Source organism: Pseudomonas sp. NPDC079367 (assembly GCF_044542195.1).
Classification (GTDB): domain Bacteria; phylum Pseudomonadota; class Gammaproteobacteria; order Pseudomonadales; family Pseudomonadaceae; genus Aquipseudomonas.
Map to the genome: position 1 here is coordinate 1 of NZ_JBITTW010000034.1, position 57004 is coordinate 57004.

The 57004-nt window shown below is 61.1% G+C and carries 52 protein-coding genes (1 of these 52 cut by a window edge); 22 read left to right on the top strand and 30 right to left on the bottom strand.

What is annotated here, in order from left to right:
- The 11 genes from lipB to ACIGDJ_RS21540 all read right to left on the bottom strand — a co-directional run.
- On the bottom strand, positions 1-551 hold a 551-nt coding region (lipB, locus tag ACIGDJ_RS21490), incomplete at its 3' end, for a lipoyl(octanoyl) transferase LipB (protein WP_397504615.1).
- Positions 551-826 carry a DUF493 domain-containing protein gene (locus ACIGDJ_RS21495; RefSeq protein ID WP_093098020.1) on the bottom strand — a complete coding sequence of 92 codons (276 nt, stop codon included), beginning with the start codon at positions 824-826 and terminating at the stop codon, positions 551-553. The genes lipB and ACIGDJ_RS21495, both read right to left, overlap by 1 nt.
- Positions 827-913: 87 nt before the next feature.
- Positions 914-2071 (bottom strand): D-alanyl-D-alanine carboxypeptidase family protein, encoded by a 1158-nt coding sequence (locus tag ACIGDJ_RS21500; protein WP_016773028.1) that lies wholly within the window; start codon positions 2069-2071, stop codon positions 914-916.
- Between the two features lie 187 nt (positions 2072-2258).
- Positions 2259-3269, bottom strand: coding sequence for a septal ring lytic transglycosylase RlpA family protein (locus tag ACIGDJ_RS21505; protein WP_397479093.1), 1011 nt, complete (start codon positions 3267-3269; stop codon positions 2259-2261).
- Entirely contained in the window at positions 3269-4279 is a 1011-nt protein-coding gene (gene mltB, locus ACIGDJ_RS21510) for a lytic murein transglycosylase B (RefSeq protein ID WP_101160611.1), read from the bottom strand. The genes ACIGDJ_RS21505 and mltB overlap by 1 nt, the downstream gene beginning before the upstream one ends.
- Before the next feature lie 17 nt (positions 4280-4296).
- Positions 4297-5400, bottom strand: coding sequence for a rod shape-determining protein RodA (rodA, locus tag ACIGDJ_RS21515; protein WP_042610663.1), 1104 nt, complete (start codon positions 5398-5400; stop codon positions 4297-4299).
- Positions 5401-5431: 31 nt separating this feature from the next.
- On the bottom strand, positions 5432-7327 hold the full coding sequence (mrdA, locus tag ACIGDJ_RS21520) for a penicillin-binding protein 2 (protein ID WP_397479094.1): 1896 nt from the start codon (positions 7325-7327) through the stop codon (positions 5432-5434).
- Positions 7328-7337: 10 nt separating this feature from the next.
- Positions 7338-7805 carry a 23S rRNA (pseudouridine(1915)-N(3))-methyltransferase RlmH gene (gene rlmH, locus ACIGDJ_RS21525; protein ID WP_011063671.1) on the bottom strand — a complete coding sequence of 156 codons (468 nt, stop codon included), beginning with the start codon at positions 7803-7805 and terminating at the stop codon, positions 7338-7340.
- 9 nt (positions 7806-7814) lie between these two features.
- Positions 7815-8309 carry a ribosome silencing factor gene (gene rsfS / locus ACIGDJ_RS21530; protein ID WP_016773024.1) on the bottom strand — a complete coding sequence of 165 codons (495 nt, stop codon included), beginning with the start codon at positions 8307-8309 and terminating at the stop codon, positions 7815-7817.
- Between the two features lie 72 nt (positions 8310-8381).
- Positions 8382-9104, bottom strand: a complete 723-nt coding sequence (gene nadD / locus ACIGDJ_RS21535) for a nicotinate-nucleotide adenylyltransferase (RefSeq protein ID WP_397504616.1) — start codon at positions 9102-9104, stop codon at positions 8382-8384.
- The gene (locus ACIGDJ_RS21540; RefSeq protein ID WP_397479097.1) at positions 9073-10344 is read right to left on the bottom strand and encodes a glutamate-5-semialdehyde dehydrogenase; all 1272 of its coding nucleotides are present in this window, start codon (positions 10342-10344) and stop codon (positions 9073-9075) included. Before ACIGDJ_RS21540 ends, nadD begins: the two co-directional genes overlap by 32 nt.
- 177 nt (positions 10345-10521) lie before the next feature.
- Here ACIGDJ_RS21540 and ACIGDJ_RS21545 point away from each other — a divergent pair, with 177 nt between their 5' ends.
- The 4 genes from ACIGDJ_RS21545 to ACIGDJ_RS21560 all read left to right on the top strand — a co-directional run bounded on the left by ACIGDJ_RS21545 (position 10522) and on the right by ACIGDJ_RS21560 (position 16934).
- A complete protein-coding gene (locus tag ACIGDJ_RS21545; protein ID WP_101160620.1) occupies positions 10522-11217 on the top strand; it encodes a DNA-3-methyladenine glycosylase in 696 nt (231 codons plus the stop codon).
- Positions 11218-11341: 124 nt separating this feature from the next.
- Positions 11342-12658 (top strand): bifunctional DedA family/phosphatase PAP2 family protein, encoded by a 1317-nt coding sequence (locus ACIGDJ_RS21550; protein ID WP_397479098.1) that lies wholly within the window; start codon positions 11342-11344, stop codon positions 12656-12658.
- A gap of 396 nt (positions 12659-13054) precedes the next feature.
- Positions 13055-13381 carry a hypothetical protein gene (locus tag ACIGDJ_RS21555; RefSeq protein WP_397479099.1) on the top strand — a complete coding sequence of 109 codons (327 nt, stop codon included), beginning with the start codon at positions 13055-13057 and terminating at the stop codon, positions 13379-13381.
- 70 nt (positions 13382-13451) lie between these two features.
- The gene (locus tag ACIGDJ_RS21560) at positions 13452-16934 is read left to right on the top strand and encodes a calcium-binding protein (RefSeq protein WP_397479100.1); all 3483 of its coding nucleotides are present in this window, start codon (positions 13452-13454) and stop codon (positions 16932-16934) included.
- Positions 16935-17106: 172 nt separating this feature from the next.
- Here the strand turns inward: ACIGDJ_RS21560 and ACIGDJ_RS21565 are convergent, their stop codons facing one another.
- The 5 genes from ACIGDJ_RS21565 to ACIGDJ_RS21585 form a co-directional block, all read right to left on the bottom strand.
- Entirely contained in the window at positions 17107-17682 is a 576-nt protein-coding gene (locus ACIGDJ_RS21565; protein ID WP_101160630.1) for a hypothetical protein, read from the bottom strand.
- A gap of 69 nt (positions 17683-17751) precedes the next feature.
- On the bottom strand, positions 17752-18006 hold the full coding sequence (locus tag ACIGDJ_RS21570) for a hypothetical protein (RefSeq protein WP_313003939.1): 255 nt from the start codon (positions 18004-18006) through the stop codon (positions 17752-17754).
- Between the two features lie 90 nt (positions 18007-18096).
- Positions 18097-18687: an LON peptidase substrate-binding domain-containing protein gene (locus tag ACIGDJ_RS21575; protein WP_101160635.1), complete on the bottom strand. Its 591-nt coding sequence runs from the start codon at positions 18685-18687 to the stop codon at positions 18097-18099.
- Positions 18688-18698: 11 nt separating this feature from the next.
- Positions 18699-19415: an LrgB family protein gene (locus ACIGDJ_RS21580; protein WP_016773013.1), complete on the bottom strand. Its 717-nt coding sequence runs from the start codon at positions 19413-19415 to the stop codon at positions 18699-18701.
- Positions 19415-19777, bottom strand: a complete 363-nt coding sequence (locus ACIGDJ_RS21585) for a CidA/LrgA family protein (RefSeq protein ID WP_101160638.1) — start codon at positions 19775-19777, stop codon at positions 19415-19417. Before ACIGDJ_RS21585 ends, ACIGDJ_RS21580 begins: the two co-directional genes overlap by 1 nt.
- A 193-nt stretch (positions 19778-19970) precedes the next feature.
- Between ACIGDJ_RS21585 and ACIGDJ_RS21590 the strand changes: the two genes are divergently transcribed.
- From ACIGDJ_RS21590 to ACIGDJ_RS21600, 3 genes are all read left to right on the top strand, one after another.
- Positions 19971-20426 carry a MaoC family dehydratase gene (locus tag ACIGDJ_RS21590; protein ID WP_101160641.1) on the top strand — a complete coding sequence of 152 codons (456 nt, stop codon included), beginning with the start codon at positions 19971-19973 and terminating at the stop codon, positions 20424-20426.
- 102 nt (positions 20427-20528) lie between these two features.
- Positions 20529-22256: a C13 family peptidase gene (locus tag ACIGDJ_RS21595; protein WP_101160644.1), complete on the top strand. Its 1728-nt coding sequence runs from the start codon at positions 20529-20531 to the stop codon at positions 22254-22256.
- Positions 22257-22283: 27 nt separating this feature from the next.
- The gene (locus tag ACIGDJ_RS21600; RefSeq protein WP_016773010.1) at positions 22284-22925 is read left to right on the top strand and encodes an oxidoreductase; all 642 of its coding nucleotides are present in this window, start codon (positions 22284-22286) and stop codon (positions 22923-22925) included.
- A 109-nt stretch (positions 22926-23034) separates the two neighbouring features.
- Here the strand turns inward: ACIGDJ_RS21600 and ACIGDJ_RS21605 are convergent, their stop codons facing one another.
- The 4 genes from ACIGDJ_RS21605 to ACIGDJ_RS21620 form a co-directional block, all read right to left on the bottom strand.
- Entirely contained in the window at positions 23035-23319 is a 285-nt protein-coding gene (locus ACIGDJ_RS21605; protein ID WP_101160647.1) for a YceK/YidQ family lipoprotein, read from the bottom strand.
- On the bottom strand, positions 23312-23959 hold the full coding sequence (gene ubiX / locus ACIGDJ_RS21610) for a flavin prenyltransferase UbiX (protein ID WP_101160650.1): 648 nt from the start codon (positions 23957-23959) through the stop codon (positions 23312-23314). Before ubiX ends, ACIGDJ_RS21605 begins: the two co-directional genes overlap by 8 nt.
- Complete coding sequence (mpl, locus tag ACIGDJ_RS21615) at positions 23956-25305, bottom strand: UDP-N-acetylmuramate:L-alanyl-gamma-D-glutamyl-meso-diaminopimelate ligase (protein WP_397479101.1); 1350 nt, start codon at positions 25303-25305, stop codon at positions 23956-23958. The genes ubiX and mpl overlap by 4 nt, the downstream gene beginning before the upstream one ends.
- 118 nt (positions 25306-25423) lie before the next feature.
- Positions 25424-27334 carry a sigma-54-dependent Fis family transcriptional regulator gene (locus tag ACIGDJ_RS21620; RefSeq protein ID WP_397479102.1) on the bottom strand — a complete coding sequence of 637 codons (1911 nt, stop codon included), beginning with the start codon at positions 27332-27334 and terminating at the stop codon, positions 25424-25426.
- 383 nt (positions 27335-27717) lie between these two features.
- On the opposite strand from ACIGDJ_RS21620, the gene ACIGDJ_RS21625 reads away from it, so the two are divergent.
- The 10 genes from ACIGDJ_RS21625 to ACIGDJ_RS21670 all read left to right on the top strand — a co-directional run bounded on the left by ACIGDJ_RS21625 (position 27718) and on the right by ACIGDJ_RS21670 (position 37924).
- Positions 27718-29238, top strand: a complete 1521-nt coding sequence (locus tag ACIGDJ_RS21625) for an aldehyde dehydrogenase family protein (protein ID WP_024014465.1) — start codon at positions 27718-27720, stop codon at positions 29236-29238.
- 246 nt (positions 29239-29484) lie between these two features.
- Positions 29485-30933, top strand: a complete 1449-nt coding sequence (gene eat / locus ACIGDJ_RS21630) for an ethanolamine permease (protein WP_101160659.1) — start codon at positions 29485-29487, stop codon at positions 30931-30933.
- A gap of 52 nt (positions 30934-30985) precedes the next feature.
- Positions 30986-32380 carry an ethanolamine ammonia-lyase subunit EutB gene (locus ACIGDJ_RS21635; protein ID WP_101160662.1) on the top strand — a complete coding sequence of 465 codons (1395 nt, stop codon included), beginning with the start codon at positions 30986-30988 and terminating at the stop codon, positions 32378-32380.
- A gap of 5 nt (positions 32381-32385) precedes the next feature.
- Positions 32386-33210, top strand: coding sequence for an ethanolamine ammonia-lyase subunit EutC (gene eutC / locus ACIGDJ_RS21640; protein WP_397479103.1), 825 nt, complete (start codon positions 32386-32388; stop codon positions 33208-33210).
- 115 nt (positions 33211-33325) lie between these two features.
- Positions 33326-33787, top strand: a complete 462-nt coding sequence (locus ACIGDJ_RS21645; protein WP_016773002.1) for an N-acetyltransferase — start codon at positions 33326-33328, stop codon at positions 33785-33787.
- A gap of 228 nt (positions 33788-34015) precedes the next feature.
- Positions 34016-34666 carry a DedA family protein gene (locus tag ACIGDJ_RS21650; protein ID WP_016773001.1) on the top strand — a complete coding sequence of 217 codons (651 nt, stop codon included), beginning with the start codon at positions 34016-34018 and terminating at the stop codon, positions 34664-34666.
- Between the two features lie 4 nt (positions 34667-34670).
- Positions 34671-35483, top strand: a complete 813-nt coding sequence (locus ACIGDJ_RS21655; RefSeq protein WP_397479104.1) for a zinc-dependent peptidase — start codon at positions 34671-34673, stop codon at positions 35481-35483.
- 112 nt (positions 35484-35595) lie between these two features.
- Positions 35596-36123: an inorganic diphosphatase gene (gene ppa, locus ACIGDJ_RS21660; RefSeq protein ID WP_003205933.1), complete on the top strand. Its 528-nt coding sequence runs from the start codon at positions 35596-35598 to the stop codon at positions 36121-36123.
- A 218-nt stretch (positions 36124-36341) separates the two neighbouring features.
- Complete coding sequence (locus ACIGDJ_RS21665) at positions 36342-37088, top strand: S24 family peptidase (RefSeq protein WP_101160671.1); 747 nt, start codon at positions 36342-36344, stop codon at positions 37086-37088.
- Between the two features lie 401 nt (positions 37089-37489).
- Positions 37490-37924, top strand: coding sequence for a hypothetical protein (locus tag ACIGDJ_RS21670; protein ID WP_313004013.1), 435 nt, complete (start codon positions 37490-37492; stop codon positions 37922-37924).
- Positions 37925-37931: 7 nt separating this feature from the next.
- Here the strand turns inward: ACIGDJ_RS21670 and ACIGDJ_RS21675 are convergent, their stop codons facing one another.
- Genes ACIGDJ_RS21675 through ACIGDJ_RS21700 form a run of 6 tightly spaced genes read right to left on the bottom strand, consistent with a single transcriptional unit; the run spans position 37932 to position 48114 of the window.
- Complete coding sequence (locus tag ACIGDJ_RS21675) at positions 37932-38744, bottom strand: YfaP family protein (protein WP_397479105.1); 813 nt, start codon at positions 38742-38744, stop codon at positions 37932-37934.
- A 3-nt stretch (positions 38745-38747) separates the two neighbouring features.
- Positions 38748-40367 carry a DUF2300 domain-containing protein gene (locus ACIGDJ_RS21680; RefSeq protein WP_397479106.1) on the bottom strand — a complete coding sequence of 540 codons (1620 nt, stop codon included), beginning with the start codon at positions 40365-40367 and terminating at the stop codon, positions 38748-38750.
- 1 nt (position 40368) lies between these two features.
- Complete coding sequence (locus tag ACIGDJ_RS21685; RefSeq protein WP_397479107.1) at positions 40369-44943, bottom strand: alpha-2-macroglobulin family protein; 4575 nt, start codon at positions 44941-44943, stop codon at positions 40369-40371.
- The gene (locus ACIGDJ_RS21690; protein ID WP_397479128.1) at positions 44940-45590 is read right to left on the bottom strand and encodes a DUF1175 domain-containing protein; all 651 of its coding nucleotides are present in this window, start codon (positions 45588-45590) and stop codon (positions 44940-44942) included. Before ACIGDJ_RS21690 ends, ACIGDJ_RS21685 begins: the two co-directional genes overlap by 4 nt.
- Positions 45575-47287: a DUF2138 domain-containing protein gene (locus ACIGDJ_RS21695; RefSeq protein WP_313004028.1), complete on the bottom strand. Its 1713-nt coding sequence runs from the start codon at positions 47285-47287 to the stop codon at positions 45575-45577. Before ACIGDJ_RS21695 ends, ACIGDJ_RS21690 begins: the two co-directional genes overlap by 16 nt.
- Positions 47288-47322: 35 nt before the next feature.
- Positions 47323-48114 carry a DUF2135 domain-containing protein gene (locus tag ACIGDJ_RS21700; RefSeq protein WP_313004032.1) on the bottom strand — a complete coding sequence of 264 codons (792 nt, stop codon included), beginning with the start codon at positions 48112-48114 and terminating at the stop codon, positions 47323-47325.
- Between the two features lie 278 nt (positions 48115-48392).
- Here ACIGDJ_RS21700 and ACIGDJ_RS21705 point away from each other — a divergent pair, with 278 nt between their 5' ends.
- The 5 genes from ACIGDJ_RS21705 (at position 48393) to ACIGDJ_RS21725 (ending at position 54785) form a co-directional block, all read left to right on the top strand.
- Positions 48393-49526, top strand: coding sequence for a Fic family protein (locus ACIGDJ_RS21705; RefSeq protein ID WP_397479108.1), 1134 nt, complete (start codon positions 48393-48395; stop codon positions 49524-49526).
- Positions 49527-49631: 105 nt separating this feature from the next.
- On the top strand, positions 49632-49874 hold the full coding sequence (locus ACIGDJ_RS21710) for an exodeoxyribonuclease VII small subunit (protein WP_016772991.1): 243 nt from the start codon (positions 49632-49634) through the stop codon (positions 49872-49874).
- Positions 49871-50758: a (2E,6E)-farnesyl diphosphate synthase gene (gene ispA / locus ACIGDJ_RS21715; protein WP_313004042.1), complete on the top strand. Its 888-nt coding sequence runs from the start codon at positions 49871-49873 to the stop codon at positions 50756-50758. The genes ACIGDJ_RS21710 and ispA overlap by 4 nt, the downstream gene beginning before the upstream one ends.
- Before the next feature lie 91 nt (positions 50759-50849).
- Complete coding sequence (dxs, locus tag ACIGDJ_RS21720) at positions 50850-52748, top strand: 1-deoxy-D-xylulose-5-phosphate synthase (RefSeq protein WP_313004046.1); 1899 nt, start codon at positions 50850-50852, stop codon at positions 52746-52748.
- Positions 52749-52901: 153 nt separating this feature from the next.
- Complete coding sequence (locus ACIGDJ_RS21725) at positions 52902-54785, top strand: TonB-dependent receptor domain-containing protein (RefSeq protein ID WP_313004051.1); 1884 nt, start codon at positions 52902-52904, stop codon at positions 54783-54785.
- Between the two features lie 137 nt (positions 54786-54922).
- Here ACIGDJ_RS21725 and ACIGDJ_RS21730 read toward each other — a convergent pair whose 3' ends face one another.
- The 4 genes from ACIGDJ_RS21730 to ACIGDJ_RS21745 all read right to left on the bottom strand — a co-directional run.
- A complete protein-coding gene (locus ACIGDJ_RS21730) occupies positions 54923-55723 on the bottom strand; it encodes a cobalamin-binding protein (RefSeq protein WP_101160699.1) in 801 nt (266 codons plus the stop codon).
- A complete protein-coding gene (locus tag ACIGDJ_RS21735; RefSeq protein WP_101160701.1) occupies positions 55723-56142 on the bottom strand; it encodes an MFS transporter in 420 nt (139 codons plus the stop codon). The genes ACIGDJ_RS21730 and ACIGDJ_RS21735 overlap by 1 nt, the downstream gene beginning before the upstream one ends.
- A complete protein-coding gene (ribA, locus tag ACIGDJ_RS21740) occupies positions 56139-56756 on the bottom strand; it encodes a GTP cyclohydrolase II (protein ID WP_101160704.1) in 618 nt (205 codons plus the stop codon). The genes ACIGDJ_RS21735 and ribA overlap by 4 nt, the downstream gene beginning before the upstream one ends.
- Positions 56757-57000: 244 nt before the next feature.
- Positions 57001-57004, bottom strand: the end of a protein-coding gene (locus tag ACIGDJ_RS21745; RefSeq protein ID WP_101160707.1) for an ABC transporter substrate-binding protein. Its footprint extends 734 nt past the window's final position; 4 of the gene's 738 nt are visible here — the last part of the coding sequence; its start codon lies beyond the right edge, outside the window — the gene reads right to left on this strand; its stop codon occupies positions 57001-57003.

The following is a 57004-nucleotide window of genomic DNA, read 5'->3' on the forward strand; positions in this document are numbered from 1 at the left end:
GATCCTGCGTGATCGCTCAGCTGGGTCATGGCCAGCCCGGCGTAGCCGCAGGGATTAATCCGTCGAAACGGTTCCAGGTTCATATCCACGTTCAGGGCCAGGCCATGAAAGGAACAACCGTGGCGAATGCGCAAACCCAGAGAAGCGATTTTCGCTCCGTCGACATAGACGCCGGGAGCATCCGGCTTGGCCGCGGCGGTGACGCCGTAGCTGGCCAGCAGTTCGATCAGGCAGGCTTCCATGCGGCTGACCAGGTCGCGCACGCCGAAACCCAGCTTGCGCACATCCAGCAACAGATAGGCCACCAGTTGCCCGGGGCCATGATAAGTCACTTGGCCGCCGCGATCGACCTGCACGACTGGAATATCTCCCGGCAGCAACAAGTGTTCGGCCTTGCCGGCCTGGCCCTGCGTGAACACCGGCGGGTGTTCGACGAGCCAGATTTCGTCGGCGGCAGCGTTGCCGCGTTCGTTGGTAAAGCGCTGCATGGCATGCCAGACCGGCTCGTAAGCCATCTGGCCCAGCTCGCGAAAGCCCAGCGTGCCGTGCATCACAGCACCATGTGCACGAAGCCGGTCGCCCGCAGTTCGCTGTTGATGTTGTACAGCTGATCCTGATCGGTGGCGACAATGTGCAGCTGGATGGTGGTGTACTTGCCGGTGCTGCTTTGACGTTCGTCGATGCGCTCATCATTGATGGTCGCGTGTTTCTTGACGATCTCGATGATCTGGTCTTTGCGGCCGACGCCCGTATCGCTGATCACCTTGACGGGATAATCCGTAACAGGGAATTCGATCTTTGGCGCCTTTACTTCGGTATCGGTCATGGCGTAACGGCCTCTAATAGCACAAGCCGTGGTAACGCACATGGCCCCGCTCCGGATCGGGGCGGGGCCATGCAGGTCAACACTGAATCAGTTGAACAAGCCGTAGAAGAATAGTCGGATGCTATCCCACATGCGGCGGAAGATACCACCCTCCTCGACGCCATCCAGAGCGATCAGGTCGGCGCTGTGCACCACCTTGTCTTCCAGTTTGACTTCGACTTTACCGATCACGTCGCCCTTGGCGATGGGTGCGACCAGTTGCGGGTTCATGGTCATGCTGGCAGCGAGCTTCTTCAGCTGGCCTTTTGGCAGAGTCATGGTCAGGTCTTGCGCCAGACCGGCCTTGACCTGGCTGGTGGTGCCTTTCCATACCGGCGCCTGCGCCAGTTCAGTGCCCTTCTGATAGAAGGTCTGGGTTTCGAAGAAGCGGAAACCGTAAGTCAGCAGCTTCTGGGTTTCAGCGGCACGGGCCACTTCGCTGTTCGTGCCGAACACTACAGCGATCAGGCGCTGGCCGTCACGTACCGCCGAGGACACCATGCAGTAGCCGGCTTCGTCGGTGTGGCCGGTTTTCAGACCGTCGACGGTCTTGTCGCGCCACAGCAGCAGGTTGCGGTTAGGCTGCTTGATGCCGTTCCAGAAGAACTCTTTCTGCGAGTAGATCGCGTAGTGAGCCGGGTCTTCGTGGATGATTGCGCGAGCAAGGATCGCCATGTCGTGAGCGGACGAATAGTGCTCAGGGTTCGGCAGACCGGTCGGGTTCATGAAATGGGTATTGGTCATGCCCAGTTCGGTGACGGTCTTGTTCATCAGGTCGGCGAAGGCGTCTTCGCTGCCGGCGATGTGCTCGGCCAGGGCGACGCTGGCGTCGTTACCGGACTGGATGATGATGCCGTGCAGCAGGTCGCTGACAGTCACCTGCGAGCCAACCTTGATGAACATCCGCGACCCGCCGGTGCGCCAGGCGTTTTCGCTGACGGTCACCGGGTCGTTTTCACCGATCTGGCCGCGACGGATTTCCAGGGTCGCGATGTACGCGGTCATCAGCTTGGTCAGGCTGGCCGGTGGCAGACGCTGGTCGCCGTTGTTTTCGACCAGCACGTTGCCGCTGCTCGCGTCCATCAGAACGTAGGCCTTGGCGGCCAGTTGTGGTGGCGACGGCATCATCTCGGCCGCGAAGGCGGCTGGCGAGAGGAGCAGCGGGACTAGCAGACACAGGCGTTTGGCAAAGGTGGTGATGTTCATCCGTCTCTCGAAATCGCTAATGGAAACTTGCCCGAAGGCAAAACTTATTCAGACAGCCTTCTAACGGGCCATCGCGTGTTCAGTTGCTCACTCCAGTCACCCTTGCCGGGCTTTTGTTCTTCGACGAGCCAACAACCTGGTTCACCCCCCGAATACCGCAAGTGAACCGTCAATCAAGGTCTACGTATTACTCGGTGACCACGCTGGGCGAACCCAGGTTGGCCAGACGCACACTGTTCTGCACCTGGGCGATCTCACCCGGCGAGCCGATCGGCCCCAGGCGTACCCGGTGCAGGGTCTGCTGATTGCGCACGATCGAGCTGATGAACACCGGCGCGCTCACCATCCCGCTGAGCTTCGACCTCAGCAACTCGGCAGCGTCCGGGTTGGCGAACGCGCCCACCTGCAGATACTGGCCAGACGCTGGTGCAGAAGCGTTTTTTTTTGCATCGATCTGCACGGGCACCACGGCCGCGGCATGTTGCTGCGGCGGCGGCGTCCATTGCTCGACGGTGCCGGCCGAAGCCGTAATCACTGGCGCGCTATTCTGCGCCACTTGCGGCTCGTTGAGCATCAGCGGCGCCGGACGCCCCTTGGCCGCCCACCACTGCTGCGGATCAATGCCTTCGACCTTGACCCGCGCGGTGCCGGTCTCGGCATAGCCGAGCTTCTTCGCCGCCGCGTAGGACAAGTCGATGATGCGATCGGAGTAGAACGGGCCACGGTCGTTGACGCGCAGGATCACCGTCTTGTTGTTGTCCAGGTTCGTCACCCGAACGTAACTTGGCAGTGGCAAAGTCTTGTGCGCGGCGCTCATGCCGTACAGGTCATACACTTCGCCGTTGGCGGTGTTCTGACCATGGAACTTGGTGCCATACCAGGACGCCGTACCTGAGGCCACGTAGGTCTTGGATTCCTGCAGCGGGAAATAAGTCTTGCCCAGCACGGTATACGGGTTGGCCTTGTACGGGCCGGTGTGCAGGGTCGGCGTCGCATCGGGGATGCGCGAGACATCGACATCCCACCATGGCGCGCCGTCTTTGTGCGCACGGTTGATGTCCAGGCCCGGTTTGGCGCGGACAGCGGTGGACGGGGTTTTCTGCGTCGGCGTGCGGCTGGTCGTGCAACTGGCGACCAGGACTGCCAACGCAGCGAAAGCCACCAGCTTCAGGGGTTTATTGTTAGGCAATGCCTGCATTACTTGACGCCCCGTGCTTGTACCAGCTGTTCAGACAGTTGATGTACGGCCATGGCGTACATCACGCTGCGGTTATAACGCGTGATCGCGTAGAAATTCTGCAGGCCCATCCAGTATTCAGGGCCGTTGTCGCCTTCGAGGCGAAATGCGGTAACCGGCATATCATCGCGCAGCGCATCATGACTTGACCAGCCCAGCGCCCGCAACTCTGCGACCGTCTTCACTGGTTCAATGCCGGTGGTCAGGCCTTCATCGACCTGCTCGCCGCGCACGTCGGCGCGGCTGACCACCGGTTCACCGGCGACCCAGCCATGACGCTTGAAATAGCTGGCGACACTGCCGATCGCATCGTCCGGGTTGTTCCAGATATTGATGTGGCCGTCACCGTCGAAGTCCACCGCGTAGGCGCGAAAGCTGCTCGGCATGAACTGCGGCAGGCCCATGGCCCCAGCGTATGAGCCTTTGAGGGTCAATGGGTCGACTTGCTCTTCACGCGCCAGCAGAAGGAACTCACGCAGTTCCTTGCGGAAAAAGTCGGCACGCGGAGGATAGTCGAAGCCGAGGGTCGATAGAGCATCGATCACCCGGAAATTTCCGGTATTACGTCCGAAAAAGGTCTCGACGCCGATGATCGACACGATGACTTGAGCCGGCACGCCATATTCCTGCTCGGCACGCGCCAGCGTCGCCTCGTGCTGGCGCCAGAAATCCACACCGCGAGCGATGCGCGCGTCGGTAATGAACATCGGACGATATTCGTTCCACTGTTTGACCCGTTCGGCGGGCTTGGAGATGGCGTCGAGGATCGACTGCTTGCGTTGCGCCTCGCGGAACACACCCATCAGTTGTTCACCGGCGAAACCATAGTCGCGGGTCATTTCACCGACGAATTCGGCCACCTGCGGCGAGCCTTCATAGTCGCCGGCCAGCGCTTCCTGCACGCCCCCCAGCAGGCCCATCAGGCCAACCAGCGGCGCGCATCGAGTCGCCCAGCCACGCATTACTTGCATTGCACTCTTCACCTTATTCAAACCTGTGCGATCCACTTGCGATGGGTATGGATCGACATCAAAACCCCAAACGCTGACAGCAGCGTCACCAGCGAAGTTCCTCCGTAGCTAATGAACGGCAACGGCACCCCTACGACCGGCAACAGGCCACTGACCATACCGATGTTGACGAAAACGTAAACAAAAAAAGTCATGGTCAACGCGCCAGCGAGCAATTTGCCAAACAGCGTTTGCGCCTGGGCGGTGATTACCAGCCCGCGACCGATCAACAACAAGTAGATCAGCAGCAGCGCGCAGATACCCACCAGACCGAACTCTTCGCCAAGCACGGCAATGATGAAATCGGTATGGCTTTCCGGGAGGAAGTCCAGGTGCGACTGGGTGCCAAGCAGCCAGCCTTTGCCGAATACGCCACCTGAACCGATGGCGGCTTTCGACTGGATGATGTTCCAGCCGGTACCCAGCGGATCGCTTTCCGGATCGAGGAAGGTCAGCACGCGCTGCTTCTGGTAGTCGTGCATGACGAAAAACCACATCGCTACCGACACCGGCACCGCCGCCGCCAGTACGCTGAGAATCCAGCGCCAGCGCAGGCCACCCATGAACAGGACGAAGGCGCCACCGGCGAGAATCAGCAGCGAGGTACCGAGGTCCGGCTGGCGCACGATCAGAATGAACGGCACGCCAATCAGCATCAGGCTGATGCCGACATGTTTGAGTTGCGGTGGCAAGGTGCGTTTGGACAGATACCAGGCGATGGTCGCCGGCATCAGGATCTTCATGAACTCCGAGGGCTGGAAGCGGATTACCCCGGGAATGTTGATCCAGCGCGTGGCGCCCATGGCGTTGTGGCCCATGATGTCGACGACGATCAGCAAGACCACGCCGATGACGTAACCGAGCGGTACCCAACGGGCCATGAACCGCGGCTCGAGCTGGGCGATGACAATCATCGCCACCAGGCCGATGCCGAACGACGTGGCCTGCTTGCCGAGCAGATCCCAGCTTTTGCCGCTGGCCGAATACAGCACGAACAGGCTGCCGGCGGCGAGGATCAGCAACAGGATCAACAGCGGGCCATCGATATGCAGCCTTTGCAGCAACGTCGCGCGGCGACGCATCACATCCTCGCTGGAGAGCATGCGATCGAAATTATTCATCACGGGCCGTGGCCTCCGCAGTGATAGGGCTGGCGTACTCGGTTTTCAGGTGGCCGTTCTGGTCGAGCAACCAGGCGTCCATGACCTGGCGCACCACGGGCGCGGCAACGCCGGAACCGGACTCACCGTTCTCGACCATCACCGAAACCACGATTTTCGGATCATCAGCCGGGGCGAAGCCGACGAACAGGGCGTGGTCGCGATGGCGCTCCTGGACCTTGGAACGGTCGTATTTTTCGCCCTGCTTGATCGCCACCACCTGCGCGGTACCGGATTTGCCGGCGATGCGGTATTGCGCGCCGATCGCCGCTTTGCGCGCGGTACCACGAGCACCGTGCATCACCTGCTGCATGCCGTGGTTGACCTTGTTCCAGTCGGACGGGTCACGCAGGACGATGTTCGGCATCGGGTTGTCATCCACCGGTTTCACCCCGTCGAGGGACTTGGCCAGATGCGGCCGGTTCCAGATGCCTTTGTTGGCCACCAGCGCAGTGGCCTGGGCCAGCTGCAGCGGCGTCGACTGCATGTAGCCCTGGCCGATCCCGAGAATCAGGGTCTCGCCGGGGAACCACGCCTGTTTGCGCGTTGCGCGTTTCCATTCGCGGGACGGCATCAGGCCCGGGGACTCTTCGAACATGTCCAGCGAAACCTTCTGGCCGATGCCGAACTTGTTCATGTAGGTCGACAGCCGATCAATGCCGAGCTTGTGCGCCAGGTCATAGAAGTAGGTGTCATTGGATCGCATGATCGCTGTGTCGAGGTCGACGAAGCCGTCACCGGTGCGGTTCCAGTTGCGGTACTTGTGATCGTAGTTGGGCAGCATGTAATAGCCCGGGTCGAATACCCGGCTGGATGCCGTGACCACGCCGGCGTCGAGACCGGCAATCGCCACCGCCGGCTTGATCGTCGAGCCCGGCGGGTACAGACCGCGCAACACGCGGTTGAACAGCGGCCGGTCAATGGAATCACGCAACTCGGCGTAAGCCTTGAAGCTGATCCCGGTGACGAACAGGTTGGGATCAAAACTCGGCTGACTGACCATCGCCAACACTTCGCCGGTTTTTGGATCGAGCGCCACCACCGCGCCACGCCGCCCGCCCAGCGCGGCCTCGGCGGCTTCCTGCAACTTGATGTCGAGGCTCAGGACGATGTCCTTGCCGGGAATCGGATCAGTGCGCTTGAGCACGCGCAATACGCGGCCCCGGGCGTTGGTCTCGACTTCTTCGTAACCGACCTGACCGTGCAATTCCGGCTCGTAGAAACGCTCGATACCGGTCTTGCCGATGTGATGGGTGCCGCTGTAATTGACCGGATCCAGCGACTTCAGCTCTTTCTCGTTGATCCGCCCCATATAGCCCACCGAGTGCGCAAAATGCGCGCCCTGCGGGTAATGCCGGACCAGTTGCGCAACCACTTCCACCCCGGGCAGGCGGAACTGGTTCACCGCAATCCGGGCGATCTGCTCTTCGGTCAGCTCGAACAGGATCGGCACCGGCTCGAACGGCCGGCGCCCCTGACGCATGCGCTTCTCGAAGATCACACGGTCCTCGGGCGTCATCTCCAGCACCTCGACGATGACGTCGAGCACCTGTTGCCAGTCGCCGGAGCGCTCGCGGGTCATGCTCAGGCTGAAGCTCGGCCGGTTGTCGGCCACGACCACGCCGTTGCGGTCGAAAATCAGCCCGCGCGTCGGCGGAATCGGCTGCACGTGGACGCGGTTGTTTTCCGACAGGGTCGAGTGGTACTCGTACTGGATAACCTGCAGGTAATACAGGCGCGCGATCAGCACACAGATCAGCGTCACGATCACGATCGCACCGAACACGACACGGCTGCGCACCAGACGGGCGTCCTTTTCGTGGTCCTTGATGCGGATCGGCTGAGACATGAGGGCAGGCTTACTTGTGGTAAGGGTGGCCGGACAACACGGTCCAGGCACGGTACAACTGTTCGCCGATCAGGATCCGCACCAGGGGGTGCGGCAAGGTCAGCGGCGACAACGACCAGCGCTGGTCAGCGCGGGCACAGACTTCCGGTGCCAGCCCTTCCGGGCCGCCCACCATGAAGTTGACCGTGCGCGAATCCAGGCGCCAGCGATCGAGTTCGACCGCCAGTTGCTCGGTGCTCCACGGCTTGCCGTGAACCTCCAGCGTGACGATCCGCTCGTTGTGCCCGACCTTGGCCAGCATGGCTTCGCCTTCCTGGCGGATGAAACGGGCCACGTCGGCATTCTTGCCACGGGTGTTGAGCGGAATTTCCACCAGTTCCAGCGCCAGTTCGGACGGAAGACGCTTGGCATATTCATGCCAGCCTTCTTCCACCCACTTGGGCATGCGTGAACCGACGGCGATCAGGCGCAGTCGCACAGCAATCCCTTAGAACTGGTCTTTGTTGAGCTTGGTGAAATGCTCGTGGGTGTTTTCCGGGCTGTGATGCTTGGCGTCGGCCGCACGGCTTTGCTCGGCACCGGCCCACAGACGCTCCAGGTCGTAGAACTGACGCGCCGAGGCGGTCATCATGTGCACGATTACCAGATCGAGGTCGAGCAGCACCCAGTCGCTGTCGCCCTTGCCTTCTTCGCCCAGCGGCTTGGCGCCCTGCTTTTTCACTTCCTCGCGGACCTTGTCCAGCATCGCGTTGATCTGGCGATTGGAGGTACCGGTGGCGATGATCATGTAGTCAGTGATGCTTTGCTTGTCGCGCACATCAATGATCTGGATGTCCTGGGCCTTGACGTCTTCCAGCGCAGCGACGGCAATCTTGACCAGTTCGTCGCCCTTGAGCGGCTCGTTGGTGTTGACGGCTTCCGGCAGTGGTGCGCTCTTGAACGTGCCTTTGCGCTTTACTTTCGGTAGATCTTTATCAGTCATATGAAACTCGTTTTGCTCATGTATTCGGCGGCTTGGGGATACGGTGATTCGTATCTGTGAAGCACGCCTTGTTCAGTTCGACGCACGGTACAGACCGTGCGCATCGATGTAGGCCAGGACCGCGTCGGGCACCAGGAAACGTACCGACTTACCGCTGGCCAGCCGTTGACGGATCGGGGTGGCGGAAACCGCGAGAGGTGTCTGCCAGACGAATGCAATCGGTCCGCTCGGCCCTTGCAGGGCCAGCGGGTCGCACACCGAACGCGCTGCCAGCAGGTTGCGCAAGGCCTCCGGCGGTGCGCTGTCGGCGTCCGGGCGCTGTAGCACCAGGATGTGGCAATGCTGGAGCAACTCTTCCCAGCGGTGCCAAGTGGGCAGGCCGCAAAATGCGTCCCAGCCCAAAAGCAGAAAAACCTGGGTCTCGGCGGGCATTTCTGCACGCAGCGACTCCAGGGTATCGATGGTCCAGGACGGTTTGTCCCGCTGCAACTCGCGGGCGTCCACTACCAGCGGCGGCAATCCGGCCACCGCGCACTCGACCATCGCCAGCCGATCCTGCGCTGCTACCTGCGGCGTACCACGATGCGGCGGCCGCGCGTTCGGCATCAGACGCAACTCGTCCAGCGCCAGCGCTTCGACAACTTCCAGCGCGCCACGCAAATGACCGATGTGCACCGGATCGAACGTACCTCCCAGCACGCCAATGCGTTGCGGGCGTGACTCGCTGCCGGTGTGCGGCGCTGTCAGGTCGAGGTCGGTCAAGTCAGACCGTCGCCTGGCCGCGCAACTGGCCATCGCCGACCACGATGTACTTCTCGCAGGTCAACCCTTCAAGCCCGACCGGGCCGCGGGCGTGCAGCTTATCAGTAGAAATGCCGATCTCGGCACCCAATCCGTATTCAAATCCATCGGCAAAGCAGGTCGGCGTGTTGATCATCACCGAGGCCGAGTCGACTTCCGCCACGAACCGCCGGGTGTCAGCGAGGTTTTCGCTGACGATCGAGTCGGTGTGATGCGAGCCGTAATGGTTGATGTGTTCGATCGCCTGTTCCAGACCGTCGACCACGCGGATCGAGAGGATCGCCGCCAGGTATTCGGTGTGCCAGTCGTCTTCGCTGGCCGCTACAGCCTCGATGATCGCCTGGGTACGCTCGCAACCGCGCAGTTCGACGCCTTTCTCGCGGAACTGCGCAGTCATCGAAGGCAGGAAATCCCTGGCAACAGCCTGATCGACCAGCAGGGTCTCCATCGCGCCGCAGATGCCATAACGGTAAGTCTTGGCGTTGAAGGCGATGCGCTGGGCTTTTGCCAGATCGGCGTGTGCGCTGACGTAAACGTGGCAGATGCCGTCCAGGTGCTTGATCACCGGCACGCGGGCATCGCGGCTGATGCGTTCGATCAGGCCACGGCCACCACGGGGGACGATGACGTCGACGTATTCCGGCATGCTGATCATCGCGCCGACAGCGGCACGATCAGTGGTTTCCACCACTTGCACCACCGCGGCGGGCAGGTCGGCCTCGGCCAGACCACGCTGAATGCACGCGGCAATCGCGCGATTGGAGTTAATCGCCTCGGAGCCACCGCGCAGGATGGTCGCGTTACCGGATTTCAGGCACAGGCTGGCGGCATCGATGGTCACGTTCGGCCGGGATTCGTAGATGATCCCGATGACGCCCAGCGGTACACGCATTTTGCCGACTTGAATCCCCGACGGACGGAAGCTCATGTCGCGGATCGCGCCGACCGGATCCGGCAACGCAGCGACCTGGCGCAGACCGACGATCATGCCGTCGATGCGTGCCGGTGTCAGTTCCAGACGTTCCAGCAGCGCCGGTTCCAGACCGCTGGCGCGCCCGGCAGCCAGATCCAGCTCGTTGGCTGCGGCCAGCTCGGCGCGAGCGGCGTCCAAGGCATTGGCGGCAGCCTGCAAGGCGCGGTTTTTCTGCGCGGTGCTGGCGCGACCGATGACCCGGGAGGCAGCGCGGGCGGCGCGACCCAATCGGGTCATGTAGTCAAGAACGGACTCAGTCATGGTCTGCTGGGGTCTTGGCAAAGAGGAAAGCGGCAGATTATAGCTGTCGCGTCCCGGGACTAACAGCGGTGACGGGCGGATGGTCGAAATGAGCTGCGTTTGGCCGTTGTTCAGACGTAATTAAGCTCAGCGTTGTTATCATCACGACCTCTTGAGCCTGGATAAACCTTGCCCATCATGACCAATGTGCCCCTTTGCCCCGAGTCCGCCCGCCTGCCCGTGGGCCTGCCGGACAGTTTTTTCGACCGCGACGCGCAGGTGCTGGCACAGGCTCTGCTCGGCAAAGTCATCCGGCACCGCGTCGGCGATCTGTGGCTGAGTGCGCGGATCATCGAGACCGAAGCGTATTACTTTGCGGAAAAAGGCAGCCATTCCTCACTGGGCTATACAGAAAAACGTAAGGCTTTGTTTCTGGATGGTGGGCACATCTATATGTACTACGCCCGTGGCGGCGATTCGCTGAATTTCAGCGCGCAGGGTCCGGGCAATGCGGTGCTGATCAAATCGGCCTATCCGTGGGTTGATGAAGTCAGCGGTCCGGCGAGTCTGGCGCAGATGCTGCTGAATAATCCCGATGCCCAGGGCCGGCCGCGTCCGACGCAAAAGTTGTGCGCCGGACAGACCTTGCTGTGCAAGGCGCTGGGTTTGAAAGTGCCGATGTGGGATGCCAAGCGTTTCGATCATGAATTGCTGCTGGTCGAAGATACGGGGCCGGCGCCCTCGCAGATCATTCAAACCACCCGGCTGGGCATTCCGCTGGGGCGCGATGAACACTTGATGTACCGCTTCGTTGACGCTGCGTATGCGCAATGGTGCACGCGGAACCCGCTGCGACGGGGCCAGGTCGAAGGCCGGGATTTTATTCTTCTGTAAACGCTTACCCCTGTAGGAGCTGCCGCAGGCTGCGATCTTTTGATTCTGCTTTAAAGAAACAAGATCAAAAGATCGTAGCCTGCGGCAGCTCCTACCGGAATCATCAATAGTCTGGAGTTTTTGTATGGGCCCATGGCTCGATAGCATCACCGGATGGCTCGGTGCCAATCCACAGTGGCTGGCCGCAGCGGTGTTCATCGTTGCGTGCGTGGAATGCCTGGCGATTGCCGGGCTGATCGTGCCGGGCACGGTGTTGCTGTTTGCCGTGGCGGTACTGGCCGGCAGCGGCGCCTTATCGTTAAGCGAGACGCTCCTGCTGGGCTTTCTCGGTGGCATCCTCGGCGACCTGATTTCATATTTCCTGGGCCGCCATTTTCACCAGAACATCCGACGCCTGCCCGGCCTGCGCCATCACCCGGAATGGATGGCAGGCGCCGAGTCGTATTTCCAGCGTTATGGCATCGCAAGTCTGCTGGTCGGGCGTTTCATCGGCCCGCTGCGACCCATGCTGCCGATGGTCGCCGGGATGTGCGACATGCCCTTTCCGCGTTTCTTCGCCGTCAGCGTGCTCGCTGCGGCCGGCTGGAGCCTGGCCTATCTGCTGCCGGGTTGGGCCACTGGCGCCGCGTTCCGCCTGCCATTGCCTGAAGGTTTCTGGCTGGAGGCCGGGATCGTCGCCGCCAGCCTCGCGGTGATGGTCGGCCTGAGCGTCAACAGCAGCGTGCGTCGCCATCGTCGCGCGACGATCTGGATCGGCGGCATGAGCCTGTTGATCCTGATCGGTCTGTTCATCGGTTACCCGTATCTTACGGCGCTCGACAACGGCGTGATGACCCTGGTACAGGAACATCGCCAGCCAGCGCTGGACGAAATCGCCGTGACGCTGACCCTGATCGGCGAATTTCGCAACATGTTGCTGTTCAGCGCCCTGCTCGTCGTACTGCTGCTGTTGTGCAAGCAGTGGCGCCAGGCGATGTTCGCCGGTGCCACCATGCTGATCACAGCCATGGCCAATACCGGGACCAAATACTTCTTCGCCCGAGTGCGCCCCGAAGTACTCAGTGATCCACTGACCACTTACAGCATGCCCAGCGGCCACGCTTCTGGCGCGTTTGCCTTGTTCCTGACGCTGGGCGTGCTCGCCGGTCGCGGCCAGCCGCCACGCATGCGCCTGACCTGGCTGCTGATCGCTTGCATCCCGGCGCTCTCTATCGCCTTGTCGCGGGTCTATCTGGGGGCGCACTGGCCAACCGATATCCTTGCCGGCGCCATGCTTGCCAGTTGCGTTTGCGCCGCGATGCTATGGCTGAGCCAGCGCCAGACGTCCCTCAACCCAATGCCGTTCAAGATCTGGTGGCTGATCCTGCCATCGATGATTGCCTTGTTCGGCTTCTTCGTACTGCGCCATCTTCCGCATACGCTGCTGCGTTACGCTTATTGATTGAAACGGCACAAGCGTTATTTTCTCGCACTGCTCTTTTCGGAAACTTCCGACAAGGGCAGCGCGATTAACTTATTCGAGTTTTCCAATTGCTCGTAAGTTTTCGCGCGTCAGCTCAGTAACTTTCCCACCTGTAAGCATCCGAAAAAACCGGGTTACACAATTCAATCCTTCGCACTGCCATAAACAACTCCCAACTAAAGAAAAAGCATTAGATTGACCCACCTAACTCAATAACTTCGATCATCAAAACACTTCAATTAACCATGCTTTGGAGTTTGTGGCTGTGTTGCTGATCCATCACCCGAGTCATTCATGAGCCCAAAGCTGCCACGCAAACCAGCCGCCACCCTACGACCACCCGCACCCCTCAAAGTGGTCCCCCATGAAGAAAACATGCTGTTCAACTGGGCAGCCCGCGAAACGCCCCCGACCCAGTTCCCCTCCGACGACTTCAAAGGGCTGATTTCGGTCACCCGCAGTGGATTGCCGGCCGAGCGCATCTGGCTGTTCAATTCAGTACCGACCAAAGCCGCCCGCATCGATGACATCGCCGGGCAGGCCGGCGACCGCGCCGAACGGATCGAAGCCGCCACTCGCGCCGGCCATGCCAATGTCTGGGAATACGACAGCTTGATCGACAGTGCCGAAGCGGCAGCCAATTCGATCGTCAGCCTTTCCGGCAACCGCAACGAATTCGTCTACGACGTTACCTGGCCGTGAGTACGCAACGGCCTGCACTGAAGCCCCCGGCATGGAAGCCGGGCAAACACATCATTAAAGGACTGATACCGTGTCAACACTCATCACACCCAGCCTCGCCGCCCTCCAAGCTCGCGCTCTTGCAATGGAGCAAATCAGCGCATCAGCCAACCCGTACGGGCGCCAGCCTGCTCGGTTGATACCGCCGCCTTCCGCCACCGTGGCGGACCCGGACGCGCCCTATCGACGCACGCTGGCGACTCTCGACAAACATTTCGGCCCGTTACGCATTGGCGAAGTCATGAGCAGTCGGGTCGAATTGCAGGCCCTCGGCGCGACCGTCCACGGCCACCCCATTAGTCCGGCGAACGCCGGCATGCAGAGCGCCGACCAAGCCTTCTTCGACGGTTTGAATTTCGATGCGGACAAGGTCCATGCACGCTTGCGCTCAGCGGACATCGCCGACAGCGGCGCCCCTGCCATGCTGTTTTTCGAACTCTGCTGCAAGCGTTCGCCTGATGCCGGGGACCTGTTCGTTCGCGCTACCAGTATCGATCCAGGCAGTTCCTTCGAGCGCCTCAATCGCTTGGGTCAGTCCGCGCAAAAACTCGATATTCAGCGCGTCGACGCGTTTGAAAACTCACCTGGCTGGGTCAATCGAGGCAAAAGCTATTTGATGAGCGGCGCCGGCGTCGGCATGCAGGCGTTCGGCATCTATAGCGGTTACATGGCCATGGTGGATGCAATCAAGCACGGTGAAACCGGGGAAGCCTGGATTCAGGGCGGCTCGATAGCTGCCGAGCTGGGTTCGCTGATTCTCGAACAGGGCTTCAGCAAAGGTGGTCAGGCAATGATCAGAAACGGCGGAATGATCTTCCGTTATTTCCCGCGGACTTCTGTCGGCAAATTCCTGAGCCGCAGCGCCGGCATGTTCGCCAGCATCCTCACGCTGCCCTTCGACATCAATGATGCGGTGAAGTCGTTCAATGCCGCAGCGGTAACCTCCGGCAAGGTGGCGCAAGACCACTACGTCAGCGCCGGCCTCAGTGTCGCCGGCGCGGGTATCAGCCTCGCACTGGGCGTGGCGGCCCTGGCCGGTTTCGGCAGCGTCGCCGGCCCTCTCGGCCTGGCTGCCGCCGCACTGTTGATCGCCGGCTCGATGATTTATCAAGCCGCGCGCGTGGTCGATGACATCGACGATTACATCGAACTGACGGCCCACGAACGCTTGCGCTCGGGCTGGTTCGCCTTCACCGGCAAGGAACTGGACAAGGAGGTCATGGACCGCTTCAAGGTCTCCAAGGGTTACCGCGACCATCAGGACCTACTGCAATTGTCCGCCAGACAAATGCTCGAAGGTGCGTATAAACACTCTCTGGAACATGTGATAAACGGTGCATTTCGGGTTGAGCTCAAATCGGTCCAACTCTGGCGCTACCAGTGGAACGAGCAGGCCGGCGAACAGCCGTTCAAGCTTGATAGCCAGGCGGCGGTCGTTGACGGTGATGACGAGATCGACGCTGGCAAAGGCTTGCCAGCGGAGCTTGAAGGCAAGGTTTCCGGCACGGCGGGCGATGACAAAGGGGTGTTCTGGCGCCTCGGCGATGGCAATGATCGGGTGGTCGGGGTGAACGATCAACCGAACATGTTTTCTTTCCGCTCCGGTCACAAGGCCCTCACGGGCGGCGCCAAGAGCGACGCGTTTTACCACGAAGTGACCCATGACGAACTCAACCGGGCGAACAAACCGCCTCATCTGAGCGTGTTCGATGGCGGCACCGGCTCTGACACGCTGGCGTTCGAAGGCAGCCGCCCACTCGATGACACCACCCACATCGGCCACGACATCAACCTGCAGACCGGCAAGGTCAGCCTGCGCGGGCTGGATGCCGATGTCGCCGCCGTACACGTCGCCCAGCTGACATCGATCGAAAACGTCTCGACACTGCGCAAAGGCACCAGCCGCGTGACCGGCAGCGGCGAAGCCAACCGGATCGCCGCCAATGGTTACGACCGGGTCAATGCCGGCGCTGGCGACGACACCATCGCCATCGGCGGCGTCGATTGCCGGGTCGATGGCGGCAGCGGCAGGGACCGCTACTACATCGCCGACACCTGCGTGCGCACCACAATCATCGAAGACGGCGAGCACGCCAGCCTGATCGAGTTCGGCTGGCCGCGGGACGTCATTCAGCACTGGGAAATCAACGACACCGCCCTGGTGGTCCGCTCTCTGCGCGGCATCGACGGCAACGATCCCGAGCATGTCCTCACCATCGAAAATGTCTACCAACGGATCGACGGCGAGCGCCAGTTGAAAAATAACCAACTGGTGTTCAAGACTCAGGACGAATACGAGCTGCTCGCGCTGCTGCCGAGCAAACCGGGGGCGGCATCGGTCGAGCAGGTCGACATTGCGGTAACGCTCATCGGCAAACCGAGCCCTGTGGCAGAGATCATCAGTAGCGGTACGGTGGACATCAATGATCAGGGGCGCAAACGGCATTATGTGTCGCACCTGCCTGGCGATATCGAATTCGTCGCCAAACGTCATGCGACGCGCACTTCACGTACGGTTCACCTCGACTTCAAGAGCACTGAAATAAAAGATGTCGTGGTTAGTTATGAAGTCGAAATCCGCAAGGGTGTCTCCGGCAATACCCACCTGACTTACAAAGACATCGGCCTGGCGCTGCACCTGCCGCAGAAAGTCGTGACCTTCAAAGGGGTGATTCAGCCTATCGCCGCAGCCACCGGCTACAGCGGCAGAAACAGCCTGAAAGTCACTACGCCGTTGCTTGCCCACGACATCGTCCTGATTCTGCAGGATGAGGTTTCATATCGCCTGCAAGTGCCGGAGCTGAACTACCAGGACGATGCGCTTAACCCAGGCTCCCGCAGCCAGAGTACCCGCAGTTGCCTGAAGCGGCGTACCGGCAATTACCTGTTCACCCGGCCGGTGGCCGGAGAAAAACTGGCCTTGCCCGCGCAACCGAGCAAAGTAGTGATTCCCGCCGGGCCGCACACCGGCATCCATGTGCTCCACGGGCAAAGTTCGACGTACGACGTGTACCTGACCAGCAACTCCATCGTGCGCTTGTCAACACCGGGCGCGGCAGCGAAAACCGCCAACGCATCGGTCTGGAACATCTTCACCAGCACCATGACGGAGACGATCAAGCGTGATGACATTCAACTCGAGGCCAACCGCCTGCGCATCGGTAGCGCCGTGATCGAACTGCCGACTGTCGACGACGACGCACCGGTCGAGTCGGTCAGCGTGGTGACGTCCGCGGGGCATATTTACGAAGTGTCGCTGCTGTTCGAAGTGCTTCAGTTGTATGTCATCGATGCCAGCGCTTACACCAGCGTCGAAGCGCTCGTGACCGAGATCGACGCGCACCGCCAGCGCAACGAACTGGCCGCCATCGTGCACCTGCCGCACCTCAGCGCGAAGGGAAAAACCGGCACGCTGGTTTACCACGCGACGAAGCAGTACTGGAGCTTGAAGGGGGACCCGAAGGTACGTATCGAGCCTGAAGATCTATTGATCACTCCAATGCCAACTGTCTGATCGGTAGCAGTCGACGATGACGGCGCACCGCTGCAGCACAGAGGGCTGCAGCGGTGCCATTTTTGACGACGCCTCGGGCTAGGCCATAAGACGCCGAGCAGACCAAGACCGTGGTGTACGCCATCGATCATTCAGAAATGCATGGCGCGTTTTATTGGCTTTAAGTCTGTAACTATCGAACCACTTTGATCACGAACGTCGCCGGTTTGTTGTTGAACGCGTTATGCCCGGTGAGGTTGGGATCTTCATCCACAAAGGTATCCATACCGCCGCTGACGTGGCGGTACAACGGCTTGCTCCTGGATTTACCGTTCACCGCTTCGCTGCTCAACTCAAGATGGGCCGGCCCCGCCTCGAAGTCGCCCAGCGAAGCTTTGGGTACGCCGTACGTACTGATGGAAAAGTGCTGCGCGGGGGCACTGGTACTGGCTAAAAGGTTGTGCGTCAGGGCCTCTATGTAAAGGCGCGCATCGGCGAACGCCCCCGTATGCACCAGTGAGATTTCATAGTTGTCACCCTGCGGGACGAACTTCAGTAATAACGGCTCGTCGTCTTCATGATCGGCCAGCGTAATGAAACTGGCGACACGCGTATCCGCCAGCCCCACTTCGGCTTCCAGTTGCTCGCCTTTGGTCATGCGCAGTTGGCCAAGGGCCTTTTGCAGACGCTGTTGATTAAGCACCACCGGCCGACCGCTGAGATAAAGATGCGCGTTGAATGTTTTGCTGTTTACTCTGGTTATGGACATGGTTTGCACCTGTAAGCATCCCGCCGTCGGCTATACCCACGGCAGGCAATATCGTAAGGGGAAAAGTCTTCAAACAGCGACGGCTGCAACTATGGTCGAGGCGGACGCAGACATCCGTGGCATATCCCCTGCCGGTATTTTTTCGGACTTTCGTTTACGTCGGGCAATTATCATGCGATCGGCATACGTCGATGCAGCTTCAATCACATTGTTGACGTTATGGTCGGTCTCGGCATGTTTCAAAATATACTTGCCGGCAATATCGTCCCAGAACGCCCATTCATCTTCATATACAGTCATGACTTCTTCCTTGTTCTTATTCAAGTTACCCGCGTCCTGCGGGCCACTTGAAAGTAAGACAAAGTCATCGTAGCGACAATAATGGCAAATGCGATCAGTTGATTCAAAGTACAACTAGGCGAACAACTCGCCTTGTAGCTCATCAAGCAAGGCCTGGATCGCGTCCAACCGCTGTTGAGGATCATCGAGTTGCAGCAGGTCGATTTTGTCTTCTTCCGCGAACGGCAACAGATAGGCCAGCTGATTGGCCAGTGACTGCTGGCCGGCGGCTTCAGTCCCCATGGCCAAGGCTTCGACCATCGGGTGTTCGGCCAGTGCCTTGAGCAGTGCAACCAGATCGGCGTCCTCGTCCTGTAGCGGTTGCTCGGGCTCGTCGTCGAGCCACTCGACATCGGCCAGAATCAATTGATCGCGCTGCACTTCGGTGCGCAGCACATTGAAGCGTCGCCCGCCCTGCACACGAATACCGAGCAGACCGTTGTCCTGTTGCTGGAAATCGGTAATCCGCGCTTCACAGCCAACCAGGGCGAACCCCTGGGGCGCTACGCCGACTTCGCTGCCCTCGAGAATGCACACCACACCAAAGCCGACGCCCTGTTTCATGCAGCGGCCGATCATGTCGAGGTAGCGTGCCTCGAAGATCTGCAGATCAAGGTTGCAGCCGGGGAACAGCACCGTGTTCAGCGGGAAAAGCGGCAGACTCATAGACATTTTCCTTACACCACCATTGACACCGCCAACGGCAGGAACACCGCCGTGGCCACGCCCATCAGACTCATCGCCAGCGCGGCGAACGCGCCGCACTCATCGTTTTCCTGCATCGCCACCGCCGTGCCGACCGCATGCGCGGTCATGCCCAGCGCCATGCCGCGCGCTTCGGGGCTGTGCACGCCGAGGCGGGTCAGCAGCGCCGGGCCGAAGATCGCGCCAATCACCCCGGTGATCAGCACGAACACCGCGGCCAGCGCCGCCACGCCACCGATCTGCTCGGCGACCAGCATGGCGATCGGCGAAGTCACCGATTTCGGCGCCATGGTCATCAGGATCATGTGATCGGCACCGAACCACCAGCCCAGCGCCACACCCATGCCTGTTGCCACCACCCCGCCTATCACCAGCGTAGTAAAAATCGGCCAGAACAATTGGCGGATGCGACGCAGGTTGAGATACAGCGGCACCGCCAGCGCGACGGTTGCCGGGCCGAGCAGAATGCTGAGGATTTCGGTGCTCTTGCGGTACTCCGCGTAAGTCAGGCCGCAGCCGACCAGCACACCAATCACCAACAACATGGAGACCAGTACCGGTTGCAGAAAGATCCAGCGGGTTTTCTCGAATGCCGCCAGCACCAGTTGATAGGCGCCGAGGGTGATACCGATGCCGAACAGCGGATGGTGAATCACCGAGGCCCACGCGCCTTGCCAGTCGAACAGCATCAGGACTCCTCCGCCGGCGGCGCGTGACGTTTGACCAACCGTTGCATCAGCACACCGGCAAAGGCCATCGACAGGATCAGCGAGACCACCAGCGCGCCGACGATCGCCCAGAAATCGGCGGCAATCGCCGTGGCATACACCATCACCCCCACCGCCGGCGGCACCAGCAGCAACGGCAGATAACGCAGCAGACTGCCCGCCGCCTGATTCAGCGGCTCGCCGACCTCACCGCGAATGATCAGGTACACCAGCAACAGCAGCAGCCCGATGATCGGCCCCGGCAATATCGGTAACAGCAAGTGATTGAGCGCTGTGCCGAGCAATTGGAACAGCACCAGCAGGGTCAGGCCACGTAACAACATCCGACATCTCCGTCTTACATTTTCAGCCAGCAGGGCTCGGCATTATAAGCATGCCGGCGCTATGGACCGGCATTCGCCAAAAGCATGGTCGGTTGACCTGAGCAAATCGCCATGATGATCTACAGTGGTTCGCAGGCCGGTCAAATCCGCCCCCTGAAAAACTATAAAACCGATGAACCCAAGGAGAGTCTCAATGCCCTATGTTCCCGTTGCAGAGCTCAAAGATTATGTCGGCAAGGAACTTGGACGTTCCCAATGGCTCACCATCGATCAGGAGCGCATCAACCTGTTCGCCGAAGCCACCGGTGATTTTCAGTTCATTCATGTCGACCCGGTCAAAGCCGCGCAAACGCCTTTTGGCAGCACGATTGCTCATGGTTTCCTGTCGCTGTCGCTGATGCCAAAATTGATGGAAGACATCATCGTGCTGCCCGAAGGCGTAAAGATGGTCGTCAACTATGGCCTGGACAGCGTGCGTTTCATCCAACCGGTCAAGGTCAATTCTAAAGTCCGATTGAAGGTCGATATGGTCGAAGTGACCGAGAAAAAACCCGGCCAGTGGCTGCTCAAGGCGACCGCAACACTTGAAATAGAGGGCTCGGACAAACCGGCCTACATCGCCGAGCCACTGTCGCTCTGCTTCGTCTGATCATCCCGGATGCGAAGCAGCGCACGCTGTTTCGCGTCACGTCTGTATATATGCGACGCATAGCTGCGGCATACTCGGTCGCCTAATTGCCCGGATCCCGCTATGCGCTCAATCGCTCGACTTGCACCCCTTGCCCTGACCCTGATGCTCACCGCTTGCGGCGACGGCGAATCGCTGTTGCCGCCAGATGCGCGCCTGCCCGATGGTGGTCGCTATCGCGGTGAACTGGTCGACGGCTTGCTGCAAGGTCAGGGCCGCGTCGACTACCCCAATGGCAGTTGGTACGCCGGAGAGTTCGACAAGGGGCAATGGCACGGGCAAGGCGAATGGCATGGCAGTAACGGCGAGGTCTATCGCGGCCGGTTTCAGCAAGGTCTGTTTGAGGGTCAGGGCAGCCTGACCACCAATGCCAGCAGTTATACCGGCGGCTTCAAACAGGGCCGGCGCGATGGCGAAGGTACGCTGAAAGAAAACGGCATGACCTATCGCGGCGAATTCAAGGCTGACCAGTATTCCGGCCTTGGCCGTCTGGAAATGGACGACGGCAGCTCCTATCAAGGCCAGTTCGCCCATGGCAAACCCAACGGGGAAGGCCAGCGCGGCGACGCCAGCGGCAATTCGTTCACGGGCCACTTCGTCAACGGCCAACTGGAAGGCAACGGCACTTACAACAGCGCCGACGGCGATATCTACGTCGGCGGCTTCAAGAACAATCAACTGCACGGCAAGGGCCGCTACGAGAACGCCGACGGTGACGTCTGGCTCGGCCAGTTCAAGGAAGGCGCGCTGACCGGCAAGGGTGAATTGATCGGCGCCGATGGCAGCCATTACATCGGTGTGTTCAATGACTGGCGCTTCACCGGTCAGGGCCGCCTGAACCTGGCCGACGGCAGCTTTTATATCGGCGGCTTCGACAACGACAGTTACTCCGGCCGCGGCACTTTGGTGCTGACCGATGGCAGCGTGCTCACTGGCACCTGGATCAACGGCCAGCGCGTGCGCGACGCCGACGGCAAATTGCTGCCCGACACCCTCGAACTCGGTTTGCTCGCCCAGGGGCGCTTGCTCGACGAAGCGCTGACGGCGATTCCCGCTTCGACGCCAGCAGTCGAGCTGTACACGCTCACCCTCGGTGGCGACGGCAAGCAAAGTGTGTTTCTGCGCGAATCCGACTACGTTGCCAACATGCTCAATACGCGCTTCGGCGCCTTCGGCCAGATTCGTCTGGTCAATCACCGTGATCATCTCGGCGACCGGCCGATGGCCACCCGCGAAAACCTGCGCCGCGCCGCGCAAGCCCTCGCCGAACGCAGCGGGCCGGAAGATCTGCTGTTCATTTATCTGACCAGCCACGGCACCGCCGAGCATGAACTGGTGCTCGATCAGCCGCGCATGGAATTGGCCGATCTGCCAGCCGATGAACTCGCCGCCGTGCTCGCGCCGCTGAAGCACCGGGACAAGGTCATCGTGATTTCTTCGTGCTATTCCGGCGGTTTCATCCCGGCGCTGAAAGACGAACGCACGCTGATCATGACCGCCTCGCGCGCCGATCGGGTGTCGTTCGGCTGCTCCGAAGAAGCCAACTTCACCTACTTCGGCGACGCGCTGTTTGCCCAGGCACTGAACCAGACGGATGATCTGGAGCAGGCTTTCAAACTGGCCAAGGCCACCGTCGCCGAACGTGAACTGGCCGACGGCTTCGAAGCCTCGGAGCCGCAGATCTGGGCGCCGAAAACCGTACTGTCGCACTGGCAACTGCTGCGTAAACAGCAAGCGCGCAAAGCGTTGCAAAGCAGCGCATTGAACGACGCGGCGATAAAAGGCAACTAAGCTGGACAGTATCAAGGGAGAGACACTATGTACTTGACGCCTCAGCACGTATTGCTTGCCGGAGCCACCGGATTGACCGGTGAACATTTGCTCGACCGTTTGCTCAACGAGCCAACGATTACCCGTGTCCTCGCCCCTTCGCGCCGGCCGCTGGCCGAGCATCCGCATCTGGAAAACCCGGTGGGCGATCCACAAGCGTTTTTGCCGCAACTCAGCGGCCGGGTCGATATCGCCTACTGTTGCCTCGGCACAACGATCAAACAGGCAGGCTCCGAAGAAGCCTTTCGCGCCGTCGATCTGGACATGGTCGTGGCGTTTGCCAAGCGCGCGCGGGAGATGGGCGCGCGGCACCTGATCGTGATCAGCGCAATCGGCGCCGATCCGAATTCGTCGGTGTTCTATAACCGCGTCAAAGGCGAGATGGAACAGGCCTTGCGCGCGCAGAACTGGCCGCAGCTGACCATTTGCCGACCTTCGCTGTTGCTCGGCGAACGTACCGAGCCGCGTTTGGTCGAGCAACTGGCCGGGCCATTGTCAAAGCTGATTCCGGGGAAATACCACGGCATCGAAGCGTGCCAGTTGGCAAGGGCGATGTGGCGCCTGGCGCTGGAAGAACAGGATGGCGTGCGGGTGATTGAATCGGATGAGCTGCGCAAGCTCGGTAAATAATCTGCGGGCGATGGAGTGAAACAAGATCAAAGGATCGCAGCCTTCGGCAGCTCCTACAGAAGAGCCCATTCCCCTGTAGGAGCTGCCGAAGGCTGCGATCTTTTGACCTTTACAATCCACCCGTCGCCTGGAATCCCACGCCAATCACGGTAAGCAGCGACAACGGCAACAACAACGTATCGAGCAACGCACTGGCCGGCAGATCCACTCCCGGGTAGCTCGGCGCCTCGGCGCCGAACCGGTCCACCGCACAGCAGCCGCCATTCAACGCATACAAATCCAGCCGCGTCCCGGCGTACACCACCGGTGCGCCCGGTTTGGCAGCGTCGAGAGTGCGCGCGGTGGCACAACCACCCAATTGCAGCGCCAGCACAATCACCAGCAGCTTATTCATCGCTGCTCAGATGATGCTCGCCCCAGCGCGGCAACATGTCTTGCGCAATGCCGAGCAGATTGAGGATCCGCGCGACCACGAAGTCGATCAAATCATCGATGGTCTGCGGCTGGTGATAGAAGCCTGGCGACGCCGGCAGAATCGTTACGCCAAGGTTCGACAGCTTGAGCATGTGCTCCAGATGAATGCTCGAGTACGGCGCCTCGCGCGGCACCAGAATCAACTGGCGACGCTCTTTCAGCGTGACATCCGCAGCGCGTTCGATCAGGTTGTTGCAGGCGCCAGTGGCAATCGCCGACAGCGTGCCGGTCGAACACGGCACCACCACCATCGCCGCCGGCGCACCGGAGCCGGAGGCCACCGGCGACATCCAGTCTTCCTTGCCGTACACGCGAATCTGCCCGGCGGCGGCGCCGGTGTACTCGGTCAGAAACGCCTGCATCATCTGCGGTTTGTTCGGCAGCGACACGTCGGTCTCGGTGGCCATCACCAGTTGCGCAGCCTTGGAAATCAGGAAGTGTACTTCACGATCTTCGCGCACCAGGCAATCGAGCAGGCGCAAGCCGTACTGCGCGCCCGAAGCGCCGGTCATCGCCAGGGTGATGCGTTCCGGGCCGCCGGCCTGCGAATAAGTGTTCATTGCAGCGCCTCGGCGAGCTTGCCGTGCAGACCGCCGAAGCCGCCGTTGCTCATGATCACCACGTGCGTGCCGGGCTGCGCCTGGCTCTTCACGCGTTCGATGATGCCTTCCAGAGAATCGCTGACGATGGACGGCACGGTGCATAACGCTGCGGTGGCGCCGAGGTCCCAACCGAGGTTGGCCGGGGCGTACCAGATCACCTGATCGGCATCGACCACACTGTCCGGCAAACCGTCACGGTGCGCGCCGAGCTTCATCGAATTGGAGCGCGGCTCGATGATTGCAATCAGTGGCGCGTCGCCGATGCGTTTGCGCAGGCCATCGAGCGTGGTAGCGATGGCGGTCGGGTGATGGGCGAAGTCGTCGTAGATGGTGATGCCACGCACGTCGGCGACTTTCTCCATACGCCGTTTGACGTTCTTGAAGGCGCTCAACCCGGCGATGCCCATCGATGGCACAACACCGACATGCCGCGCCGCAGCCAGAGCAGCCAGGGCGTTGGCGACGTTGTGCTGACCGGTCAATTCCCACTCGACGGTGCCTTGCGACACACCTTCGAACATCACTTCGAACGCCGAGCCGTCCTCGCTCAGCAACTTGACCTGCCACTGGCCGCCGGCACCGGTGGTTTGCACCGGGGTCCAGCAGCCCATTTCGATCACGCGCTGCAACGCCGGCTCTGTGGTCGGATGAATAACCAGACCTTCGCTCGGGATGGTCCGCACCAAATGGTGGAATTGACGCTCGATGGCTGGCAGATCGGGGAAGATGTCGGCGTGATCGAACTCAAGATTGTTGAGAATCGCGGTGCGCGGACGGTAGTGAACGAACTTCGAGCGTTTGTCGAAGAAGGCGCTGTCGTATTCGTCAGCCTCGATCACAAAAAACGGCGTACCGCCCAGACGTGCGGACACCGAAAAGTTCTGCGGCACGCCGCCGATGAGGAAACCCGGGCTCATGCCCGCGTGTTCCAGCACCCAGGCGAGCATGCTGCTGGTGGTGGTCTTGCCGTGTGTACCGGCCACTGCCAATACCCAACGACCTTGCAGCACGTGATCCGCCAGCCACTGGGGGCCGGAGACGTACGGCAGGCCTTTGTTCAGTACATATTCCACCGCCGGATTGCCACGGGACATGGCGTTGCCGATCACCACCAGATCCGGTGCCGGATCGAGCTGCGCCGGGTCATAGCCCTGCGTCAGCTGAATGCCCTGGGCCTGGAGCTGCGTGCTCATCGGCGGATAGACGTTGGCGTCGGAGCCGGTGACGTGATGGCCCAGCTCTTTGGCCAACACCGCCATCGAGCCCATGAAAGTCCCGCAGATACCCAGAATATGAATGTGCATAGTCGACCTCGTAAAACATGGCCGCAGGTTAGCGTAGGGAGGGGGAAATGGCACTCTTTAGCTGTATTCGAATACTCCCGGCTACCCCAACTGCACTCGTCAGCTCCTACAGGGAAATTTATGCGGTTCGGGCGATACCGTGCTTGCGCAACTTTCTGTACAGCGTATTGCGACTGACCCCCAACTGTTCAGCGGTACGGGTCATATTCCAGCGCGTCTGCTCGAGCGCACCGAGCAAGGCCAGACGCTCGGCGTCATCCAGTGGCTGCGCGCAAGGCTGCGCAGGCGCAGCCGCCGGTCGCGCCTGTCGAATCATTGCCGGCAAATCCGCAACCCCGACCCGCCCGCCATCACACAACGCCGCCAGCGTGCGCAGGACATTGCGCAACTGCCGCACATTGCCCGGCCAGTTGAATGCCAACAACGCTTGCCGCGCCGGTTCGTCGATCAGGATCGTTTCGCCTCCGGCCTCCTCGGCCAGAAGAAAATCCAGTAGTTGCGATTTGTCACTGCGCTCACGCAACGCCGGCAATGCCACTTCCAGCCCGTTCAAGCGGTAATACAGATCCTCGCGAAAGCTGCCGCCCTCGACCCGCTCGAGCAGATTGCGGTGCGTCGCACTGATGATGCGCACGTCTACCGCTTGCGGCTCGCCGCCAATCGGCACCACTTGCCGATCCTCCAACACCCGCAGCAAGCGGGTCTGCAAGGCCAGCGGCATGTCGCCGATTTCATCGAGAAACAGCGTGCCGCCATCGGCCTGTTGCAGCTTGCCGCGCATGCCGTCCTTGCGCGCGCCGGTGAAACTGCCACCGCGATAGCCGAACAGTTCGCTTTCGATCAGGCTTTCCGGGATGGCTGCGCAATTGAGTGCGACGAAGGCGTTGCCAAAGCGCTGGCTGGCCTGATGCACAGCCTTGGCAAAGGCCTCCTTGCCCGAGCCGGTTTCGCCGTTGATCAACAGCGGCACGTCGCGCTCGAATACGCGCAGGGCTTTGCGAAATTCCGCCTGCAACGCTTCGTCGCTCAGGCAAATCCCGGACAGGCGTGGCGCTGGCGCGGCGATGGGCGCTGGAACAATAGCTGCCGGCTTGCGCGATTCGCCGCGCAACACCGCAAACAGATGCCGGCCATCGCGGGTACGCAACGGCCAACTGGCGCTGGCGTTAGCGCTCGCGCGGCCAAGCAGCTCATCCAGCGCACAATCGAAAAACGCTTCCACCGGTTGGCCGAGCAAGCCATCGCGGCTATGCCCGAGCAGGTTCAGCGCACTCTGGTTGACCGCACTGATCCGCCCTTCGCCGTCAAACGCCAGCAGCCCCTCGCTGAACAGACCGACGGACTCGGCCTGCAGGTGGAAACGCAGCAACCATTGATTGTCGAAACAGCGCAGAAAGTAGCAGCTCTCGATCATCTTCGCCGACAGATTAACCAGCGCCATGGTGTGAAACTGGCTTTGGCGCGAAACATCTGGGCGCGCCGAGGACACGTCGAGTACCGCCAGCAATTCCCCGTGCGGGTCGAACACCGGGCTCGCCGAGCAGGTCAGCCCGGTATGGCGGCCGCGAAAGTGTTCGTCCTGATGGATGGTCAGCGCCTGACGCTCGACCAGGCAGGTGCCGATGCCGTTGGTGCCTTCGCACGCCTCGCTCCAGTCAGCGCCGAGCCACAGCCCGGCGCGTTCGAAAATCCTGCGTTCGGCCGGCGCGGTGATGCAATTGAGGATCACACCGCGCGCGTCAGTCAGCAGCACCGCATGGCCGGCGCCGGAAAGTTGTTGATGCAGGCTGCTCATTTCCGTACCAGCGATTTGCAACACTTGTTGCAGACGTTCGCGACTCTCCAGCACCCGGCCGTGTTCAAGCACGGTCGGCGCCATGCTCAGGGCCGGGTCGAGGTGATAGTCCTGCAGACACCGTAGCCAGGAGCGGGCGATCGACGGGTCGGCACCGGGGCCGTGCAAATGCGGCTTGCCCTGGGTGGCGGTGAGAACCTGGCGGGCATGGCGACTCAAATGGTTGTCGTGCATTTCTTATTGTTCTCCCCGAAAGGTCGACGCAATCCCTGTAGGAGCTGCCGCAGGCCGCGATCTTTTGATCTTGAAAAACAAAATCAAAAGATCGCAGCCTGCGGCAGCTCCTACGGAGATTGCTGTTGGCTGAGGATCCCTCAGCCACCCGCGCATTGCAATGCTGGCAAGACCGTCCGGTCACGGGCTGTGCCGCAAGCGGTACAAATTGTCACACGCGCTGTACCGAAACCGTCACAGCGCCACTCCATTCGTCCGAGACAAACCGGCCAAGCCCTTGATTTGCCTGACCTGCACGGCAGTGGCCCGAGCCTTGCTCTACGCTTATACCAAGCGCACTTGCGCGTCTCTCTAATAAGTACAAAGCCAAGGAGAACATCATCATGCGTTACGCTCACCCCGGTACTGACGGCGCCAAGGTCTCGTTCAAGAGCAAGTACGGTAACTACATCGGCGGCGAGTTCGTCGCGCCGGTCAAAGGTCAGTACTTCACCAACACCTCGCCAGTGAACGGCCAGCCCATTGCCGAATTCCCCCGCTCGACCGCCGAAGACATCGACAAGGCGCTGGACGCTGCCCATGCCGCCGCCGATGCGTGGGGCGCCACTTCCGTGCAGGCACGCTCACTGATCCTGCTGAAAATCGCCGACCGCATCGAAGAGAACCTCGAACTGCTGGCGATCACCGAAACCTGGGACAACGGCAAAGCCATCCGCGAGACCCTCAACGCCGACATCCCGCTTGCCGCTGACCACTTCCGCTATTTCGCCGGGTGCCTGCGCGCTCAGGAAGGCAGCGCTGCGGAAATCGACGGCAACACCGTGGCCTATCACATCCATGAACCTTTGGGCGTGGTCGGCCAGATCATCCCGTGGAACTTTCCGCTGCTGATGGCCGCGTGGAAACTCGCGCCAGCGCTGGCCGCCGGTAACTGCGTGGTGCTCAAACCCGCCGAGCAGACCCCGCTGGGCATCTGCGTGCTGATGGAACTGATCGGCGACCTGCTGCCACCAGGCGTGCTCAATGTCGTGCAAGGCTTCGGCAAAGAGGCCGGCGAAGCACTGGCGACCAGCAAGCGTATCGCCAAGATCGCCTTCACCGGCTCGACCCCGGTCGGCTCGCACATCATGAAATGCGCAGCGGAAAACATCATCCCATCCACCGTGGAACTGGGCGGCAAATCACCGAACATCTTCTTCGAAGACATCATGCAGGCCGAACCGAGCTTCATCGAAAAAGCCGCCGAAGGTCTGGTGCTGGCGTTCTTCAACCAGGGCGAAGTCTGCACCTGCCCGTCGCGCGCGCTGGTGCAGGAGTCGATCTACGACGAATTCATGCAGGCGGTGATGAAGAAGGTCAGCCAGATCAAACGTGGCGATCCGCTCGACACCGACACCATGGTCGGCGCCCAGGCATCCGAGCAGCAATTCGACAAGATCCTCTCTTATCTGGAAATCGCCAAAGGCGAAGGCGCCGAGCTGCTGACGGGCGGCAAGGTGGAGAAACTCGAAGGCAGCCTGGCCACCGGTTACTACATCCAGCCGACTCTGCTCAAGGGCACCAACAAGATGCGCGTGTTCCAGGAAGAAATCTTCGGCCCGGTGGTGAGCATCACCACCTTCAAGGATGAAGCCGAAGCCCTGGCGATCGCCAACGACACCGAGTTCGGCCTCGGCGCCGGCCTGTGGACTCGCGACATCAACCGCGCCTACCGCATGGGTCGGGCGATCAAGGCTGGCCGCGTGTGGACCAACTGCTACCACCTGTACCCGGCGCACGCCGCGTTTGGTGGTTACAAGAAGTCCGGTGTCGGCCGTGAGACGCACAAGATGATGCTCGACCATTATCAGCAGACCAAGAACCTGTTGGTGAGTTACGACATCAATCCGTTGGGCTTCTTTTAAGCGGACGGGGCGAGGCAGTGACTACTGCATCGCCCTTTCAATAGCTTCGCGAGCAGCTCGCTCCCGCAGAGAATTTGCGTGCGACCACAAATCCACTGTGGGAGCGGGCTTGCTCGCGAAGGCGGTCATACCTTCAATATCCAAGTCACTGACAAACCGCTTTCGCGAGCAAGCCCGCTCCCACAGGGGTAATTCGCCACTCCAGCGATCAGGTTGGATAAAAACAATAAAAACAGGTAACTGCTTATGCCAAGCGATCATGCAAACCCGCAACCGGCAACTTCCTCCGTCGACTTCGAAAAAGTCGGCACCGACTACTTTCAACAACGCGAACTGAAAAAAGGTGCCGCCGGCTGGATCCTGCTGGTGGGCCTGGGCGTTGCTTATGTGATTTCCGGCGACTACGCCGGCTGGAACTTCGGCCTCGCCCAGGGTGGCTGGGGCGGCATGTTCCTCGCCACGCTGCTGATGGCGACCATGTACCTGTGCATGTGCTTTTCCCTGGCCGAACTGTCGTCGATGATTCCCACCGCCGGCGGCGGCTACGGTTTCGCCCGCAGTGCGTTCGGGCCGTGGGGCGGGTTTCTCACCGGCACGGCGATCCTTATCGAATACGCCATCGCCCCCGCTGCCATCGCGGTGTTCATCGGTGCGTACTGCGAGTCGCTGTTCGGCATTGGCGGCTGGATGATTTACCTGGCCTTCTACATCATCTTCATCGCCATCCATATTTTCGGCGTCGGCGAAGCGCTCAAGCTGATGTTCATCATCACCGCCGTCGCCGCGCTGGCGCTGGGCGTGTTTCTGGTGGCGATGGTGCCGCACTTCGACGTCGCCAACCTGCTCGACATCCCGGTGACCACTGCGGTCGGCGCCAGCCCGTTTCTGCCGTTCGGCTATGTCGGCGTATGGGCGGCGATTCCCTATGCGATCTGGTTTTTCCTCGCCGTCGAAGGCGTGCCGCTGGCCGCCGAAGAAACCAAAAACCCCAAGCGCGATCTGCCGCGCGGGCTGATCGGGGCGATGCTGGTGCTGCTGATGTTCGCCCTGCTGATCCTGATCGTCGGCCCCGGCGGCGCCGGCGCCAATTCGCTGCTGACCTCAGGTAACCCGCTGGTCGAAGCACTCAGCAAGGCCTATGGCGGTTCGACCTGGATGGGCAGCTTCGTCAATCTCGTCGGTCTGGCCGGGCTGATCGCCAGTTTCTTCTCGATCATCTACGCCTACTCGCGGCAGATCTTCGCGTTGTCGCGGGCCGGTTACCTGCCGCGCAAACTGTCGCAGACCAACAAAAGCAAGGCGCCGGTGCTCGCGCTGGTGATTCCCGGAATTATCGGCTTCGGACTGTCGTTGACCGGCCAGGGCGACCTGCTGATTCTGGTCGCGGTATTCGGCGCTACCATTTCCTATGTGCTGATGATGGCCGCGCACATCACCCTGCGCATCCGCCGCCCCAAAATGGACCGGCCGTACCGCACGCCGGGCGGCATTTTCACTTCTGGCGTGGCGCTAGTGCTGGCTTGCATTGCCGTGGTGGCGGGCTTCCTCGTCGATCCACGGGTGGTGATTGGGGCCGCCATCATCTATGGAGTGTTAATTGCTTACTTTGCTTTCTACAGTCGGCATCACTTGGTAGCAGGCACGCCGGAAGAAGAATTCGCGGCGATTCAGAAAGCTGAACAAGCCTTGCACTGATTGTCGAAAACCACGGCGCAGAGCTGTTCTGCGCCGTCACGGAGAACGCTGAATGGCCAGTTTTGCTCACACGGTCGGCGCGCAGACTTACCGCTTCGACAGCCTCAAAGACGTCATGGCCAAGGCCAGCCCGGCACGCTCGGGAGACTTTCTTGCCGAAATCGCCGCGCTCAACGACGGCGAACGGGTGGCCGCGCAAATGGCCCTGGCGGACATCCCGCTCACCCACTTCCTGCAGGAAGCGCTGATTCCTTACGAAGCCGATGAAGTCACCCGGCTGATCATCGACACCCACGACAAGCAGGCCTTCGCCGTGGTCAGCCACCTCACCGTCGGTGGCTTTCGTGACTGGCTGCTCAGCGACGCCGCCGACGAAACCAGCCTGCGCCTGCTGGCCCCCGGTCTGACCCCGGAAATGGTCGCCGCCGTGTCGAAGATCATGCGCGTGCAGGATCTGGTGCTGGTCGCGCAAAAGATCCGCGTGGTGACGAAATTTCGCGGCACCCTCGGTTTGCGCGGACGCCTGTCGACCCGCCTGCAACCCAACCACCCGACCGACGAGCCGTCCGGGATCGCCGCGAGCATTCTCGACGGCCTGCTCTACGGCAACGGCGACGCGATGATCGGCATCAACCCGGCCACCGACAGCATCGCCTCGATCTGCGCCATGCTGGAGATGCTCGACGCGATCATCCAGCGCTACGACATTCCGACCCAGGCTTGCGTGCTGACTCACGTCACCACCTCGATCGAGGCGATCAACCGTGGCGTGCCGCTGGATCTGGTGTTCCAGTCGATTGCTGGCACCGAGGCAGCCAATGCCAGTTTCGGCATCAACCTCAATGTCTTGCAGGAAGGTTACGACGCCGGGCTCAGCCTCAAGCGCGGCACTCTCGGGCAGAACCTGATGTATTTCGAAACCGGTCAGGGCAGCGCGCTGTCGGCCAACGCCCACCATGGCGTTGATCAGCAAACCTGCGAGACAAGAGCCTACGCCGTGGCGCGCCATTTCAAGCCGTTTCTGGTGAACACGGTTGTAGGATTCATCGGCCCGGAATACCTCTACAACGGCAAGCAGATCATCCGCGCCGGCCTCGAAGATCACTTCTGCGGCAAGCTGCTCGGCGTGCCGATGGGTTGTGACATCTGCTACACCAACCACGCCGAAGCCGATCAGGACGACATGGACACCCTGCTGACGCTCTTGGGTGTGGCCGGGATCAACTTCATCATGGGTATCCCCGGCTCCGATGACATCATGCTCAACTACCAGACCACCTCGTTCCACGACGCCCTCTACGCCCGGCAGACCCTGGGCCTGAAACCGGCGCCGGAGTTCGAACAATGGCTGGCCAACATGGGCATTTTCACCCAGGCGGACGGCAAGGTTCGCTTCGGCAACAACCTGCCGCCGGCCTTCCGCCAGGCCCTGGCGCACTTGGGATGAGTCTTATGGAAAAACCACCGGTCGATTCGCAAAACCCGTGGCTGCAATTGCGCCGCCTGACCCCGGCGCGCATTGCTCTGGGCCGCACTGGCACCAGCCTGCCGACCAGCGCTCAGCTGGATTTCCAGTTCGCCCATGCGCAGGCGCGCGATGCGGTGCACCTGCCGTTCGATCATGCCGGGCTCAGCGCACAGTTGCAGGACGAAGGGCGCGAAAGCCTGCTGCTGCACAGCGCGGCGCCGGATCGCCACACCTATCTGCAACGCCCGGATCTGGGCCGCAAGCTCAGCGACGATTCGGCGCAATCCCTGCGTGATTACGCCAGCGCCCATCCGGGCGGCGTCGATCTGGCGATTGTCGTCGCGGACGGCTTGTCCGCCCTGGCCGTGCATCGGCATACCCTGCCGTTTCTCAAGCGCCTGGAAGAACAAATGAGCGCCGATGGCTGGTCGCTCGCGCCCGTGCTGCTCGTGGAACAGGGCCGCGTCGCCATCGGTGACGAAATCGGCCAATTGCTCGGGGCGAAAATGCTGGTGATGCTGATCGGCGAGCGGCCGGGCCTGAGTTCGCCGGACAGCCTCGGGCTGTATTTCACCTACGCACCCAAGGTTGGCCTGACTGACGCGTATCGCAACTGCATTTCCAATGTTCGGCTTGAAGGTTTGAGCTACGGCATGGCGGCGCATCGCTTGCTGTACCTGATGCGCGAGGCCGGTCGGCGGCAGCTGTCAGGTGTCAATTTGAAGGACGAAGCCCAGCTTCACACGTTGGAGACGGACGACGCTGTCGACATGAAAGGTAATTTCCTACTCGATCCGCCCCCAGCCTGAACCGTTTCCGCATTGCCTTTGCAAGCGAGTTTCAGGCAGGATCGACGCACGGCCGCCCGGGTTTCCCATCGCCGTCAGAGCAGTTGAAGACAGCCACTTGAAGACGAGACCTATCATGCGGATTATTCAAGCGACCCTCGAACATCTGGATTTGCTGACTCCTTTGTTCGTCAAATATCGCGAGTTCTACGGCTCCCTGCCCTACCCGGATTCCTCCCGCGCGTTCCTTGAAAAACGCCTGCGCCGCAAAGAATCGGTGATCTATCTGGCGCTGGCCGACGATGACGACAAGAAACTCATGGGTTTCTGTCAGCTGTATCCGAGCTTCTCTTCGCTGTCGCTCAAACGCGTGTGGATTCTCAACGATATCTATGTCGCCGAAGACGCTCGCCGGCAATTGGTGGCCGACAACCTGATCCGCACCGCGAAGAAAATGGCCAAGGAAACCCAGGCCGTGCGCATGCGCGTCTCGACCAGCGCGAACAACGAAGTGGCGCAGAAGACCTACGAATCGATCGGCTTCAAGGAAGACACCGAGTTCAAGAACTACGTACTGCCGATCAGCGACGAGCTCTGACTCCGAAAGCGTCAGTGATGAGGGAGTTCGCTCCCTCGCCACGGCCAACCGCTGCCTGACAATTGCTCACTTCGCGACACTCGCCGCTACAAAACCGGCGCGCTTTTCAGCGGTCAGACCGTATAATCCCGATCTTTCCGGCTTGTAAGAAAAACTACACCCCGCTGTAGGCTTACACGAAGTCATCCGCACAGGCCTGCCGAGTCGGGCCGTCATACAGGTGCCCCCATGGATTTCAACCCGCTCGACCTTATCCTGCATCTCGATGTGTACCTCGATTTGCTGGTGAACAACTATGGGCCATGGATCTACGCCATCCTGTTTCTGGTGATCTTCTGTGAAACCGGGCTGGTGGTGATGCCGTTCCTGCCGGGCGATTCGCTGCTGTTTATCGCCGGCGCGGTGGCCGCGGGCGGTGGCATGGATCCGGTGTTGCTTGGCGGCCTGCTGATGCTGGCGGCGATCATGGGCGACAGCACCAACTACGTGATCGGACGCACGGCCGGGGAGAAGCTGTTCAGCAACCCGAACTCGAAAATCTTCCGTCGCGACTACCTGCAAAAAACCCACGATTTCTACGACAAGCACGGCGGCAAGACCGTGACCATGGCGCGTTTCCTGCCGATCATCCGCACGTTCGCGCCGTTCGTCGCGGGCGTCGCGCGGATGCCGTACCCGCGTTTCTTCGGCTTCAGCGTGCTCGGCACGATCCTCTGGGTCGGCGGTCTGGTCACCCTGGGTTACTTCTTCGGCAACGTGCCGTTCATCAAGAAAAACCTCTCGCTGCTGGTGGTGGCAATCATCCTGCTGTCGCTGGTGCCGATGATCATCGGCGTAGTGCGCAGCCGTTTCGGCGGCACCAAAGTGCAATCGCACTGATCCGATGTGGTCGCTGACCGCCTGGCGACGCCGGCGCCTCCTGGCCAGGCACCCGATTGCCGACGATCTGTGGCAGCGGGTGCGCCATCGACTCTCCTTCCTTGACGGCATCAGCGCCGCTGAGGATCAGTCGTTGCGCGAAGCCTGCGTGCTGTTTCTCGAAGACAAACACCTGACCGCCCTGCCCGGCGTCGAACTGCATCAGGAGCAGCGCCTGCTGCTCGCCGCCCAGGCGCAGTTGCCGCTGCTGCATCTCGGTGACCTGAACTGGTATCAGGGCTTTCACGAGATCGTCCTGTATCCCGACGACTTCCTCAGCCCGCAACGCCATCGCGATGCCAGCGGCGTCGAGCATGAGTGGGACGGCGAACACAGCGGTGAAGCCTGGCAGCAGGGGCCGGTGATTCTCGCCTGGCCCGGCGTGCTGGCAAGCGGTGGCTGGGAGGGCTACAACCTGGTGATCCATGAGTTGGCGCACAAGCTCGACATGCTCAACGGCGACGCCAACGGCCTGCCGCCGCTGCACGCCGACATGCGCGTCAGCGATTGGGCCGCAGTGATGCAGGCCGCCTACGACGACCTCAACCGCCAGCTCGATCACGATCCCGACGCTGAAGCCGCCATCGATCCCTACGCCGCCGAGAACCCGGCCGAGTTCTTCGCCGTCACCAGCGAATACTTCTTCAGCGCCCCGGATCTGCTTCACGAGGCTTATCCACAGGTCTATTTGCAACTGCAGCATTTCTACCGGCAGGATCCGTTGGGCAGACTGCGGCAACTTCAGGCCACAGACCCGGTCTATCAGCCGCACGACTAAGCTCTGCACGACTTCTGGTACGTGGCGTCGGCGTAGGAATGTGCCTATAATCGCCGCCACTTTTTGGTCAATCCGGCCAAGTGTTTTTGGTCAACTACGGGGGCAACGCCCAATGAGCTACAGCAAGATTCCGGCTGGCAAAGACCTGCCGAACGACATCTACGTCGCGATCGAGATCCCGGCCAACCACGCGCCGATCAAATACGAAATCGACAAAGACAGCGATTGCCTGTTCGTTGACCGTTTCATGGCCACCCCAATGTTCTACCCGGCCAACTACGGTTACATCCCGAACACCCTGGCCGACGATGGTGACCCCCTCGACGTGCTGGTCGTGACCCCTTACCCGGTTGCCCCAGGTTCGGTGATCCGTGCCCGTCCGGTCGGCATCCTGAACATGACCGACGACGGCGGCGGCGATGCCAAAGTCATTGCAGTGCCACACGACAAGCTGTCGCAGCTGTACGTCGACGTGAAGGAATACACCGACCTGCCGCCACTGCTGATCCAGCAGATCGAGCACTTCTTTGCGAACTACAAGGATCTCGAAAAAGGCAAATGGGTCAAGATCGAAGGCTGGGCTGGCGCAGACGCCGCTCGCGAAGCGATCACCAAGTCGGTTGCCGCCTACAAGGGCTAAGCAATTGCGCCTCGCGTGAAGCTTGAAAAAAAACCCCGGCCATCCGGGGTTTTTTGTGTCTGCACGCTTCAGTTAAACGAAGCGTTTAAATTCCTACATGCAGTTTTAATCTGTTTAATTTCCCACAAGCGCGTCTTACATCCCGTCGCAAAATACAGGCTTTTTTTGAACGCCCGGTTTATTCAAACCGCTCTAGTGCGGCCGTAGACTCCGTGTTTATGAGAAAGAACACTAGCGGTCCACGATTCAAGGCACTCCTGGAAGCAGCGAACATCAGCACCACAGATTTCGCAAGGTTCTGGGGCACGGAAGCCCAAAACGTTCATAACTGGTACACCCGGGGCGTCCCGGCGTATCGCATGGAAGAAGTCTCACGCCTGTTGTCGGTCAATAGTGAATGGCTGAAAACCGGGGAAGGCGTCAAGGAGGTCCCGCGCCTGCACCCACCCGCCAGCAATGGCGACACGTTCGATGCCCAGGCCATCTGCGGCGTCTATACCGTCATCAACCCCAGCGACATCGACCTGGCTTTTTTCAAGGAAACCCCGATCGCCAACGGCGACGGCAAAACCCATGTCATCCTCGACCCTGACCAATCCCTGCGCCTGCCCCGCGCGCACCTCGATCAACTCGACATCCAGCACAGCAATGCCATTTGCGCGCACATGATCGGCAACAGCATGGCCGAACGCATCGAAGACGGCTCAATCGTCGCCATCGACCGCGGTCTGACCCAGGTCGTCGACGGCGAAATCTACGCCATCGAACACGACGGCATGCTGCGCATCAAATACCTGCACCGCATGCCCGGCAACGGCTTGCGCATGCGTAGCCACAACAGCGCCGAATACCCCGACGAGGTTTTCCGCCCGGCGCAGATCGAGGAGCAGCGGATCCACATACTTGGCTGGGTGTTCTGGTGGTCGACACTGGGCAAGCGCAGGCCGGTGGTGCCGTTTTTATGATTGATTCGAACCTGTGGGAGCGAGCCTGCTCGTGAAGAGGCCCTGATAACCGGTACAAACTCATAGCTTGTACCGCTTCACAGGCTCTAAACCGCACTTGAGGCTGGGAATCCAACGCAAAACTCAGTATCCTGCGCCCCACATTCGCGCATCGACCCGCCCAGCGGCTCGAGTGACGCCCGACACGGCAGACCAACGTCTGACCAAGTCCCACAGCCGGACGCAGATCCGGATGTACGTTTTGAAGGCTGGCGCGGTTTACCAAAAATAAACCAAGCCAGTCCCCGAGAAGCCGGCCACAAGCCGGCTTTTTAATGTCTGCATAAAGGTCAGGCCTCGCGCAAAGGAATCGAACAAGCTGGGCCCTGCAGTTCTGAAGCGTTTCACAAGGAAGCTAAAACGTGCGATTCACCCCTCGTTTCACAATGCTCGGACCAGTCATTCTGATCGCCGCGATGAGTTCTCAACTCTGCGGCTGCGTAGGCGCAATCGTGGCTTTGCCTGAGAAAACCACGCACAGAACGGATGAGTACAAAGTTCTAAGCGCTCGCTCGATCCCTCCAGCGGTCACCCGAACCGTTCAATCAACGCCCCAACGTGAGTGGTGTGGCATCACGGTTTGGGCGCTGATCATTCCTGTGCCGTTGAAGTTGCCTGTGTGTTCGTCGTACTCCGAGCAGTCCTTCGGACGTGACGGGTCTGGCAATGAAATCGCTTTGCTCTATTCAAAACAAACAGTGCCATCGCCGTTCTACGCCTGCGGCCCGTTCATGGTGCTGGGACCGATTGTTCACGGTTATCAGGGCAATGCGCTTTGTGGCGTTTTTCCAAACTAGCCGTGGCTCACGGATAACTAAACGACTTCACCAGCGTCAGCTCACCCACCGCCCGCATCGGCACCACAAACGTCTCCATCTTCTCGCTCGGCGTGCCTTCCTCGGTAATGACAGTCACCTGCGCCGTGGTCAGCGCCTGCACCGCTTCATCCCCACCCTCGTCATCCCCGCGATAGCCGCCGCCGTAATAGTTCACATAGACCAGATACTGCCCTTTGAGCGGCGCGGGCATGGCGGCGATTTCCGGGCCGTAGCCGGTGGTGACGTCGACGTCGAGGGCGGCGCCGTTGGGTGCGACGCGGTTGCCGTACCAGATGTGGGCGCCGTCGGGGGTGATCAGGTGCAGGTCGAGGTCGGTGCCGTCGCTGTTCCAGGCCAGCAGCACGCGCAATTTGGCCGGTGTGGCGCCGCCGCGGGCATTGAGGAACTGCGTCCGGTGGCGTTGCTGGCCGTCGGCGCTGCGGACTTCGACGCTGTTGCTGCCGTTGGGGAAGGAGAACGGCCGATCGAAGCCGCCGGCGGGATCGATTTTCAGCGGCATGCTGACGCCGTTGACGATCAGACGTCCGGGTTCGTTGTTCTTCGGCACGGTTTTAATCTGGCCACTGATTCTGGCGGTATTGGCCTGGCCAAGCGGTGTGTTGACCGACGAGGCCGGGTAGTTGACGGTCTGACGGAAGCTCTCGCCCTCGCCTTGCGGTGCGCCGCTGCGCCAGCCGCCGACCGGGGTGTCGAGTTTGACGCCGTCAGCGGCGTGGGCCAGCGGCAATAGATTGTAGGCACAGAGCAGCAGCAAGACCTGTGGATAACGGAGTGTCATGGTCTATTCCAGCAAAAGGTGACGGGCGAGCCCTTCGATGTAGGTTTCATCCTGGCCGTTGGGGTGTGCTTCAAAGGCCAGGTGCAGATATTCGTGGGTCAAATCGAGGCGATCCTGCAAGGTCAGCACGCCCCGCACGTAAATGCGTTGGCGTTCGCGGTCGACGAAGGGCCGGCCGAAGGCAAGTTTGCAGACAGCGAACGTGCTGACTTCGTCGTAGCCGTTTTCGCTTTCGAGCCTCGGACGCCAGCCGCGTCGCTGTTTCTGCAGCCAGTCGTGCGCGGCGGGCAATGCTTCGCAGGAGGCGACCGGGTTGTCCCAGCGGCTGAGGCTGGCGCGTGGGTAGGCGTGCAGCAGAATCGCGTCGTAACGCTGGCCGGCCTTGGCTTGCTCGACGGCTTGCTGCCAGGCGAGTTTGTCCGGGCCGGGCTGCTCGGAGTGATAGGTGACCGTGCTGCCGGCCAGCACCAGATCGGCTGTCCACGCCGCAATGTTGCGCGATTCGGCTGAAGCCGGGCGCGGAGCGACGCGCTGGCGATTGCTGCTGTCGTCGATGCTCAGGCAGTCGCCATTGCGCGTGGCGTTTTGCAGCAGATAAGTGCGGATCGCTACGGCCAGCGCTTTGGCGGCTTCGGCAGGTTGCGGTTTGGCTTCGCGCTCAAGGACGCGGGCGACATATTCTTCGCGATCAAGTCTTGCGACGAGTTTGTCGTCGAGCAGAAACAGTTCGCCGTCGCTGTGGATATCCAGCGCATTGCCGTTGGCGAACTCGACGCGGTAGTCGCCGCGCAATGGCCCTGACGTGGCAACACGATCCCCGGCCAGAACCTTGGAAACCGGATATTTCGAAAACAGCCCGACTTCCACACAACGCCCCGCGTCCGCTGGCCAAGCCGTCGGCAACACGCTGGCCAGCGCCTGACCGTAATGCCGCAGAACCATTTGACCGGTGCCGCGTCCACCCGCCCAGATCGGTGCGCCGTCGGCGGTCCAACCGGCGAATCCGCCTTGCCGCGATTGTGCATCCTGATCGTCGAGCCAGCTCCAGGTTTTCACCCGTAGACGCCCGCCCAGTTGGCCGACGACATTGCCGTCCGCCGCGTTCAGCACGACATCAAGTAATACGCGACGCATTTGATCCTGCGCTGGCAGCAACGCCAGAACGCCCAATAACTCAGCAACCGAAACCCTTGTTGCCGGCTGCACGGCTGGCAAATCCAGCAACCACGACGGCGCCTGCCGCGCCTGCCAATACGCTCGCCAATCCGTCGCAGCAATGCCCAACCGCGTCGGTTCGAAATACAGACCGCAGGATTTCACTAAGGCCTGATCACGCTCGATCCTGCCGCCCGCCGAGCAGCAATAAACTTCTTCTTTGGACTGCCCGCGACATTCATAAGCCGGTTCCCGTGCACCGGTATCCACCAGCCACGCGTAGACGAACAACTTCCACAGACTGCCCAGCGGCGCATCCAGCGACGCTGGCAACGGTTCGCGCTTGATCAGTTGCGTCTGACTCAACGACAACAACTCGCCCTGATAGGCCACGCGCAACGGCTCGTCCTGCGCTGTCGCCAGCGCAGGCATCACACACATCAACAGCCACAGCAGCGGCCGGCGCATGTCAGTTGACCGTGACCTGACCGAGGGCGGCTTTCGCCTCCTGGGCCTGATGCTGCGGTGCATAGACTTGTTTGAAGCGCACCGGCGGGAGGCTGAACTGGCCTTTCTGCGAGAAGCGCACCAGATGGCGCAGGCGTAACTCGCCGCTCAGCGCATCGACCGGCACCGCGTAAGCCAGTTGCCCCGGTTCGAACCTGGCTTTCTCCAGCGCGGTCGGTTCGGTGCCATCCTTGCCTTGCAACTTGATGCCCCACGTTGTGCGTTCGACGTCCGCACCCGGTGGCAGCGGCACTTCGAGCATGCCGTAGCGCAGCGGTTTCGATGCCTTGCTGGTGAGGATAACCTCGTCCAGGTACAGGCTGTCGCTGGACAGCGGTTTAGTGCCAACCGGCTCGAGTTTGAAGGTGAACGCTTCGTCGCCCGGCACCAGACGCGACAGGCGCCGGGTGACGGTCACGGCCATCGGATCGACCTGTGGCTGTTGCGTCTGGAAGCTCAGCGCCGCACGTAGCGGCCGCTCTTGCGTGCCGGACACGCTCAGCACGCTCGGCAGCGCTGTGGTGCCTTGCCATACCCAGTACATCTCGCCGCTGGCCCCGTAGTTTTTCTTCCAGCCCTCACCCGGCATCAGCGCGATGGTCGGCGAAGCCTGAGCGATGCTGCGTTGCAGCCAGGTCAGCGCCAATGCACGTTCCAGTGTCGATTGCTGCGGCAACAGACGTTGCAACAACGCCGTCGCACGGGCCTGATCGAACGGTTGCAGCGACAGGCTCAACGCTTCGACAAATGGCTGCGAACTGACCGCCAGACGTTGTTGCGCTGCGCCCAGTTGGCGATTGAACGCCTCCGGCAAAGCGACTTTCGACTGCGCGGCCAACGATGCGCTGAGCACCCGCGCCGCTGCCAGACCCAGCGCCGAATCCGGATCGCTCATCACCAGACTGTCCTGGCCATCATCGAGCAAGGTTTCGGCGCTGCCCTCACCGGCCTTGGCCAGATCGTCGAGCAGACCGCTGAGCAGCGTGTTCACTGGCAGCTGCATCTGTTTGGCGAACGAGAGAATCAGCGCCCGTTGCAGCAATGGCGTATTCGGCGCTTGCTTGGCGTACACCTCGAGTACGCGCTGCCAGTGCTCCGGCGGCAAGGTCAGGTCGAGTACGCGGCTGGCGTTCCAGTCGGCGTAATAGGCATAGGCGGTAAGGAATGCATCCGGCTCGCCGTCGTAGCCCCACCAGGTGAAGCTCGCCGATGGCCCGGCCATCTGCACCAGCCGCAGGCGGCTGTTCTGCATGATCAGGCGCAAGCGATCACGTATCTGTGGATTCGAGGCCAGCGATGGATAAGCGATGCTCAACGGCAACAAGCGACTGGCGGTCTGCTCGACGCCGCCGTACGGGTAGCTGAGCAGATCATCGAGGGCCGAACGGAACAGCGCTTGCGGACTGTCATCCAGACGCAGGCGAATATCCGTGGCATCCGCCGGCAAAGTCAAAGGCGTATCGCCGGTGACGACATCAAGGCTTTGTGTCTGAGTGACCTGCCAGCCTTCGCCGGTTGCACTCAAGCGCACAGCCAGGGCATCGGCAACTTTGCCGTCCTGCACCAGCTCCGCTGTCCACTCGCCAGAGGCCAGGGCAAACGCCGGTAGCGGCAAGTAATTGATGCCGCTGTTCAGGGTCACCGGCAGACGTTGTTCGGTGCCGGCATAGTGAGTCACCAGTTCAGCCTTGACCGGTTTCTGAGCCTGACTGAACGCAAACACGCCCAGTTGCGGCTGATCGCCCTTGCGGAATTTGCTCGGCCCGCTCCACTTCAAGTACAGCGGTTTTTCCGAACGGACGAACTGCTTTTTCTGCCCGACCTGGCCATCATCGGCAATCGCTCGCGCGGTGATCCGCCAGCGGGTCAGCGAGTCCGGCATCTTGAAGGTGAAACGGGTTTTGCCGTCTGCGCCGGTCAACAGCTCTGGCTGCCATGCGGCGGTGTCGACGTCCTCCCGGCGCGGACGCTCGAGCACTTTAACGCCGCGCTCGCTGCGGTTGGCCTTGCCCGGCGCACCCGGGCTGCCCGGCAATGCCACGTCATAACTGATGAACGACAGGCTGGCGCTGGTACGCACATTGTTGCGCCGTGGGTGATAGAAGAACTGATCGATAGTCGGCGCGACTTCCGGCTGCAACGCGTAGACCATTTCGTCGACCACGCTGACCGTCAGATGCGCCGGAACCGCTTTGCCGGCGAACTGCGTGGTCAGGTCGACCGTGACCGTATCGCCCGGCAGGTAGACCGCTTTGTCGGTGCTGATTGCCACGTCGATCTGCGGCGCGACCACTTTGATCCCGGCGTTCTGGAAACTGTACTGACCGCCCTTGGTGTAGAGCACGGAGAAGGTCAAGTTCGGCGCGAAGTTATCCTTCACCGCAATGCGCGCGCGGTATTGGGTGTCGCTGAGTTTTTCCAGCTTCAGCCAATCGCCGCCCTTGGCCAGCAGCGCGGTCGCTTCGACCTTGTCGCGCTCCAGCGACAGCAGCGCATCGCTGACCGGCTCGGGGAAAGTGATAAGCGCCAGCGCTTCTTCGCCCGCCTTGTACTCGGGTTTGTCGAGGACGATTTCCACGGTGCCCGGCACCGCTTTCACACCGTCGCCGGTGACCGAATGGCCGGTGGCGCCGAGGACGCGACCGTGTTGATCCTTCAGCGTCAGGTTGTACGTGCCCGGACGTTCGAAGGCGAGGCTGAAGCCTTTGTCCGTTGCGGCGAGTTTGCCTTCGCCGGTGCTCTGATCTTCGAGGCGCACCCAAGCGTAGCTGCTCGGCGTTACGGCTTTGCTTTGTTCGGTGCCACCCTCATTCGCGTAGCTGAAGGCAACCTTGTCACCGACCGCGCTGAAACGCTGCGGCGCGCTCAAGCGGAAACTCGCCGCACCACGGTCGATGAGGATTTCCTTGGTGGTCTTGACCCGATAAGCCGCGCCGTCGCTGGCGAACACGGTGAGCATGTAGCGGCTCGGTTTATCGGCGGCTGGCAGATCCAGGGTCGCGTTGCCTTTGCTGTCGGTGGTCAATTCGGTGCTGGTCAGCTCCACCGGGAATTGCCCGAGGTATTGCAGCTCGTTGTCGACCATCGACAGTTGCTGGGCGCGCAGGCTCAGGCTCAATTTGGCGTTGGCCACTGGTTTGCCATCCGGGTAGAGCAACACCAGACTGCCTTTGACCGGCTCGCCAGTGCGGTAGTCCTGCCTGGCCAGATTCAGCGAGATTTCGAAGTGCGGCTTTATGTACTCCGCCACACGGAAAGCACTGCTGTAAGCCTGATTCTTGTAGTTGAAGCGGATTTCGTAACCACCGGCCACGGCGTTATCCGGCAATTGGAAACGGCCCTGGGTACCTGCTTTCGAATCAAGCTTCAGATCGAGGGTTTGCAGTTCGGTCCCCGTGGCATCAAGCACGCTGACACTGACATCCGCCGCGCCCGGCAGCACCGAATCCCGCGCGCTCTTGAACTCGCGGCCAACGATCTTCAGCGACACCCAATCGCCCGGGCGATACAGCGGCCGGTCGGTGAAGGCATAGAGTTTGGTGTCGTAGATTTCACTGTCGTAGTAGAAGTTTTCCGAGACGAATACGCCGCCTTCTTCGTCCTCGCCGATGACGAACGAGCGCTCCGGGCTGACGTGTTTCAGGCGCAGCAGACCGTCGGCATCGGTAGCACCGCTGCTCATCACGCCGAGTCCGTCGGTCCACAGCACATTGACCTTGGGCACCGAACTGCCTTCGTGTTTGCGCGCGGCCCAGACCAGCAATTCGTCACCGGAAATCTTGCTCACCGCAACGGTGTTGGAGACGAAAACCATCGTGGTCGCGCGGTACTTGCCGATCAATGCTTCGACCAGATACAGCCCCGGCTTCAGGTTACCCAGCGGAATGTAAACGTTGCCCGGCGCGACACTGACAAAGTCGCTGGACGAGCCGGCCAGATTGACCCCAGCGGGCGGCTGGATCGGCTTGGCCTGCCACAGCGGATAACGGAACTGGCTAACCACCGGCAGACCCGGAATCAAGGCGAATTGTGGCTGCGCGTCGTACGGCGTCGGCGCGACCATGGCCTCGCCCATTTTCAGCTCCGGCACTTCTTCGGTGACCTGCTTGCGCGATTCGTAAGAGAACGCACGCTGCATCACTCGCCGGGACTTTCGATACCAGTTGTCCCACAGATACGCGAGAGTGTTGGACAGCCCTTCGCCCTTGAACTGGCCGTCACTGACGACGCGGTGCAGGTTCTTCTGGCGCTTGAGGAAATCCAGTGGCTTGTCGATACGGTACACGCGAATGTCGGCGCCACCGTACGGCTCCATACGAAAGCGCCGGTAATCACGGCCCGGGGCTTCGAGGCGGACCATCGCCGGCTCGTCGCTGGCAAAACTGCTGTCGGCGAGCAGGAAGAAACTCTCACCGGCCACCGGCGTGTAATTGCTCGGTTCCAGCGAATCTTCGGCGTTAACGCAGGTAAACGACAGCAACAACGCCAACAGCAAAGAAATTCGCGAACAGATACGCAACATGCGGGCACCGGTCATTGGGAGAGAAAGTTCAGTCGATAGACGCCGATGAAGTTGGGGTTGGCTGCGTCGGGTATCCATCGGGTGTCCTTCCATGTCATGAGTTGCTGCAGGCTTGCCGAACGCATGCCTTTGTCAGTGGGGGTGGTGGTGCCGGTGTGATAGGCGATGTAGCGGCCCATCCAGATCATCAGGTGCTGGTCGTCGCCCTGATCGAAAAACATCAGGTCACCGGGCCGCGCCTGCGATACATCGCGGCCGACCAGATGGCTGTTGAACTGAATCAGTTTGATCGCGTTGACGTACGGCCCGACCTTGCCGCCGCCCTGCTGCCACTGTTGCGCAAGCTTGCGTTGCGCGTCGCTGAGCGCCAGCTCCGGCGGCAGATAGCGATTGGACAGGCCATTGCTTCGCAGCCATTTGTCGTCGTGGACTTTCAACGCTTCGTTGGCGGCAAAGCGCACCAGCCCGGCGCAATCCTGCTGATACCAGCGCGGGCTCGGGCCTTGGCTGAGCTGCTCTTGAGCGATGCGCACGAACCAGGCGCGGAATACCTGGGATTGCGCCGGATCGAGCGCTGGCGCTTCAACCGCACGGGCACCTGCGCTGAGCAACAGCGCGAGCAGGCCGAGGCTGCGGATCAGTGCGCTCACAGCGCTTTCCATTCCAGCGGCAGCCATTGCCAGTGGCCATCCGGCTCGCTGCCTTCGGGCAGGGTCAGGACATATTTGCCGTAGCCACCGAGGGTGCGCAGTTTCGGCATCAGGTAGGTTTGTGCGGCGTTGTAGAACACCGGCTCCATATCCTGCGGCAGGCTGTCGAGGGTCTCGCGCTGCATCAGTTGCGCCATCGCATCCGGGCCGAAGTAGATCGGCATCAGCACGTCGTTCGGCAACACGTCGGCCATTGGCGGGAAGCGCTTGTCGAGGGTGCCGAGGGCTTTGTCGACGAGTTTGTCGTCGAGGGAAAACAGCAGCGTCGAGCCGTGACGGGCGAGGCTGACTTTCATGTACGCCTTGCCGGATATCGCCTCCGGGTTTTCGGCGGTCTTCGCCGCGTACGGCCCGAAACTGGAACTGACCTGACGCTGCCAGAGGTGGCTCTGGCCTTCCTGCTTGTCGATCACCGGGAATACGCTTTCAGCGACGTTGGCTTCGAACGCGCCGACCATCGAGCCGAACAATTTGCCCAGATCAGCGTCGAGTTTGCTGCTGTCCTCGTCTTTGAGGCTGGCGACCAGCAATGGCGTGTACAGCCGAGAATCGGCGTACCAGCACAGGCCCGCCGCACCGGCGACGTGTTCGGTGAGGGTCTGCGCCACTGCTTCTTCAGCGCCGAGCTTGATCAATATCGGTTTTTGCGGTTCGGCCGCCACCGGCAGGGTCACACAAGCGCTCGCCCCCAGGGGCATCGCCTGCCAGACCGGTTTGAAATCGAAGTCCGGCTGGTTTTCCAGCTCGTCCATGGCCAGATAGCTGTGCCAGCCCTTGTCGTCCATGTCGAAACGCAGCCCGGCAAAATTCGGGATGAAGCGCTGATAGCCCATGGCGAGAACGCTGGAATTGACCGATAGGCGCTGTTTGGTTTCCGCAGCTTTCGCCGGTAGGCCGAACGCTTCTGGAAACAGTTTTTCGCCATTGAGCAATGCCGCCAGCGCTTGCGCGGAGACGCGGCCCGACTCTTCCGGGACGCCGCTCTCCGGGTCGTAGTACTTCGCCGGATTGGACAACACCACCAGCTTGTCGCCGCGCGACGCGAACAGGAGCGATTTGCTGGCGTTGTAGCTGAGCTGATACAGCGGGATCTCATCACTGCCGACCTTGAGAGTGCCGAAGACGCTGAGCTGGGTGTCATCCAGCGCAACTTTCGCCAGTGGCTCGAGCAGTTTCGCCAGCCCGCCGCGATCCATCACCAGCAGGAAATCCTTCAAGCGGCCATCGGCGCCTCGCCACAGCGCCACATCCGCCGGTTGATCAAAAAGCTGTTCGATCAAGCTGTCCTGCAACTTCAGGTCATGCTCGTAGATAATCCGGCGCAGGCTGCCGATCAGGCCGAGGCGGTCGGCGTGGGTTTCGTAATAGAAGACGAAATCCTCGGTGAGCGTGGCCTTGAGGAACGGCACCGTCAGCAGGTCCTTGGGCAACTGGCTGAGCGATCGGGTTTCGAGCAAGGCGTCCGGTCTGCCAAGGCCGAGTTTGTCACTGGCCAATTCAGCTGGCGGCGCTTTGGGCTTGAGCAGCAGCCAGCCGAAACCGCCCGCCACACCGGCCACCAGGCACAGGCCGAGCACGACCAGCGGCCAGCGCCGCGAAGGTTTGGCCGCCGGTGTCGCGGCAGCTGGAGTCACAGTGTTATCGCTCATGTTCACAACATCCGAGTTCATCCGTGGCGGGATGCTTAATAGTTGAAAGTCTTGACCAGCAGCAGATCACCGATCGCCCGCAGGGGCACGATGAAGGTTTCGCGTTTTTCGTCGACGGTGTTTTCGTTGAGCACCAGGGTGATCTGCGAGGTGATCACCTCGTTCTGGTTGCTGGTCTCCTCGAAGTTATAGCCACCATCGCCGTAGTTGCCCCAATAGTTGACGTACACCAGATAAGTGCCGTGCAGCGGCGCGGTCATGGTGAACATTTCCGGGCCGGGGCCGTCGACGCCATCCGGGTCGAGGCCGCCGCCATTGCTCAGCGCCGGTCGTGCCCAAAAGGCATGCTGACCGTCGGGGGTGACAATATGCAGATCCAGCTCGGCTTTCGGGTCGTCCCATCCCAAGACAAGACGAATCTTCGCCGGCGTGCGCAGATTATTTGCTTCATAAAATTGCACGCGCTTGAGCGACTGGCCTTCGGCGCTGATCACTTCAACGCTGTTGGAACCGGCGCCGAAAGCGTAAGGCCGGGCGAAACGCCCCTGATCATCGGTGTACAGATTCAATGGATTGCCGTTGACGGCGAGGCTGTGCGGCGGGCGCATGTGCCCGAGGGCTTTGAGCTGGCCCTGGATCATCGTGCGGTTGCGCTGGATGCCGCGATCGATCGGCGGCGTCGGGTAGGCGACCTGCGGATTTTCCGAACGATCAAGCAAGCCGTGATAACGCCAGCCGCCGACCGGTTCGGACAACTGCGCAGTCGGCGCCGCCCACAGCGCAGGCGCGCAAGCGAGGCCGAGCAGCAGCAAAAGAAATGAACGCATGTGACGCCTCCTGCCATGCCTTGAACGAAACCTTGCACCCGATCCTCGGTACTTCACAGCGGTGAACTGCGTTTCGTCTGAATGCCCCGCAACTGTCGGGGCCGTAGAAGCCGCGAAGAGTAGCGATTCGGCAGTTTTTTAACAATCGGATACATGTGTGATTGCGGTAGGAATCGCGCCATCCTGGTAGACGATGAGCCGAATAGCCGGCATATTCGGCTCACCAAATGAGCCGAATAGCGTTTTTATTCGGCTCACGCTTCTACGACAGGTGATCAATGACCGCACATTGGATCTGGCAACAACCGGATTGGCCCGACTTCAATTGGCAAGCCGAGCGCCTCGCCCCGCTGCTGCGCGAGTGCGTGCAGACGCAGGGCCGACTGTTGGGAATGGCCGGCTCAGTGGGCGATTCGATGAGCGCACAGAGCGAGCTCGATGCGTTGCTTCAGAACATCGTCACCTCCTCCGCCATCGAAGGTGAGCAACTGAATGTCGGCTCCGTGCGTTCTTCTCTGGCCCGGCGCCTGGGTCTGGAATGGGTTGATCGCGATAGCGTCAGCCAGCGTAGCGAGGGCTTGGCGCAATTGATGCTCGATGCCACCCATGGCTTCGACGAGCCGCTGACCCTGGCACGATTGCTGGAATGGCACATCTGGCTTTTCCCCGCCGAGGAAGCGATGTTCAGCGCGCGGCCAATACTCGTCGGAACCTTGCGCGGCGGCGAACCGATGCAGGTGGTGTCCGGACGACTCGACCGGCCAACGGTTCACTTTGAGGCGCCACCGCGCCAACGGCTGGAACAGCAAATAGAGCGTTTTTTGAGCTGGTTCGAAGCCAGCCGCGATCAGGTTTCGCTGGATCCGCTGTTACGCGCTGGCATCGCGCATTTCTGGTTTGTCACTCTGCACCCTTTCGACGACGGCAACGGTCGTCTGACCCGCACCATCACCGATCTGGCGCTGGCTCAAGGCGAAGCGCAGGCGATCCGCTTCTATGCGATGTCCGCAAGCATTCTCGAGGATCGCTCCGGTTATTACCGGATTCTGGAGTCGAGCCAAAAGGCCACGCTCGATATCACCGAATGGCTGACCTGGTTTTTGCAGACACTGCTGCGCAGCCTGCAGCAAGCCATCACCCGGATAGATTCGGTGTTGGGCAAGACTCGCTTCTGGCAGGCGCACCGCGAATCCGACCTTTCAGCGGAGCAGATCAAAGTGCTCAATCGCTTGCTCGATGGCGGTGAGCGCGGTTTCGAACAGGGCCTCAGCGCAGGGCAATATCAAGCGGTTGCGAAAGTTTCCAAAGCCACCGCGACGCGGCATCTGGCGGAGTTGCTGGACAAGGGCTGCCTGCAACGCCTGCCGGGCGGCGGACGCAGTACGCGTTACAAAATCCGCTATCCGGATTGACTCGCCGACCGTTATGGAGGGGCCTAGCGACGGCCCGCTCATTTGCCCATACCCCCCCTATCTGCTAGTGTCGCGCCGGTTTAACGTCTACCGGAAATTGCCGCCATGGCCCGCAAAAAAGCTGCACTGGATTTCGAACAATCCCTCGCCGACCTGCAAACACTGGTCGAGCGTCTGGAGAACGGTGAATTGTCGCTGGAAGACTCGCTGACCGCTTTCGAGCAGGGCATCGGTCTGACCCGTGACTGCCAGGCGGCGCTGGCCCAGGCCGAGCAGAAAGTGCAGGTGCTGCTGGAGCGTGATGGCGAACTCGCCGAGGAACCCTTCGACGCGGATGAGCCAGAATGATCGCGGCGTATTCGGCGAGCAGTCAGGCCCGGGTCAACGCGGCGCTGGAGACGCTGTTCAACGCGCCGCTACCGGAACTGGCGCGGCTCTACGAAGCGATGCGCTACAGCGTGATGAACGGCGGCAAACGCGTGCGCCCGTTGCTGGCTTACGCGGCGTGCGAAGCCCTCGGTGGCCAGGCTGAACAGGCCAGCGGCGCGGCGTGTGCGGTCGAGTTGATCCACGCCTACTCGCTGGTGCATGACGATTTGCCAGCCATGGACGACGACGATCTGCGTCGCGGCCAGCCGACGACCCACAAGAAATTCGATGAAGCCTGCGCGATCCTCGCCGGTGACGGCTTGCAGAGCCTGGCGTTCAGCGCCCTGCTCGATCCGCGCCTGAGCGATTGCAGCAGCGAAATCCGTCTGCAGATGGTCACAGCGCTGGCCCATGCAGCCGGCCCGGCCGGCATGGTCGGTGGGCAGGCCATCGATCTCGGCTCGGTCGGTCTCAAGCTCGATCAACAAGCCCTGGAACAGATGCACCGGCACAAGACCGGCGCGCTGATTGAAGTCAGCGTCAGGCTCGGCGCCCTGGCCAGCGGCGGCGCCCAGCCTGATCAGCTTCAGGCGTTGCAGACTTATGCACAGGCCATCGGCCTGGCCTTTCAGGTGCAGGACGACATCCTCGACGTGGAAAGCGATACCGCGACCCTCGGCAAACGCCAGGGCGCCGACATTGCCCGCGACAAGCCGACCTACCCGGCCCTGCTCGGCCTCGACGCCGCCAAGGCTTATGCGCTGGAACTGCGCGATCAGGCCTTGCAGGCGCTGCGACCGTTTGACGCGGCCGCCGAGCCGTTGCGCGAGCTGGCCCGGTATATCGTCGAGCGGCGCAACTGACGGCGTATCGGCCAAAAAAGACCAACGCGTGGGCAGGGGGCGATGCATCAGGTAAACTGCCGCATCTTTTATACCTATAACGATTCGCCTGATGCCCACGACGTTTCATGAGATACCCCGCAAGCGCCCGACCACGCCCCTGCTCGACCGTGCGAACACGCCGGACGGCCTGCGCCGGTTAGGCGAAGCCGAGCTGGAAACCCTGGCTGATGAGTTGCGCCTGGAATTGCTCTACACGGTCGGCCAGACCGGTGGGCATTTCGGTGCCGGCCTGGGCGTGATCGAGCTGACCATCGCGCTGCATTATGTCTTTGACACCCCGGACGACCGTCTGCTGTGGGACGTCGGGCATCAGGCGTATCCGCACAAGATCCTCACCGGTCGCCGCGAGCGCATGGCCAGCCTGCGCCAGAAGGACGGCATCGCCGCGTTCCCGCGTCGCTCCGAAAGCGAATACGACACCTTCGGCGTTGGCCACTCCAGCACCTCGATCAGCGCCGCGCTGGGCATGGCCATTGCTGCCCGCCTGCAGGACAGCGATCGCAAGGCCATCGCGGTGATCGGCGATGGCGCATTGACCGCCGGCATGGCCTTCGAGGCGCTCAACCATGCGCCGGAAGTCAACGCCAACATGCTGGTGATCCTCAACGACAACGACATGTCGATCTCGCGCAACGTCGGCGGGTTGTCGAATTATCTGGCGAAGATCCTTTCCAGCCGCACCTACGCGAGCATGCGCGAAGGCAGCAAGAAAGTCCTGTCGCGCCTGCCCGGCGCCTGGGAAATCGCCCGTCGCACCGAAGAATATGCCAAGGGCATGCTGGTCCCCGGCACCCTGTTCGAAGAACTGGGCTGGAACTACATCGGCCCGATCGACGGCCATGATCTGCCAACCCTGATCGCGACGCTGCGCAACATGCGTGACCTCAAAGGCCCGCAGTTCCTGCACATCGTCACCAAGAAAGGCAAAGGCTTCGCCCCGGCGGAAGTCGACCCGATCGGTTATCACGCCATCACCAAACTCGAACCACTGGATGCTCCGGCCGCTGCGCCGAAAGCCGCCAGCGGGCCGAAGTATTCGGCGGTGTTCGGCGAGTGGCTGTGCGACATGGCGGCGGCTGACGCTCGTCTGGTCGGAATTACCCCGGCGATGAAGGAAGGCTCGGATCTGGTGGTGTTCAGCGAGCGCTTCCCCGAGCGTTATTTCGACGTGGCGATTGCCGAACAGCACGCGGTCACGTTCGCCGCTGGCATGGCCTGCGAAGGCGCGAAACCGGTGGTGGCGATCTACTCGACGTTCCTGCAGCGCGGTTACGACCAGTTGGTGCACGATGTCGCGGTGCAGAACCTCGACGTGCTGTTTGCCATCGACCGCGCCGGTCTCGTCGGCGAAGACGGCCCGACGCACGCCGGCAGTTTCGACCTGTCGTACCTGCGTTGCATCCCGGGCATGCTCATCATGACCCCGAGCGATGAAAACGAACTGCGCAAAATGCTCACCACCGGCCACCTCTACAACGGCCCGGCGGCAGTGCGTTACCCGCGCGGCAGCGGGCCGAATGCAGTCATCGAAAAAGACCTCGAGCCGATCGAAATCGGCAAGGGCATTGTCCGTCGTCAGGGCAGCAAGGTCGCCATGCTGGTGTTTGGCGTGCAACTGAGCGAAGCCTTGAAAGTCGCCGAGAAGCTCGACGCCACCGTGGTCGACATGCGTTTCGTCAAACCGCTGGATGAAGCGCTGGTGCGCGAGATCGCCGGTAGCCACGAGTTGATCGTGACCATCGAAGAAAACGCGATCATGGGCGGCGCCGGTGGCGCGGTCAGCGAATTCCTCGCCCGCGAGAACATCCTCAAGTCGATGCTGCATCTGGGCTTGCCGGATATCTATGTCGAGCACGCGAAACCTGCGCAGATGCTCGCCGAGTGCGGGCTGGATGAGGCCGGAATCGAAGCATCGATTCGCCAGCGACTGGCTTTGCTTAAAAAATAAACTGCTGGATACATGCATAACCCCTGTGGGAGCGGGCTTGCTCGCGAATGCGGCGGATCAGTTGATGATGAGTTGACTGATTCACCGCATTCGCGAGCAAGCCCGCTCCCACATTTGATTTGTGTAACACCTGAAACTGCCGTTGAACTGTCCATGAACCTCTCGCGCCTTGCCCTGCCCTTCCTCCTCCTGCCAAGCACCAGCGCTGTCGCCGATACCTTCGAACGCGACCAAGCCCTGAAACTGCCGGACATGCTGATCAGCGCCAATCGTCAGGTCGAGGCGCGCAACGACAGCAGCGCCGCCAACACGGTGTTCACCCGCGAAGACATTGATCGCCTGCAACCGAGCGACGTGCCGGATCTGCTGCGCCGCGTGCCGGGCGTGCAAGTGGCGCAGACCGGCGGGCGTGGCAGTCTGCCGGGGATCTACATTCGCGGCACGCAATCGGCGCAGAGCCTGGTGCTGGTCGATGGCCAGCGCATCGGCAATTCGACTTCCGGCGACAGCAACCTGCAGCATCTGAACATCGAGCAGATCGAGCGCGTCGAAGTGCTGCGCGGTTCGCGCTCGGTGATTTACGGCAGCGACGCGATTGGCGGGGTGATCCAGATCTTCACCCGGCGCGGCACCGAGCAAGGCTTGCAGCCACGCCTGCATCTGGGCTTCGGCAGTCAGCAGACATGGGAGCGCAGTCTTGGATTGTCCGCAGGCGATGAGAAAACCCGCTTCAACCTCGGCGCCAGCCTCAACGAAACTGGCGGGATCGACCGCACTCACGACTCGTACCCCAGCGACGGCGATCACGACGCCTACCGCAACAAATCCTTGAGCCTGAGCATCAGCCACGCGCTGAACGAGGACATCGAAATCGGCGCCAATCTGCTGGATAACCGTGGCAAAAGTGAGTTCGACAATCCGTTCGGCCGCTTCGACCCGGTGACGTTCGAGTCGCTGCAACAACAGCCCTACAGCGATTTCAACGTCAGCAGCCTTAGCAGTTATGTCGATGCGCGAGTCAACGAAACCTGGAAAACCCGCGTCGAATTCGGCCACAGCGAAAACCGCGAAAAGACCTTCGACAAGCTCAGCGACGAGCGCACCGTGTTCAACACCTATCGCGACTCGCTGAACTGGCAGAACGACCTTATGCTGGATGCGCGCAACAGCCTTATCCTCGGCGGCGACTGGTACGAAGACCGGGTCAACAGCAGCACTGCGTTCGACGAGGACAGCCGCTGGAATCGCGCAGCGTTCATCCAGCATCGCTATCAGGCCGACAGTTTCTCCACCGAGATCGGCCTGCGCCACGATGACAATCAGCAGTTCGGCAGCCAGAACACCTGGAGCGGCACCTTCACCCTGCCGCTCAATCCGGACAACGACCTGTTGCTGAGCTACAGCGAAGGTTTCCGCGCGCCGACCTTCAACGACCTGTACTACCCGGACTTCAGCAATCCCGACCTGAAACCGGAAACCTCGAAAAGCTACGAACTGCAATGGCGCAGCCAGTTGAGCGATAGCGCGCGCCTGGAAACCTCGATTTACCGCACCGACCTGGAAGACGCGATCATCTTCGGCAGCAACTCACGCCCGCAAAACGTCGCGTCGGCGCGGATCAATGGCTTTGAAGCGGCGCTCAGACACGAGCTGTTCGGCTGGCAGAGCAATCTTGGCGTGGCGATCATCGATCCGCGTGATCGCGATACCGGGCATACCCTTGCGCGACGGGCGCGACGCACGGCCAGTTGGGATGTGGATCGGCAGTTCGATCGCTTGGGAGTGGGCGCCAGTTGGCAATTGGTCAGCGGCAGTTACGATGACGTGAAAAACACCCAGTCGCTGGGTGGCTACGGCACACTCGGACTGCGCAGCAGTTGGGCGCTTACTCGTGAGATCAAGCTGGATCTGAAGGTCGACAACCTGCTGGACAAGGGCTACAGCCGGGCGAATTACAGCTATGAAGGCGGGCAGTATGGCTATCGGGAGGAAGGTCGGGCGTGGATGTTCGGGGTGACCTGGACGCCTGAACTCTGATCCTTGATTTGTGCTGGATTGACTGGCCTCTTCGCGAGCAAGCCCGCTCCCACAATGAATCTCGGTGCACCACAGATTCATGGTTGAAACCAATCAAATGTGGGAGCGGGCTTGCTCGCGAATGCAGGCGACGCGGTCTACCGGTCAGGCGCGATCAATTGGCAAAGCTTGGCGGTGGCGCTAATCATCTGCCCACTCGGTCGCTCGAGGCCCTTGTCAGCGACCAATAGCAGTCTCCCCTGCCTCACCGCTGCCACCTGCGGCCAGGCCGTCCACGCTTCAAGCTGTGCCTGATCACCGGCGACGATCACTTCTGGATCACGCTGCAACACCGCCTCGATACTCACCTGCGGCGCCGGGAGATCAAGGTCGGCGAACACATTGCGCGCGCCGCACACCTCAAGCGCATCGCTGATGATCTGTCCGCCACCGACGGTGTACAGCGGCTTGTCCCAGACTTGATAAAACACACGCAGCGGCACGTCTCGACGATAACGCTGGCGCAGATCGTCCAGCTGCTCGCGCAATTCGGCCGCCCGTTTCGCCCCGCGTTCAGGACGCCCGATCTGTTCGGCAATGGCTTCAATCTGTGCGGCGAGCTGCGTCAATGTGTGCGGCTCGGCGACAAAGATCGGAATGTTCAGGCGCTTGAGCAGATCACGCTGCCCCGCGCCTACGCTTGCGGGCCAGAGCAACAGCAAATCCGGTTTCAGGCTGAGCAAGCGTTCCATGTCGAGCTGGCCATAGCGACCCACAGACGGAACATCGGCAATCGCCGCCGGCCGCTCGCCAGCATCGAGCACGCCGACCAGCAAGTCGGCAGAATCCAGTTCAACGACGATTTCAGACAGCGAGGGCGCGAGGCTGACCACCCGCAATGCGGCCAGCGCCGGGCTGCTCAGCACGAGCAGCAGAACCGCCAGCCACAGGCGAGACATCAGCCGAGTTGACGCGGAATACGGTAGAGGTAGAAGAGCACGGCGGTGGACAGCGCCAGCAGCATCAACGGCACGGCTTCGAGGCCGACGAAGACCGCCAGCGCGCCAATCCACGCTGGCAAAGACGCCACCAGAAACGCCGCACGCCGACGCGCCGCGAGGGCGATCCAGGCGGCGGGTTCATCGGCGGTATCGAGAGATTTTTGCGTGGCGATCAATGCGTGTTTGTAACGGCCGAAATACTTCAGGCTGACAAACATCGAGGCCACGCCGGCGATGAACAAAGGCATCGCCAGCACCGGCAAGAGGCCCTGGCCTTCGCCGAACAACGCGTTGAGTACGAACAGCGGCAACAGCGCCAGCGCCAGGTATTGCCACCAGGCCACCGCCAACCGCCGCCGCACCTGGCCGCGGGTCACGCGCGGTCGACCTCGCCCTGATGCTCATTGCCCATCATGTGGTCGAGCTTGCTGGCCTTGGTCGCCAGGTACAGTTTGTTGTGCGGGTTGTGGCCGGTGTGCAGCGGCACGCGCTCGGCAACGACGATGCCCATGTCGGTCAGCGCTTTGACCTTGCGCGGGTTGTTGGTCATCAGGCGCAGGGCTTTCACGCCCAGATGCTCGAGCATCGGCAGGCACATGGCGTAATCGCGCTGATCGGCGGCAAAGCCCAGACGCTCGTTGGCTTCCACGGTGTCGGCGCCGCCGTCCTGCAATTCGTAGGCACGGATCTTGTTCAGCAGACCAATGCCGCGACCTTCCTGACGCAGATACAGCAGCACGCCACGGCCTTCGCGGGCGATCGCCTGCAGAGCGGCGTCCAGTTGCGAACCGCAGTCGCAACGCTGGCTGAACAAGGCATCGCCGGTCAGGCATTCGGAGTGCAAACGGCCGAGTACCGGAGCGCCGTCGGCAATTTCACCCAGGCTCAGCACGACGTGCTCGCGGCCGGTGGATTCATCGAGAAACCCGTGCATGGTGAATTGCGCATAAGGCGTTGGCAGCTTGCAAGCGGCAACAAAGACGACAGGCACCGGTGTGCTCCTGATCTAAAAATTCTGAAAATTCGCAGGCCGGCATTGTAACAGCAGGTTCCTGTAGACGCTTAGGCTGAATTATCGGGCATAACGATCAAAAAGTTTGATGACACTCCCGCTCCTTGTAGGAGCTGTCGAGTGCAACGAGGCTGCGATCTTTTGATCTTGATCTACAAGCAGCAGATCAAAAGATCGCAGCCTCGTTGCACTCGTCAGCTCCTACAGGGATTTGTGTTGGGCTTCAA

Excerpts from the sequence above, each read along its gene's own strand:
- ACIGDJ_RS21555 (WP_397479099.1), top strand. The coding sequence starts at position 13,055 with ATGCTGTTCAACTGGGCAGCCCGCGAAACGCCCCCGACCCAGTTCCCC.
- ACIGDJ_RS21495 (WP_093098020.1), bottom strand. The coding sequence starts at position 826 with ATGACCGATACCGAAGTAAAGGCGCCAAAGATCGAATTCCCTGTTACG.
- ACIGDJ_RS21695 (WP_313004028.1), bottom strand. The coding sequence starts at position 47,287 with ATGAGCGATAACACTGTGACTCCAGCTGCCGCGACACCGGCGGCCAAA.
- eutC (WP_397479103.1), top strand. The coding sequence starts at position 32,386 with ATGGAAAAACCACCGGTCGATTCGCAAAACCCGTGGCTGCAATTGCGC.
- ACIGDJ_RS21540 (WP_397479097.1), bottom strand. The coding sequence starts at position 10,344 with ATGACTGAGTCCGTTCTTGACTACATGACCCGATTGGGTCGCGCCGCC.
- ACIGDJ_RS21625 (WP_024014465.1), top strand. The coding sequence starts at position 27,718 with ATGCGTTACGCTCACCCCGGTACTGACGGCGCCAAGGTCTCGTTCAAG.
- rodA (WP_042610663.1), bottom strand. The coding sequence starts at position 5,400 with ATGCGTCGCCGCGCGACGTTGCTGCAAAGGCTGCATATCGATGGCCCG.
- mltB (WP_101160611.1), bottom strand. The coding sequence starts at position 4,279 with ATGCAAGTAATGCGTGGCTGGGCGACTCGATGCGCGCCGCTGGTTGGC.
- ACIGDJ_RS21635 (WP_101160662.1), top strand. The coding sequence starts at position 30,986 with ATGGCCAGTTTTGCTCACACGGTCGGCGCGCAGACTTACCGCTTCGAC.
- ispA (WP_313004042.1), top strand. The coding sequence starts at position 49,871 with ATGATCGCGGCGTATTCGGCGAGCAGTCAGGCCCGGGTCAACGCGGCG.
- ACIGDJ_RS21730 (WP_101160699.1), bottom strand. The coding sequence starts at position 55,723 with ATGTCTCGCCTGTGGCTGGCGGTTCTGCTGCTCGTGCTGAGCAGCCCG.
- ACIGDJ_RS21565 (WP_101160630.1), bottom strand. The coding sequence starts at position 17,682 with ATGTCCATAACCAGAGTAAACAGCAAAACATTCAACGCGCATCTTTAT.
- nadD (WP_397504616.1), bottom strand. The coding sequence starts at position 9,104 with ATGGCCAGTTGCGCGGCCAGGCGACGGTCTGACTTGACCGACCTCGAC.
- ACIGDJ_RS21545 (WP_101160620.1), top strand. The coding sequence starts at position 10,522 with ATGACCAATGTGCCCCTTTGCCCCGAGTCCGCCCGCCTGCCCGTGGGC.
- rsfS (WP_016773024.1), bottom strand. The coding sequence starts at position 8,309 with ATGACTGATAAAGATCTACCGAAAGTAAAGCGCAAAGGCACGTTCAAG.
- ACIGDJ_RS21650 (WP_016773001.1), top strand. The coding sequence starts at position 34,016 with ATGGATTTCAACCCGCTCGACCTTATCCTGCATCTCGATGTGTACCTC.
- ACIGDJ_RS21680 (WP_397479106.1), bottom strand. The coding sequence starts at position 40,367 with ATGCGCCGGCCGCTGCTGTGGCTGTTGATGTGTGTGATGCCTGCGCTG.
- ACIGDJ_RS21600 (WP_016773010.1), top strand. The coding sequence starts at position 22,284 with ATGTACTTGACGCCTCAGCACGTATTGCTTGCCGGAGCCACCGGATTG.
- ACIGDJ_RS21645 (WP_016773002.1), top strand. The coding sequence starts at position 33,326 with ATGCGGATTATTCAAGCGACCCTCGAACATCTGGATTTGCTGACTCCT.
- ACIGDJ_RS21705 (WP_397479108.1), top strand. The coding sequence starts at position 48,393 with ATGACCGCACATTGGATCTGGCAACAACCGGATTGGCCCGACTTCAAT.
- ACIGDJ_RS21725 (WP_313004051.1), top strand. The coding sequence starts at position 52,902 with ATGAACCTCTCGCGCCTTGCCCTGCCCTTCCTCCTCCTGCCAAGCACC.
- ACIGDJ_RS21710 (WP_016772991.1), top strand. The coding sequence starts at position 49,632 with ATGGCCCGCAAAAAAGCTGCACTGGATTTCGAACAATCCCTCGCCGAC.
- ACIGDJ_RS21590 (WP_101160641.1), top strand. The coding sequence starts at position 19,971 with ATGCCCTATGTTCCCGTTGCAGAGCTCAAAGATTATGTCGGCAAGGAA.
- eat (WP_101160659.1), top strand. The coding sequence starts at position 29,485 with ATGCCAAGCGATCATGCAAACCCGCAACCGGCAACTTCCTCCGTCGAC.
- mpl (WP_397479101.1), bottom strand. The coding sequence starts at position 25,305 with ATGCACATTCATATTCTGGGTATCTGCGGGACTTTCATGGGCTCGATG.
- ACIGDJ_RS21575 (WP_101160635.1), bottom strand. The coding sequence starts at position 18,687 with ATGAGTCTGCCGCTTTTCCCGCTGAACACGGTGCTGTTCCCCGGCTGC.
- ACIGDJ_RS21620 (WP_397479102.1), bottom strand. The coding sequence starts at position 27,334 with ATGCACGACAACCATTTGAGTCGCCATGCCCGCCAGGTTCTCACCGCC.
- ACIGDJ_RS21605 (WP_101160647.1), bottom strand. The coding sequence starts at position 23,319 with ATGAATAAGCTGCTGGTGATTGTGCTGGCGCTGCAATTGGGTGGTTGT.
- mrdA (WP_397479094.1), bottom strand. The coding sequence starts at position 7,327 with ATGTCTCAGCCGATCCGCATCAAGGACCACGAAAAGGACGCCCGTCTG.
- ACIGDJ_RS21505 (WP_397479093.1), bottom strand. The coding sequence starts at position 3,269 with ATGCAGGCATTGCCTAACAATAAACCCCTGAAGCTGGTGGCTTTCGCT.
- ACIGDJ_RS21595 (WP_101160644.1), top strand. The coding sequence starts at position 20,529 with ATGCGCTCAATCGCTCGACTTGCACCCCTTGCCCTGACCCTGATGCTC.
- ACIGDJ_RS21655 (WP_397479104.1), top strand. The coding sequence starts at position 34,671 with ATGTGGTCGCTGACCGCCTGGCGACGCCGGCGCCTCCTGGCCAGGCAC.
- ACIGDJ_RS21585 (WP_101160638.1), bottom strand. The coding sequence starts at position 19,777 with ATGTTGTTACGTGGCCTGACCCTGCTGGTGCTGTTCCAATTGCTCGGC.
- ACIGDJ_RS21690 (WP_397479128.1), bottom strand. The coding sequence starts at position 45,590 with ATGGAAAGCGCTGTGAGCGCACTGATCCGCAGCCTCGGCCTGCTCGCG.
- ACIGDJ_RS21665 (WP_101160671.1), top strand. The coding sequence starts at position 36,342 with ATGAGAAAGAACACTAGCGGTCCACGATTCAAGGCACTCCTGGAAGCA.
- dxs (WP_313004046.1), top strand. The coding sequence starts at position 50,850 with ATGCCCACGACGTTTCATGAGATACCCCGCAAGCGCCCGACCACGCCC.
- ACIGDJ_RS21550 (WP_397479098.1), top strand. The coding sequence starts at position 11,342 with ATGGGCCCATGGCTCGATAGCATCACCGGATGGCTCGGTGCCAATCCA.
- ppa (WP_003205933.1), top strand. The coding sequence starts at position 35,596 with ATGAGCTACAGCAAGATTCCGGCTGGCAAAGACCTGCCGAACGACATC.
- ACIGDJ_RS21675 (WP_397479105.1), bottom strand. The coding sequence starts at position 38,744 with ATGACACTCCGTTATCCACAGGTCTTGCTGCTGCTCTGTGCCTACAAT.
- ACIGDJ_RS21580 (WP_016773013.1), bottom strand. The coding sequence starts at position 19,415 with ATGCTGTTCGACTGGCAAGGCGCGTGGGCCTCGGTGATTCACCATCCG.
- ubiX (WP_101160650.1), bottom strand. The coding sequence starts at position 23,959 with ATGAACACTTATTCGCAGGCCGGCGGCCCGGAACGCATCACCCTGGCG.
- ACIGDJ_RS21685 (WP_397479107.1), bottom strand. The coding sequence starts at position 44,943 with ATGACCGGTGCCCGCATGTTGCGTATCTGTTCGCGAATTTCTTTGCTG.
- ACIGDJ_RS21700 (WP_313004032.1), bottom strand. The coding sequence starts at position 48,114 with ATGCGTTCATTTCTTTTGCTGCTGCTCGGCCTCGCTTGCGCGCCTGCG.
- ACIGDJ_RS21500 (WP_016773028.1), bottom strand. The coding sequence starts at position 2,071 with ATGAACATCACCACCTTTGCCAAACGCCTGTGTCTGCTAGTCCCGCTG.